General features: G+C 57.6%; 41 protein-coding genes (1 of these 41 running past the window's edge). 28 read left to right on the top strand and 13 right to left on the bottom strand.

Features of this window, described 5'->3' with window-relative positions; all coding sequences use genetic code 11:
• The 4 genes in view from hemY to hemC are tightly spaced (at most 25 nt apart) and all read right to left on the bottom strand, a layout consistent with a single transcriptional unit that may run on beyond the window.
• A protein-coding gene (gene hemY / locus FCN80_RS19035) for a protoheme IX biogenesis protein HemY (RefSeq protein ID WP_136991787.1) crosses the window boundary here: on the bottom strand, nt 1–1,009 show its 5' portion. It extends 176 nt beyond the left edge of the window; only the first 1,009 of its 1,185 coding nucleotides appear in the window; the start codon lies at nt 1,007–1,009; its stop codon lies off the left edge, out of view.
• Nucleotides 1,010–1,012: 3 nt separating this feature from the next.
• Nucleotides 1,013–2,158, bottom strand: coding sequence for a uroporphyrinogen-III C-methyltransferase (hemX, locus tag FCN80_RS19030; RefSeq protein WP_136991786.1), 1,146 nt, complete (start codon nt 2,156–2,158; stop codon nt 1,013–1,015).
• 25 nt (nt 2,159–2,183) lie between these two features.
• The gene (gene hemD, locus FCN80_RS19025) at nt 2,184–2,924 is read right to left on the bottom strand and encodes a uroporphyrinogen-III synthase (RefSeq protein WP_136991784.1); all 741 of its coding nucleotides are present in this window, start codon (nt 2,922–2,924) and stop codon (nt 2,184–2,186) included.
• Complete coding sequence (gene hemC, locus FCN80_RS19020) at nt 2,921–3,862, bottom strand: hydroxymethylbilane synthase (RefSeq protein ID WP_136991782.1); 942 nt, start codon at nt 3,860–3,862, stop codon at nt 2,921–2,923. Before hemC ends, hemD begins: the two co-directional genes overlap by 4 nt.
• A 364-nt stretch (nt 3,863–4,226) precedes the next feature.
• Here hemC and FCN80_RS19015 point away from each other — a divergent pair, with 364 nt between their 5' ends.
• Nucleotides 4,227–6,776, top strand: a complete 2,550-nt coding sequence (locus tag FCN80_RS19015) for a class I adenylate cyclase (RefSeq protein ID WP_136991780.1) — start codon at nt 4,227–4,229, stop codon at nt 6,774–6,776.
• Here the strand turns inward: FCN80_RS19015 and cyaY are convergent.
• On the bottom strand, nt 6,773–7,105 hold the full coding sequence (gene cyaY, locus FCN80_RS19010; RefSeq protein ID WP_136991778.1) for an iron donor protein CyaY: 333 nt from the start codon (nt 7,103–7,105) through the stop codon (nt 6,773–6,775). The genes FCN80_RS19015 and cyaY overlap by 4 nt on opposite strands.
• Nucleotides 7,106–7,286: 181 nt before the next feature.
• Between cyaY and lptM the strand changes: the two genes are divergently transcribed.
• From lptM to FCN80_RS18970, 8 genes are all read left to right on the top strand, one after another.
• Complete coding sequence (gene lptM / locus FCN80_RS19005) at nt 7,287–7,505, top strand: LPS translocon maturation chaperone LptM (RefSeq protein WP_136991777.1); 219 nt, start codon at nt 7,287–7,289, stop codon at nt 7,503–7,505.
• Between the two features lie 68 nt (nt 7,506–7,573).
• On the top strand, nt 7,574–8,398 hold the full coding sequence (gene dapF, locus FCN80_RS19000; protein ID WP_136991775.1) for a diaminopimelate epimerase: 825 nt from the start codon (nt 7,574–7,576) through the stop codon (nt 8,396–8,398).
• Complete coding sequence (locus FCN80_RS18995) at nt 8,395–9,099, top strand: DUF484 domain-containing protein (RefSeq protein ID WP_136991774.1); 705 nt, start codon at nt 8,395–8,397, stop codon at nt 9,097–9,099. The genes dapF and FCN80_RS18995 overlap by 4 nt, the downstream gene beginning before the upstream one ends.
• The gene (xerC, locus tag FCN80_RS18990; protein ID WP_136991772.1) at nt 9,096–10,010 is read left to right on the top strand and encodes a tyrosine recombinase XerC; all 915 of its coding nucleotides are present in this window, start codon (nt 9,096–9,098) and stop codon (nt 10,008–10,010) included. Before FCN80_RS18995 ends, xerC begins: the two co-directional genes overlap by 4 nt.
• A complete protein-coding gene (yigB, locus tag FCN80_RS18985) occupies nt 10,010–10,726 on the top strand; it encodes a 5-amino-6-(5-phospho-D-ribitylamino)uracil phosphatase YigB (RefSeq protein ID WP_136991770.1) in 717 nt (238 codons plus the stop codon). The genes xerC and yigB overlap by 1 nt, the downstream gene beginning before the upstream one ends.
• Before the next feature lie 106 nt (nt 10,727–10,832).
• Nucleotides 10,833–12,995: a DNA helicase II gene (gene uvrD / locus FCN80_RS18980; protein ID WP_136991768.1), complete on the top strand. Its 2,163-nt coding sequence runs from the start codon at nt 10,833–10,835 to the stop codon at nt 12,993–12,995.
• 358 nt (nt 12,996–13,353) lie between these two features.
• Nucleotides 13,354–14,304, top strand: coding sequence for a magnesium/cobalt transporter CorA (gene corA / locus FCN80_RS18975; RefSeq protein WP_136991766.1), 951 nt, complete (start codon nt 13,354–13,356; stop codon nt 14,302–14,304).
• A 186-nt stretch (nt 14,305–14,490) separates the two neighbouring features.
• Nucleotides 14,491–15,546 (top strand): AbrB family transcriptional regulator, encoded by a 1,056-nt coding sequence (locus tag FCN80_RS18970; protein ID WP_136991765.1) that lies wholly within the window; start codon nt 14,491–14,493, stop codon nt 15,544–15,546.
• Here FCN80_RS18970 and rarD read toward each other — a convergent pair.
• Both rarD and FCN80_RS18960 read right to left on the bottom strand, forming a co-directional pair.
• On the bottom strand, nt 15,517–16,425 hold the full coding sequence (gene rarD / locus FCN80_RS18965) for an EamA family transporter RarD (protein ID WP_136991763.1): 909 nt from the start codon (nt 16,423–16,425) through the stop codon (nt 15,517–15,519). The two genes, FCN80_RS18970 and rarD, sit on opposite strands and share 30 nt — an antisense overlap.
• A 127-nt stretch (nt 16,426–16,552) precedes the next feature.
• Nucleotides 16,553–17,023, bottom strand: coding sequence for a thioesterase family protein (locus tag FCN80_RS18960; protein ID WP_136991761.1), 471 nt, complete (start codon nt 17,021–17,023; stop codon nt 16,553–16,555).
• 277 nt (nt 17,024–17,300) lie between these two features.
• Between FCN80_RS18960 and pldA the strand changes: the two genes are divergently transcribed.
• The 4 genes from pldA to FCN80_RS18940 all read left to right on the top strand — a co-directional run bounded on the left by pldA (nt 17,301) and on the right by FCN80_RS18940 (nt 21,844).
• A complete protein-coding gene (gene pldA, locus FCN80_RS18955; RefSeq protein ID WP_136991759.1) occupies nt 17,301–18,170 on the top strand; it encodes a phospholipase A in 870 nt (289 codons plus the stop codon).
• 66 nt (nt 18,171–18,236) lie between these two features.
• Nucleotides 18,237–20,081, top strand: coding sequence for an ATP-dependent DNA helicase RecQ (recQ, locus tag FCN80_RS18950; RefSeq protein WP_136991757.1), 1,845 nt, complete (start codon nt 18,237–18,239; stop codon nt 20,079–20,081).
• Between the two features lie 37 nt (nt 20,082–20,118).
• Nucleotides 20,119–20,727: a threonine export protein RhtC gene (gene rhtC / locus FCN80_RS18945; RefSeq protein ID WP_136991755.1), complete on the top strand. Its 609-nt coding sequence runs from the start codon at nt 20,119–20,121 to the stop codon at nt 20,725–20,727.
• Between the two features lie 253 nt (nt 20,728–20,980).
• Nucleotides 20,981–21,844 carry an Ig-like domain-containing protein gene (locus tag FCN80_RS18940; RefSeq protein ID WP_136991753.1) on the top strand — a complete coding sequence of 288 codons (864 nt, stop codon included), beginning with the start codon at nt 20,981–20,983 and terminating at the stop codon, nt 21,842–21,844.
• A 171-nt stretch (nt 21,845–22,015) separates the two neighbouring features.
• Here FCN80_RS18940 and FCN80_RS18935 read toward each other — a convergent pair whose 3' ends face one another.
• Nucleotides 22,016–22,711 (bottom strand): pirin family protein, encoded by a 696-nt coding sequence (locus FCN80_RS18935; protein WP_136991751.1) that lies wholly within the window; start codon nt 22,709–22,711, stop codon nt 22,016–22,018.
• A 424-nt stretch (nt 22,712–23,135) separates the two neighbouring features.
• Here FCN80_RS18935 and FCN80_RS18930 point away from each other — a divergent pair, with 424 nt between their 5' ends.
• Entirely contained in the window at nt 23,136–24,818 is a 1,683-nt protein-coding gene (locus FCN80_RS18930) for a methyl-accepting chemotaxis protein (protein ID WP_136991749.1), read from the top strand.
• Nucleotides 24,819–25,024: 206 nt separating this feature from the next.
• Here FCN80_RS18930 and yigL read toward each other — a convergent pair whose 3' ends face one another.
• Nucleotides 25,025–25,822 carry a sugar/pyridoxal phosphate phosphatase YigL gene (gene yigL / locus FCN80_RS18925; RefSeq protein WP_136991748.1) on the bottom strand — a complete coding sequence of 266 codons (798 nt, stop codon included), beginning with the start codon at nt 25,820–25,822 and terminating at the stop codon, nt 25,025–25,027.
• Between the two features lie 49 nt (nt 25,823–25,871).
• Nucleotides 25,872–26,867 (bottom strand): lysophospholipase L2, encoded by a 996-nt coding sequence (gene pldB, locus FCN80_RS18920; protein ID WP_230492786.1) that lies wholly within the window; start codon nt 26,865–26,867, stop codon nt 25,872–25,874.
• Nucleotides 26,868–27,089: 222 nt separating this feature from the next.
• On the opposite strand from pldB, the gene gntR reads away from it, so the two are divergent.
• Complete coding sequence (gene gntR / locus FCN80_RS18915; protein ID WP_136991744.1) at nt 27,090–28,085, top strand: gluconate operon transcriptional repressor GntR; 996 nt, start codon at nt 27,090–27,092, stop codon at nt 28,083–28,085.
• Nucleotides 28,086–28,407: 322 nt separating this feature from the next.
• Nucleotides 28,408–29,727 (top strand): gluconate transporter, encoded by a 1,320-nt coding sequence (gntT, locus tag FCN80_RS18910; RefSeq protein WP_136991742.1) that lies wholly within the window; start codon nt 28,408–28,410, stop codon nt 29,725–29,727.
• 59 nt (nt 29,728–29,786) lie between these two features.
• On the opposite strand, the gene FCN80_RS18905 is transcribed toward gntT, so the two are convergent.
• Nucleotides 29,787–30,371, bottom strand: coding sequence for a YhgN family NAAT transporter (locus tag FCN80_RS18905; protein WP_306767901.1), 585 nt, complete (start codon nt 30,369–30,371; stop codon nt 29,787–29,789).
• Nucleotides 30,372–30,613: 242 nt separating this feature from the next.
• Between FCN80_RS18905 and asd the strand changes: the two genes are divergently transcribed.
• The 6 genes from asd to glgP all read left to right on the top strand — a co-directional run bounded on the left by asd (nt 30,614) and on the right by glgP (nt 42,012).
• Entirely contained in the window at nt 30,614–31,720 is a 1,107-nt protein-coding gene (gene asd, locus FCN80_RS18900) for an aspartate-semialdehyde dehydrogenase (RefSeq protein ID WP_136991739.1), read from the top strand.
• Nucleotides 31,721–32,252: 532 nt separating this feature from the next.
• Nucleotides 32,253–34,436 (top strand): 1,4-alpha-glucan branching protein GlgB, encoded by a 2,184-nt coding sequence (gene glgB / locus FCN80_RS18895; RefSeq protein ID WP_136991737.1) that lies wholly within the window; start codon nt 32,253–32,255, stop codon nt 34,434–34,436.
• Nucleotides 34,437–34,467: 31 nt separating this feature from the next.
• Nucleotides 34,468–36,549: a glycogen debranching protein GlgX gene (gene glgX / locus FCN80_RS18890; protein ID WP_230492785.1), complete on the top strand. Its 2,082-nt coding sequence runs from the start codon at nt 34,468–34,470 to the stop codon at nt 36,547–36,549.
• A gap of 13 nt (nt 36,550–36,562) precedes the next feature.
• Nucleotides 36,563–37,870 (top strand): glucose-1-phosphate adenylyltransferase, encoded by a 1,308-nt coding sequence (gene glgC, locus FCN80_RS18885; RefSeq protein ID WP_136991735.1) that lies wholly within the window; start codon nt 36,563–36,565, stop codon nt 37,868–37,870.
• A 237-nt stretch (nt 37,871–38,107) separates the two neighbouring features.
• Nucleotides 38,108–39,538 (top strand): glycogen synthase GlgA, encoded by a 1,431-nt coding sequence (gene glgA, locus FCN80_RS18880; protein ID WP_136991733.1) that lies wholly within the window; start codon nt 38,108–38,110, stop codon nt 39,536–39,538.
• Between the two features lie 26 nt (nt 39,539–39,564).
• Entirely contained in the window at nt 39,565–42,012 is a 2,448-nt protein-coding gene (glgP, locus tag FCN80_RS18875) for a glycogen phosphorylase (RefSeq protein ID WP_136991731.1), read from the top strand.
• 93 nt (nt 42,013–42,105) lie between these two features.
• Here glgP and glpD read toward each other — a convergent pair whose 3' ends face one another.
• Nucleotides 42,106–43,620: a glycerol-3-phosphate dehydrogenase gene (gene glpD / locus FCN80_RS18870; protein WP_373880349.1), complete on the bottom strand. Its 1,515-nt coding sequence runs from the start codon at nt 43,618–43,620 to the stop codon at nt 42,106–42,108.
• A 328-nt stretch (nt 43,621–43,948) separates the two neighbouring features.
• On the opposite strand from glpD, the gene glpE reads away from it, so the two are divergent.
• From glpE to FCN80_RS18845, 5 genes are all read left to right on the top strand, one after another.
• The gene (glpE, locus tag FCN80_RS18865; protein ID WP_136991728.1) at nt 43,949–44,281 is read left to right on the top strand and encodes a thiosulfate sulfurtransferase GlpE; all 333 of its coding nucleotides are present in this window, start codon (nt 43,949–43,951) and stop codon (nt 44,279–44,281) included.
• A 1,025-nt stretch (nt 44,282–45,306) separates the two neighbouring features.
• Entirely contained in the window at nt 45,307–47,010 is a 1,704-nt protein-coding gene (locus tag FCN80_RS18860) for a ShlB/FhaC/HecB family hemolysin secretion/activation protein (protein WP_136991726.1), read from the top strand.
• A 214-nt stretch (nt 47,011–47,224) separates the two neighbouring features.
• A complete protein-coding gene (locus FCN80_RS18855) occupies nt 47,225–55,690 on the top strand; it encodes a hemagglutinin repeat-containing protein (RefSeq protein WP_136991725.1) in 8,466 nt (2,821 codons plus the stop codon).
• Nucleotides 55,691–55,729: 39 nt separating this feature from the next.
• Nucleotides 55,730–56,680, top strand: a complete 951-nt coding sequence (locus FCN80_RS18850; RefSeq protein WP_136991723.1) for a VENN motif pre-toxin domain-containing protein — start codon at nt 55,730–55,732, stop codon at nt 56,678–56,680.
• The gene (locus FCN80_RS18845; RefSeq protein WP_136991721.1) at nt 56,677–57,015 is read left to right on the top strand and encodes a hypothetical protein; all 339 of its coding nucleotides are present in this window, start codon (nt 56,677–56,679) and stop codon (nt 57,013–57,015) included. Before FCN80_RS18850 ends, FCN80_RS18845 begins: the two co-directional genes overlap by 4 nt.
• Nucleotides 57,016–57,108: 93 nt before the next feature.
• Here FCN80_RS18845 and FCN80_RS27465 read toward each other — a convergent pair whose 3' ends face one another.
• The gene (locus FCN80_RS27465; protein ID WP_373880348.1) at nt 57,109–57,261 is read right to left on the bottom strand and encodes a SymE family type I addiction module toxin; all 153 of its coding nucleotides are present in this window, start codon (nt 57,259–57,261) and stop codon (nt 57,109–57,111) included.
• A 68-nt stretch (nt 57,262–57,329) separates the two neighbouring features.
• On the opposite strand from FCN80_RS27465, the gene tnpA reads away from it, so the two are divergent.
• A partial coding sequence (tnpA, locus tag FCN80_RS18835) for an IS66-like element accessory protein TnpA (RefSeq protein WP_136991719.1) occupies nt 57,330–57,671 on the top strand: 342 nt, incomplete at its 3' end.

Raw genomic sequence — 57,671 nt, 5'->3', positions numbered from 1 at the left:
ATTGTCCCAGGGTGCTGTTTAACAGCGGCGTCGCGCCCTGCTGTTTGATCTGCCGGCGCAACACCTTCTCCAATTGCTCAGGATCGCCGGATTTCAGCCGGGGCAACAATAACAACAAGTCGTCGCTTTGCCGATTTTTCAGGCCATTAACGATAATAGCCTGGGCGGTATCATGATCGTTGCATTCGATCAGGTGTTCCGCCAACGCCGCCTGCAAGCGGCTATCGCCGCGCGTTTTACGGCTTTGATTGCGCCACCAGGCATTGAGTCCCTTGCTGCCTTCGTTTTCCATGATCTGATCCATCAGGCCGGTATGACTCCGGTAAGCCAACTCATCAATGGCCGTTTCCTCGTGCAGCCCAATCTTGCGCATGGTCGGCAGAATATCCAACAGGGCCTGCCAGGCGCGGGTACGGATAAATGCTTGCTCGGCCAGTCGCAATACTTCGGGATGCCGCGGCGCGACGGCCAGCAAATGATCGACCCCATGGCGGGCGGCATGGTTTTCATTGCGCGCCAATTGCAGCCGGACCCGGGTGATATCCACCGGCAACTGATCGTCTTCCGCGGTTTCCATGGCGCGCTCAAGATGTTGGTTGGCGCGGATATCGTCGCCCCGTTGCTGCGCCGCCTCGGCGGCCAGCAGGTAATTGACCACTGGCTGATCGGCGTGATCGGCATTGCGGGTCAGCAATTTTTCCACTTGTCGATAATCGCCTTCGGCCAGTTTCATCAGCGCCGCTTTGGTATGAATTCGGGCGCGGTGATTCTTTCGGCCGGCCAGCCAGCGGCGGGCACGGGCTCCAGTACGGAAAACCCGCCGTAAGAGGGCTTCCAGCGCGAGCAAAATGATCAGGGACACGACCAATATCACCACCAATCCCGTGACGCTGGTCTCAATATTGTAATTATCGGTTTGGATCAGCACATAGCCCTGATGGCCGGCTATCATCGGGCCGATGACGATGCCGGCCATCAACAGCACGAACAGCAGCAGTACTTTTACCATGGTCTATTCTCCCTGACTGGCAGGCGCGGCCGGCTGCGCCAGCAAATTGCGTACCCGCGTCTGCATCAGTTTGTCCATGATGGGCTGGCTGGAGAGATGGTCCGGCACATCCAGGGACACGCTTTGCTGGCTCAATGAATCCACTTCAGTGAGAAAAGCGCGGGTAGCGGCGTCGTTGGTGTCGAAATAAGCACGGACCCACGTGGCGACGGTTTCCAGCGACTGCTGGAAGATATCGGTTTGATGGCGCGGCACCGCCTGCGCGGCGATAAGCAGGCGGGAACGGATGTTTTCCCGCAGATAGACATCCTGATTGGGCGCCAGCAGGGGTTCGGCGCCGGTATCCCGACGGCGGATAGTGATAAAGTCATTGAGGAAATTATGCCAGCTTTTGCTGAGATTCTGCCGCCATTGACGCACGGAGCCCGATAACTTGCTGTCGCCATCGCTGTCCATGGGGGCCTCGTCGCTGTCGTTATCCGCCAGACGCAGATTATCCACCTGATTCGCTAACTGGTTTACCTTAAGAATAATGCCGTCGAAATCGATCTGGCTGACCGATGACAAGCTGGCGATGTCATCGGTAATGGCGCGCCGCACCGGCATTAGGCTGGGGTCGTTCATGTCCGCCAGGCTGGCGTCGGCGCTTTTAAGCAACGCGCCGGCAGTGACGATATCCTGATCGCTCCATAATTTACGGCCGGCCAATTTGATCAAAAAGTCCGCCTGCGCCAGCAGCCAGGTATTGGCGTCGGCGCCGGAAATGGTGGCGATTTTATCCTGCAATTCGCCAATCTGCCTGGCCTGGGCGTCGGCCTGTCGCCGCGCGTCATCCAGTGCCTGTTCCTGCCTCCGCAAGGCGGTCTGATATTGCTGCTGCTGTTGCTGCTGGGCCTGCCGCAGTCCGTCCAGACTTGACTGCAATTGTTCGGTGGCGGCGGATTGCGCTTTCTCGCGGCGGGTATCATGGAAATACAGCGCGGCGGCGAGCAGCAGGGCTATGAGTATGGCGACCACCGCCAGTATCATCGCCGTCGTCCCGCGTCGGCCGCCGCCGGAAGGCCGGGACGCCGTTTGTTCCGGACGGTCGGAGACGGCCGCGGCCGCGGCGTTATCCTGCTGAGGTGTTGGAGTACTGTGTTCCGTCATATTGGCCTATCCCATCATTAAATTTTCAAAGCAGCGCGCGCATCAGCGCATCATTATCCGCAGCGTCCGCCACGACGATATCCGTCCAACCCAATTGGCGGGCCAAGGCCCCGATACGCTCGCTTACCACAATCAGTCGACAGCGAAGCAACCAGGCAACACGATAGTAATCAGGTATTAAAGTATAGAGTTGTTGCAACATTTCGCCGCTGGTGGCGATCAAAGTATCGACATCCCGTTGCCGGCATCGTCTGGCCTGCTCCTCGCCGTCATAGGTCACCGGATTGCGCCGGTAGCACTCGCAGTATTCCACCGTCGCCCCCCGTAACCGCAAACGTTCCTCCAGGACTTCCCGGCCGCCGTTGCCGCGCAGGATCATGGCCCGCCGTCCCTGGATGTGTTGCAGCGACGGTAACGCCAGCAGGTGTTCGCTGCTTTCGCCGTCATGGGGAAACTCCACGGCCATTCCGCCCAGGCTATGCCATAGCAGGCCGCTGGAGCGGCCGACCGCATAGTAGTTCAGCGGCGCGGGCCACGCCACCCCTTGCCGGCGCAAGAAATGATGCGCATAGCGCACGGCATACTGGGATACGGCGAATAACATATCCCCCGGCGATAATGCCGCCAACCGGGAAGGTAATAATGCCAGTTCGTCGCCGGGAGAAAACACAATCAAGGGTAAATGCCAGGCGGAAAAACCGCGCGAACGCAATCGTTCGACCAACTGTTCGCCGGCCGGCGAGGGACGGGTCACCAGAATACTCATTGCGGCGGGTTTCCCCGATACACGGCATCCAGGATGACCCGGGCGCCGCTTAGCAGCAGATCTTCCGCCACCGCCTCGCCCAGGGCCGTCCCTTGATCCAGCGGCGCGGAGCCCTCGGCGCGGATCACTTTGCTGCCGTCTGGATACCCCACCAGGGCACGCAACCACAGACGATCGTTACGGATCTCGGCGTAACTGCCGATGGGTACCTGGCATCCGCCATCCAGGCGGGCGTTCATGGCCCGCTCGGCGCCGACCCGGATAGCGGTGTCCGGATGGTGCAGCGGCGCCAGCAAAGCGCGCGTCCGTTCATCGTTTAGGCGGCATTCGACACCCACCGCGCCTTGGCCCACCGCCGGCAGCGATTCCTCCGGTTCCAGCGGCCGGCGAATACGCGCCTCGAGTTCCAGCCGTTTCAGTCCGGCCACCGCCAGTATGGCCGCGTCGAATTCGCCCTGATCCAGCCTGGCGAGACGGGTCCCCACATTACCGCGCAGATCGCGAATGATCACATCCGGTCGACGCTCCCGCAGTTGGCATTGCCGGCGAAGGCTGGACGTGCCCACCACCGCCCCGGCCGGCAGAAATTCCGGACCGGCGTAGCGGGCAGAGACAAATGCGTCGCGCGGATCCTCCCGTCGACAAATGGCGGCCAACCCCAGCCCGTCGGGGAAATTGACGGTCACGTCTTTCAGGGAGTGGACGGCGATATCGGCGCGCTCTTCCAGCAACGCCCGTTCAAGCTCTTTGACGAACAGGCCCTTACCGCCGACTTTCGCCAGCGGTGTATCCAGCATGATGTCGCCGCGGGTTACCATGGGCACCAGGATCACTCGCAGATCCGGATGGCGGCGCATCAATTCGCCTTGAACGTAACGCGCCTGCCATAATGCCAGCGGGCTTTGCCGGGTAGCGATCCTCAACAGGTTGTCTTGCATAGCGTTCGTTACCTTTATTATCATTCATCGCCCATCCTACCACTGATGATAAGGCGCTGTAAGGTATCGGGATCCTGCGATGGAAGCACCGACGCATCCGCCGGCGTTAAGGAATAAAGGGAAGCAGCAGGGAAAAGTGTTATAATTAATGAGTAGCTTAACTTCCTTTACGGTCAAACAGCAAGGTGTTAAATTGATCACGTTTCCAGCAATTGCCGGCCGAACTTTCTTCTATACTCAAAACTCATCCGCTTGGTATTGCGGCGGCAAGTGAGCGACATCTTCGTCGGCAACGGGTAAAAATGCGATCTCCGGCCGGATGCGGGAGAGATTTTTCGGCACCGGGATAATCAGGCGAGACGTCTTGTACTTTTATATCGAGACATTGAAACAGAGACTGGACGCGATCAACCAGTTACGGGTGGATAGGGCGCTGGCGGCCATGGGGCCAGCTTTTCAGCGCGTATACAGTCTGCTGCCAACCTTATTACATTATCATCACCCTATGCTTCCGGGTTACCTCGAAGGTAACGTACCCTGCGGCATATGCTTTTACGCGCCTGATGAAAACCAGACGGCCTGGTTGGCGCAAGCCGCCGGAAAATCCGAGATTCCCCTTGTCACGCCGCCGGCCGGCGAACGGCCCATTACCGGCGTCTACTCCATGGGCAGCACCTCTTCCATTGGCCAGAACGGCAACTCGGATCTTGATGTCTGGGTCTGTCACCAGTCTTGGCTGGACACGACCGAGCGCGCTCAGTTGCAGCGTAAATGCGCCTTGTTGGAAAAATGGGCGGCGGGGCAGGGCGTGGAAGTCAATTTTTTTCTGATCGATGAAAATCGTTTCCGCCGCAACGAAAGCGGTAGCCTCGGCGATGACGATTGCGGCTCCACCCAGCATATCCTGTTGCTGGATGAATTCTACCGCACCGCGGTACGTCTGGCCGGCAAACGGATCTTGTGGAATATGGTGCCGGGCGAGGAAGAGCCGCATTACGACGAATATGTCATGTCGCTCTATGCCCGCGGCGCCTTAACGCCCAATGAGTGGCTGGATCTCGGCGGTCTGGGCACGCTTTCCGCCGAAGAATACTTCGGCGCCAGCCTGTGGCAGCTGTACAAAAGCATCGATTCCCCCTACAAGGCGGTGCTCAAGACTTTACTGCTGGAGGCTTATTCCTGGGAATACCCCCATACCCAGTTGCTGGCCATGAATATCAAGCAGCATCTCCATGACGGCGAGATCGTGTCCTACGGTCTGGATCCTTATTGTATGATGCTCGAACGGGTTACCCGTTATCTGACCCAGATAAATGACATGACCCGGTTGGATCTGGTTCGGCGATGTTTTTACCTCAAGGTGTGCGAGAAACTCTCGGCGGCGGCGCCGTCAAGCGTGGTCTGGCGGCGGGAAATCCTCAGCCAGCAGGTCAAGGAGTGGGGATGGGACGCCGCGCGGCTGGCCATGCTGGATGATCGGGCCAACTGGAAAATCGCTCAAGTGCGCGAAGCGCACAACGAGTTGCTTGACGCCATGATGCAAAGTTACCGCAACCTGATCCGGTTCGCGCGACGCAATAACCTGAGCGTCAGCGCCAGCCCACAGGACATCGGCGTGTTGACCCGTAAGCTTTACGCGGCGTTTGAAGCGCTGCCGGGCAAAGTGACCCTGATCAATCCGCAAATCTCTCCCGATTTATCCGAACCGCATCTGACGTTTATCCATGTCCCGCAGGGGCGCGCCAACCGGGCCGGCTGGTATTTGTACAATCAATCGCCGTCCATGGATTCCATCATCAGCCATCAGCCGTTGGAATATAACCGCTATCTGAGCAAGCTGGTGGCCTGGTCGTGGTTCAACGGTCTACTAACCGGCAAAACCCAATTGCACGTGAAAGGCAGCGATGTTTGCGATGTCGGCCGGTTGCAGGAACTGGTGGCGGATGTCTCGCGCACCTTCCCGTTGCGGGTGCCGGCGCCGACGCCCAAGGCCCTGTACAGTCCGTGCGAAATTCGCCATCTGGCCATCATTGTCAATCTGGAGCACGATCCGACCGCGGTTTTCCGTAACCAGGTGGTGCATTTCGATTTCCGTAAACTGGATGTCTTCAGTTTTGGCCAGCAGCAGGAATGTCTGGTGGGCAGTATCGATCTGCTGTACCGCAACTCATGGAACGAAGTGCGCACCTTGCATTTCAGCGGCGAGCAAGCGGTACTGGAAGCGCTGAAAACCATACTCGGCAAAATGCATCAGGACGCCGCTCCCCCGGATACGGTGGAAGTGTTCTGCTACAGCCAGCATTTGCGCGGCTTGATTCGCACCCGGGTACAACAACTGGTGTCGGAATGCATCGAGCTGCGACTTTCCAGTACCCGCCAGGACCCGGCACGTTTCAAGGCGGTGCGGGTGGCCGGCCAGACATGGGGGCTGTTCTTCGAACGCTTGAGCGTATCGGCGCAGAAACTGGAAAACGCCATTGAATTTTACGGCGCCATTTCCAATAACAAACTGCACGGCCTCTCCATTCAAATGGAAACCGACAAGGTGCATCTGCCGCCGGTGGTGGACGGTTTCGCCAGTGAGGGCATCATCCAGTTCTTCTTTGAGGACAGCGCCGACGATCAGGGTTTCAATATCTATATCCTTGACGAGTCCAACCGGGTCGAGGCCTATCATCATTGCGAAGGCAGCAAGGAAGAACTGGTACGCGACGTCAGCCGCTTCTATTCATCTTCCCACGATCGTTTCACTTACGGCTCAAGCTTTATCAATTTCAACCTGCCGCAGTTTTATCAGATCGTGCAGTTGGATGGGCGCATCCAAGTGGTGCCATTTCGCAATAGCGTCCTGCCGCATCTGTGCGAACCCTCCTATGATCATGATGCGTCCCAGCAGCAGGCCAGCTCCAGCTAGCGCGCCGCGTCCTTGAGAATGAAACTTTCGCCGGCCTGGGCGCTGCATGACCGGGAAAACAGCGCGGCGAAAGTCTCGCCGCTGCGATCGCAGCGCCAGTCGTTGTCCCGGTAATCAAAGTGATAGCCGCCGGTTTTGGTGGCCAGCCATATCTGGTGCAAGGGTTCTTGGCGGTTGATCACCATGCTGCTGCCGTTCTCAAAGGTCAATTTCATCACCCCGCCGTCGGTTTCATAATCGATGTCACTGTCTCCCCGCCAGGCATCCAGCGCATCTTCAATGCCGCGCATCAACCCGTCGGCCAGTTGGTGGAACTCAGTATCGTTCATATCGATTCCTATTGCTTTTCAAGACTCAACTGCGATTATATACCCTAAATACGTCGCGTTGCGTCGCGACGGCGGTAAACGGCGCCCTCGTCCGGAACGGCTGCGAACCGCCAACAAACAGGCAACGTGGACGTTGACGGGCAGTGAAGCCAGAGTACACGAATGACAGGTAATTAATCGGATGAAAAGTCAATTGCGCCCTATTTTGCTGGCGTTGTTAATCATGGGATTGTATGGATGCGGGTTAAAAGGGCCGCTTTATTTTCCGCCGCCGGCAAAAAACGCCCCCGATAACCATAAAACCACCTTGACGAGTTCGGATACCTCCTCGCAATCGCCGGTGCAAGCGGCGAACCCCGGCAGTGATTCGCGTCATTCTGCCGACAGCGTGGTGCCATAAGCGGTATCGGTCGCATCGGGCTTGCAGACGCGCTATGCTGCGTCTAGAGTCAGTCAGCGGAGCGAAATATGCAGTTTTCCAAAATGCACGGCCTGGGAAACGACTTTATGGTTGTTGACGCCGTGACGCAAAATGTCTATTTTTCGCCGGAGTTGATCCGGCGTCTGGCGGATCGTCATTGCGGCGTCGGGTTTGATCAGTTGCTGGTGGTGGAACCGCCCTATGATCCCGAACTGGATTTTCATTACCGCATTTTCAATGCCGACGGCAGCGAAGTGGCTCAATGCGGCAATGGCGCCCGGTGTTTCGCGCGTTTCGTGCGGATGAAAAATCTCACCAATAAACGGGAGATCCATGTCAGCACCCAGACCGGGCGGATGGTGTTGACGGTGACCGATGATGATCTGGTGCGGGTGAACATGGGCGAGCCGAATTTTGAACCGGCGGAAGTGCCTTTCCGCGCCGGCAAGGCGGAAAAAACCTACATTATGCGGGTTGCGGAGCAAACGGTGCTGTGCGGCGTGGTGTCCATGGGCAATCCCCATTGCGTCATACAGGTGGAGGACGCCGCTCTGGCGCCGGTGGCGTCCCTCGGCCCGTTGCTGGAAAACCATGAACGTTTCCCGGAGCGGGCCAATATCGGTTTTATGCAGGTCATCGACCGGGGCAATATCCGCCTGCGGGTCTTCGAGCGGGGGGCTGGCGAAACGCAGGCCTGCGGCAGCGGCGCTTGCGCCGCTGTGGCCGTGGGCATTTCCCAGGCGCTTTTGGAAAATCAGGTCGCGGTGGAATTGACCGGCGGTAAACTGGACATCGATTGGAAGGGCCCGGGCCATCCCCTTTATATGACGGGTCCGGCCGCGCATATCTACGACGGGTTTATTCATTTATGAAAAACATGGAGGAGCAGGACGAGGCCGCCGCGGCGCTGGATGACAGCGCGGTTGCGCAATACCTGTTGCAAAATCCCGATTTTTTCATCCGCAACGCCTTTCAGGTCGAACGCATGCGGGTGCCCCATGTCAACCGGGGCAGCGTTTCCCTGCTGGAATGGCAGATAGCCCGCCAGCGCCAGCATATTGCGCAGCTTGAGGATGAAATTGGCCGGCTGATTGAGCAGGCGGGCGCCAACGAAAAACTGTTCGGCAGCCTGCTGGATCTCCAGACCGATTTGGCCACCGCCGGCAGCCTCCAGGAGTTGCTTTACCGGTTGCAGCGCTGGGCGCGCGGGCTTGGTTTGTCCGGCGCCCATGTTCGACTGTTCGCCGACCAATGGCTTATCGGCGCGCCGTCGGATTTCACCCATCTCGGCCTGTCCCGCACCGCCTTTGAACCGTTGCGTATCCAACGTTTCGGCCGCGGCAGTCATTATCTGGGCACCTTGAACGGGCCCGAGCTGCTGCTAATGCTGCCGCAGGCCCGGCAAGTGGGCTCGGTGGCCATGTCGCTGATCGGCGAGCGGGGCGATCTCGGCCTGGTGATATTCACCAGCCGCGACAGCCAGCATTATCATGCCGGCATGGGCACGGTACTGTTGCAACAACTCGCCGTCCTGTTACCCGGCCTGCTGGTCCGCTGGGTTTCACGCCCATGACCGTCGCCGGCCGTTCGCCGCTGTGGCCGCCGGCCGAGGCCTTTTTGCGCTACCTGCGGGTGGAGCGGCGGCTCAGTCCGCTAACCCATGATAACTATGCCCGCCAGCTGACAGCGTTGATCGGCATGGCCGACGATTTGGCTATCAAAAGCTGGGAACAACTGGACGTCACGCATGTCCGGGCGATGACCGTCCGTAGCAAGCGGCAGGGATTACAGTCGGCCAGTCTGGCGCTCCGGCTGTCGGCCCTGCGCAGTTTTCTCGATTATCTGGTGGAGCGGGGCGCCTTGCCGGCCAATCCGGCCAAGGGCGTACCGGCGCCGCGCGGCAACCGTCATCTGCCGAAAAATATGGATGTGGACGAGGTGAATCGCCTGCTGGAGATCACTCCGCGGGATTCATTGGCCGTGCGCGATCGCGCCATGCTGGAACTGATGTATGGCGATGGGCTGAGGTTGGCGGAAATGGTTGGTCTGGATTGCGGCCAACTGGATCTGGCGTCCGCCGAAGTCCGGGTAACCGGCAAAGGCGGCAAAGCGCGCAAACTGCCCCTGGGAAGTACCGCTATCGTCTGGTTGCGCCGGTGGTTGGCCGTGCGCGAAAGTTTCTCCCCCGAGGATAACGCGGTTTTCGTGGCGAAATCCGGCCGGCGGATCTCAATGCGCAACGTGCAGAAACGGTTTGCCGAATGGGGGGTGAAACAAGGGGTTGAAAGCCATGTCCATCCGCATAAACTGCGCCATTCCTTCGCTACTCATCTGCTGGAATCCAGCGGCGATCTGCGGGCCGTGCAGGAATTGCTGGGGCATGCCAACCTCTCCACCACCCAAATTTACACCCACCTGGATTTTCAGCATCTGGCCGAGGTGTACGACGCCGCGCATCCCCGGGCCAAACGAGGAAAACCCTGATGCTTTTCTACCGTCCTTTACGGCCGCTCAAGGCGATAACCTTCGATCTGGACGATACCTTGTACGATAACCGCCCGGTCATTGCCCGGACCGAAGAGGAATCGCTGCGCTTCCTGCAAAGCTATCACCCGGCACTGAGGACATTGGATGCCGGTTATTACCGCCGAATCCGGGTGGCGCTGCGCGAGCGGGAACCGGATATTTATCATGATGTTACCCGCTGGCGCTGGCGGGCGCTGCAACAGGCCATGCGTGACCAGGGCCTGGGGGAAACCGAATCGCGGGACGGCGCCGATGCCGCCATGGCCCACTTCGCCCGCTGGCGCAGCGCCATCAGCGTACCCGAAGCCACCCACCGCACGCTGCGCGCCTTAAGCGAGCGCTGGCCGCTGGCGGCCATTACCAACGGCAATGCTTCGCCGGCGGCCTGCGGGCTGGCGCGGTATTTCCAGTTCGTCCTGCGGGCCGGGCCGGACGGACGGGCGAAACCGTTTCGCGACATGTATCACCGGGCGGCGGCGAAACTGGGCGTGTCGCCACGGCACGTCCTGCATGTGGGGGATGATCTGTCCGCCGATATCAATGGCGCCGTCGCCAGCGGCATGCAGGCCTGCTGGATTAACGATCGCGGCGGCGATTTCGGCCGGGCCCCCGATGCCCGCCTGCTGCCGCACCTGGAAATTCCGCGGTTGGAATCGCTGCTGTCCTTGCTATAATGGACGCGCGGCTGTATAAAAAAACAGTTATTCCCTTGCCGGGCGTTTGTCGTCCGCGTTATGACGCCGCCGCCGAAACGGCAATCTTCTTGGGTAAAAAGTCTTTATGGATGTCTCTGAATTACTTGCCAGCCTAAACGATAAACAGCGTGAAGCCGTAGCGGCCCCCCTTGGCAATCTTCTGGTCCTGGCCGGCGCGGGCAGCGGTAAAACCCGGGTGCTGGTGCACCGTATCGCCTGGCTGCTGGCGGTGGAAAACAGTTCTCCCTACTCGGTTTTGGCGGTGACATTCACCAATAAGGCGGCGTTGGAAATGCGCCACCGCATAGAGCATCTCATCGGCGCCAGTCAGGGCGGCATGTGGATTGGGACGTTTCACGGTCTGGCGCACCGCCTGCTGCGCGCCCACTATATGGACGCCGGGCTGCCGCAGGATTTTCAGATCCTTGACAGCGAGGATCAGTTGCGGCTGCTCAAACGCATCATCCGAGCGCTGAATCTGGATGATAAACAGTGGCCTCCCCGCCAGGCCATGTGGTATATCGGCGGCAAAAAAGACGAAGGCTTGCGGCCGCAGCATGTTGAAACCTACGGCAATCCGGTCGAAGGCACTTGGCTGCGCATTTATCAAGCCTACCAGGAAGCCTGCGATCGCGCCGGGCTGGTGGATTTCGCCGAACTGCTGCTGCGCGCGCATGAACTCTGGCTGAACAAACCGCAGATTTTGCGGCATTACCGCGATCGCTTCCGCCATATTCTGGTGGACGAGTTTCAGGATACCAACCGGATCCAGTATGCATGGATCCGGCTCCTGGCGGGCGATGAGAGCAACGTTATGATAGTCGGCGACGACGATCAGTCGATTTATGGCTGGCGGGGCGCCCAGGTGGAGAATATCCAGCGCTTCCTCGAGGATTTTCCCGGCGCGCAAACTGTCCGGCTGGAGCAGAATTACCGCTCCACCGGCAATATCCTGGCGGCGGCCAACGCGCTTATCGCCCATAATGGCGGCCGGCTGGGGAAAAATCTCTGGACCGACGGCGCCGAAGGGGAGCCCATCGCCGTGTATTGCGCGTTCAACGAGCTTGATGAGGCGCGCTTTGTGGTCAGCCGCATCAAAAACTGGCAGGAAGAAGGCGGCGCGCTGAGCGAATGCGCCATCCTTTACCGCAGCAATGCCCAGTCGCGGGTGCTGGAAGAAGCCCTGCTGCAAGGACCAATGCCTTACCGAATCTATGGCGGCCAGCGTTTCTTTGAACGGCAGGAAATCAAGGACGCCCTGGCCTATCTGCGCCTTATCGCCAATCGCAACGACGACGCGGCGTTTGAACGGGTTGTCAATACCCCGACTCGCGGTATCGGCGATCGCACGCTGGACGTGGTCCGGCAAGCCGCACGGGATCGGCAAAAAACGCTCTGGCAGTCCGCCGGCGAACTGCTTGGCGAGCGGGCGCTGGCGGGGCGCGCCGCCACGGCCATGCAGCGGTTTATCGAGCTGGTGGACGCTCTGGCGGAGGAAACCGCCGATCTGCCCTTGCACGTGCAAACCGACCGGGTGATCAAAAATTCCGGCCTGTGGCTGATGTACGAACAGGAAAAAGGAGAGAAAGGCCAGGCGCGCATTGAAAACCTGGAGGAACTGGTGACCGCCACCCGCCAGTACAGCTATCAGGAAGAAGACGAAGACTTGCTGCCGTTGCAGGCTTTTTTATCCCATGCCGCGCTGGAAGCCGGCGAGGGGCAAGCGGACGCCTACCAGGACGCGGTGCAATTAATGACGTTGCATTCCGCCAAGGGCCTGGAATTCCGGCAAGTTTTCATCGTCGGGATGGAAGAGGGCATGTTTCCCAGCCAGATGTCCCTCGATGAAGGCGGCCGACTGGAGGAAGAGCGCCGGCTGGCGTATGTCGGCGTTACCCGCGCCATGGAAAAGCTGACCATCACGTTCGCCGAGACCCGGCGCCTGTACGGCAAAGAGGCATTTCACCGGCCGTCGCGTTTTGTCGGGGAATTGCCGCAGGAATGCATAGAGGAAGTCCGGTTGCGGGCCAGCGTCACGCGGCCGGTAAACCGCCAGCGCCTCGGGGCGCCGCTCAGTCAAAATGAAAGCGGGTTTAAACTGGGCCAGCGGGTTCGCCATCCCAAATTCGGCGAGGGTACCGTGATTAATCTGGAAGGCGAGGGCGAACACAGCCGGTTGCAGATCGCCTTCCAGGGCCAGGGTATCAAATGGCTGGTAGCGGCCTACGCCCGACTGGAAACGGTATAGCCGTGGCTCGCGCCGCCAGGTCCGCGCGGCGGCCGAACGCGGGGTACGTAAAATAATCGATTGTTGCCTTCTTGCGTATTGACAGCCTTTTTCATATCGGCGTAACATGCGCGCACTATCATTATGAGAGGACTACGCCTTGGACGCCCCCAGTAGATACTGGCTCGACATTCTGTTTATCAGATTCCGCTAAGGCTATCTCCTATGCTGATGGCCTTGATGGTTATCAGCGACCCGCACCACTGTGTCGCTCCGAGTCGGATCTTTGACGGTCTGAAACGTGCCGGTGACATTTTCACCCCCGATTTCAACGATCTAATGCGTTTCCCATTTGACATCGCTAAGGAAGCCACGGCGTATGCTTAACGCATTCAAATTGGATCATAACCGCTTATCCCGTCTCGAACTGGATGAAAGCGCGACCTTAACCAGTTCCGTCTGGGTGGATTTGATTGAGCCGGAGGAAGGGGAGCGCGAGAAAGTCCAGCATGAGCTGGGCCAAGGCCTGGCAACCCGGCTCGAGCTGGAGGATATCGAGGCGTCGGCCCGTTTCTTCGAAGATGAGGATGGGCTGCATATCCACTCGTTCTTTTTTTATGAAGACGCCGAGGATCACGCCGGCAATGCCACGGTGGCGTTCACCATCCGCGACGGCCGCCTGTTCACCCTGCGCGAGCGCGAGCTGCCGGCGTTTCGGCTCTACCGCATGCGCGCCCGCAGCCAGACCCTGACCGATGGCAACGCCTATGAATTGCTGCTGGATTTGTTCGAAACCAAAATCGAGCAATTGGCCGATGAAATTGAAAATATCTACAGCGATCTGGAAGCCCTGAGCCTGGTTATCATGGAAGGGCAGCAAGGTGATGAATACGACGAGGCCCTGTCTACTCTGGCGGAGCTGGAAGATGTGGGCTGGAAGGTCCGGCTGTGCCTGATGGATACCCAGCGGGCCTTAAATTTTCTGGTGCGCAAGGCCCGCCTGCCGTCTGGGCAACTTGAGCAGGCGCGTGAAATTCTGCGCGACATCGAATCCCTGCTGCCCCATAACGAGTCGCTGTTCCAAAAAGTCAACTTTCTGATGCAGGCGGCCATGGGTTTCATCAATATCGAACAAAACCGCATCATCAAGATTTTCTCGGTGGTGTCGGTGGTCTTCCTGCCGCCGACCCTGGTGGCGTCGAGCTATGGGATGAACTTCGAATTTATGCCAGAACTCAAATGGTCGTTTGGTTATCCGGCGGCCATCGGCTTGATGATTTTGGCGGGTTTGGCGCCTTACCTGTATTTCAAACGCAAAAACTGGCTATAGCGCCTTCTGCGGCGCCGACCGCCTGTCGCGGCCCAAACCGGCGACGGACGATTCGGCGCCCATCATCTCCCCCGGCAGGCCGCTGACCTTTCGTGAAAAATTCGCTAATCATTTGTACGATAATTGCTTACCGCAAGCCTCGACTATGCTAAAACGGGGTGTCCCGTAGCTAATGAATCATCGCCAATGAAATCCTTGCCGTTGCCCGTCCAATGGATATTATTGATTGTGTTGTCCCTGCTGTTGGGGACGGCATTGCTTTTGTATCATCTGCCGGCCGCGCTACTCATGGGGCCTATGCTGGTTGCCGTAACAATGGGATTGGGCGGCGCGACGGTCCGGGTTTCGCCGAAGATTTTCATCGGCTGCCAGGCGGTGCTCGGCTGTATGATCGCTTTGATGCTGTCTCCTTCCATCCTGGGTATCTTGCTGTCGTACTGGTGGCTGGTAATCGTGGTGGTCATGATGACGCTGCTGGCCAGCGGCCTGTCGGGTTTCCTGCTGGTGAAATTCAGCCATCTGCCTGGTCCAACCGGCGCCTGGGGATCGTCGCCGGGCGGGGCCTCGGCCATGGTCGCCATGTCGGGGGAATTCGGCGCCGACGTCAGACTGGTGGCGTTCATGCAGTATTTGCGGGTGCTCTTTGTCGCCGCCGCCGCCGCGATTGTCGCCCATCGCTACATGGGCGGCCAGAACGGCGCGGCGGCGCCCATTGATTGGTTCCCGACACTGAACCTGCGCTTCGTCGCGACGCTGGTCATTGCCGCGGCGGGCGCATGGCTGGGCCGGAAACTGCGCATTCCGGCCGGCGCTTTGCTGGTGCCGATGATTATCGGCGCCGTCCTGCACATAACCGGCACGTTGACCCTGCTGGTGCCGGAATGGCTGCTGGCGCTCGCTTATGCGTTTATCGGCTGGAGCGTTGGGCTACGCTTTACGCCGACCATCGTGTCGCTGGCCTTCAAAACCCTACCGCAGATGGTGGCCTCCATCATCGGCCTTATTTTGCTGTGCGGCGTGATGGCCTGGCTGTTGACCCTGATGTTGCCGGTGGACATGCTGACCGCCTATCTGGCCACCAGCCCGGGTGGGCTGGATACCGTGGCGATTATCGCCGCCGGCAGTCATGCCGACATCGGTTTCGTCATGGCCCTGCAAAGTCTCAGACTGCTGTCCATCCTGGTATTGGGGCCGGGCATCGCCCGGTTTATTTCACGCAACGCCCACGCGCGAATGACGTGATTGGCGTTGCCGGACGACGGCGTCGCCGATAAACACCGCCAACGCCAGCCAGATGAAACCGAACGTGTACAATTTGTCTTCGGTCAGGGTCTCGCCATAGCAAAACACCGCCAGTAAAAACATCAGCGTCGGCCCCAAATACTGGAAAAAACCCAGGGTGGATAAACGCAGATGGTTGGCGGCGCCGGCGAACAACAACAGAGGCACCGTGGTGATGACGCCGGCCGAGACCAGCCACAGGTTCAAGCCAAGGCTATTGTCGGCAAGATGGCTGGTGGGGCTATCGGCCAGCACAAACAGATACCAGGCGCCGGCCGGCAGCAGCCACAGCGTTTCAATCAGCATGCCGACTTGCGGGTCGATACCCAGTTTTTTGCGCAGCAAGCCGTAAAACGCGAAGCTGAGAGCCAGGCCGAGGGCAATGACCGGCAAGGACCCGAACTTCCACAGTTGCAGCAGGACCCCACAGCAGGCGAGCGCCACCGCCAGCCATTGCGCCTTGCGAAAACGCTCGCGGAAAAACACCATTCCCAGCAGGATATTCACCAGCGGATTGATAAAATAGCCCAGGCTGGCTTCCAGCATATGATGATGATTGACCGCCCAGATATACAACAGCCAATTGCCGCCCACCAGCAGCGATGTCAGCCCCAGCGTCAGCAAGGTTTGGCCCCGGCGACAGACCTGGCCGACCTGCCGCCACTTTCCGCAAATCGTCAATAATGCCGCCATGAAGAAGACCGACCAGACGATACGGTGAGTGAGAATCTCGGTGGCGGGCACCTGCTGGATGTGTTTGAAATAGGCCGGAGCCAATCCCCAAATGAGATAGGCGCCCAGCGCACATAGCACGCCGCGGCGCGTAGACGTTTTTTGCATATTGAAGCCTGGTCAATCCCTGGATCCGACCGATAGCCAATACCGGTCCGGACAAGATGGAAGTCGTCGCGATTACCCCCGCCGCTGTTGGGGCGAGCCGCCCGGCGCGCCGGGCAGGCCTTTGCTTTTATCCCACCAGATAGGTGGCGACCGCGCTGGCAATATGATGATCTTGGTCGTTGTGCAATTCAACCCGGGCGACGGAAATTTTATTGCCGCCGCGCAATAGCCGACCGGTGGCGGTAAAGGCGCCGCCCCGGCCGGGCCGCAGGTAATCGACCCGAAGATCGATGGTGCCCATCTTGGCCAGCCGGCGGCGCAGGTCCTGCTCGATCAGCGTCTCTTGGCGCAGCAGCGCGCTGGTCACGCACACCAGCCCGGCGGCGACGTCCAAAACCGCCGCGATAACCCCGCCATGCAGAATATGTTCCATAACGTTGCCGATCAATTTCTTATCCAGCGAAAAGTCCAACTGGACAAACTCCTCTTCATGGCGGGTCAGCTCCAGGCCCAATTCGCGATTAAACGGCATGTGGTAGATGAAAATCTCGCTTATCAGGCGACGGGCATCCTCTCCGCCCAGGGGCATAACAGACATGATGATGTTCCAGGCAAAATGACCCTGCGGGCCGACGTTAACATTGTGTTTATACTATGCTTACAAAATGTAAATTTCCAGGGTTGTTTGCCCTCCCCGCCAGGATAGCGGCGCACGGCTGGCCGACGCAAAACGCTTTGCCATCCGGCGTTCCACGGCGTTCGTCAGCAAAGACGGTCTGGCGTGATAATTAAGAGTAATTCGTTAAAAAAAGTAGTTGATTGTATGTAAAATAATTTAATTTCATATACTTTGCATTGCGCTCAGGAGAACATCTATGCGTAGGCTTTTGGGGACCGCAGTACTTTTATGGGGATCATCGACAGCAGTTCATGCACAAGACGCCACCGAACAGACAATTCATGATTCGTTGCCGGTCAGGGGCAGTATCATCGCCAACCTGCTGCAAGAGCATGATAATCCGTTTACGCTTTACCCTTATGAAAGCAATTACCTGCTTTATACCTATACTGATAGCATTAATAAACAGGCTATTAAATCCTACGACTGGTCGGATCATGCCCGTAAGGACGAGATCAAGTTTCAACTGAGCCTGGCATTCCCCATTTGGCGGGGCATCGCTGGCGACAATTCGGTTTTGGCCGCCTCCTATACACAGGATTCCTGGTGGCAGGCTTCCAATACCGATGAATCTTCCCCTTTTCGTGAAACCAATTATGAACCGCAACTGTTCGTCGGCTGGGCCACCGACTATGCCTTCGCCGGCTGGACCCTGCGCGATGTGGAAGTGGGGGTGAATCATCAATCCAATGGCAAGGCCGATCCCACTTCCCGTAGCTGGGATCGCGCCTATGCCCGGCTGATGGCGCAAAACGGCAATTGGCAGATTGAATTAAAACCATGGGCCCGTTTCGGCGACAAAGACGATAATCCGGATATCACCAAATACCTGGGTTTTTATCGATTACGCATCGGTTATGCCTGGGGACCCAGCGTCTTTAGCCTGGAAAGCCGCTACAACTGGAACAGCGGCTACGGTAGCGCGCAACTGGGCTGGAGTTATCCCCTGACCAGCCATGTCCGTTTCTACACGCAGCTTTTCAGTGGTTACGGCGAGTCGCTGATCGATTATAATCACAAACAGACCCGCGTCGGGGTGGGCATCATGCTCAATGATTTGATGTAATGGGTTGCGGTTTTGCCGGCGGACGCTGAAAATAGCGGGGTCGCAAATAAAAACAATGGGGATGGTGTGTCTACGGCGCTAGTGTTGGATAGGGAAGCGCTTGCCTTGCAAATATTGCATGATACCTTTGGCTATCAGCAATTCCGGCCGGGCCAGCAGGCGTTAATCAATGCCGTGATAAGCGGTCGGGACTGCCTGGCGGTCATGCCCACCGGCGGCGGCAAATCCCTATGCTACCAGATTCCGGCCCTGGTGGCGGAAGGGTTGACGCTGGTGGTCTCGCCGCTGATTTCCCTGATGAAAGACCAGGTCGACCAGTTGCTGGCTTACGGCGTGCCCGCCGCCTGCCTCAATTCCTCACAGACCCGCGAGCAGCAACATGAGATCATCGCCGCCTGTCGCGAAGGCCGGCTCAAGTTGCTCTATATCGCGCCGGAACGCTTGATGATGGACAATATGCTTGACCAGCTATCGTCCTGGCGCCTGGCAATGATTGCGGTGGACGAAGCCCACTGCATTTCCCAATGGGGTCACGATTTTCGTCCGGAATACCGGGCATTGGGCCAGGTCAAAGGGCATTTTCCCCATATTCCGTTTATCGCCCTGACCGCCACGGCGGACGACGCCACCCGGCGGGATATCGTCCGCCTGCTTGCGCTGCGCGATCCACTGATCCAAGTCAGCAGTTTCGATCGCCCCAATATACGCTATACCCTGGTGGAGAAGTACAAGCCTATTGAACAGCTCTGGCATTTCGTGCAAGGACAGCGCGGCAAAGGCGGCATCATTTATTGCAACAGCCGCTCGCGGGTGGAGGACATCAGCGCGCGGTTGCAAAGCAAGGGAATCAGCGCCGATGCCTACCACGCCGGCCTGAGCAACGAACGGCGCGCGCAGGTGCAAGAGGCTTTCCAGCGGGACGATTTGCAGGTCGTGGTGGCGACCGTCGCTTTCGGCATGGGTATTAATAAACCCAATGTGCGTTTTGTGCTGCATTATGATATTCCGCGCAACATCGAATCCTATTATCAGGAAACCGGCCGTGCCGGCCGTGATGGTCTACCGGCGGAAGCAGTGTTGTTTTATGATCCGGCGGACATGGCCTGGTTGCGTCGCTGTCTGGAGGAAAAGCCCGCCGGCGAACAATTGGAAATTGAACGGCACAAGCTTAACGCCATGGGCGCTTTCGCCGAGGCGCAGACCTGTCGCCGGCTGGTGCTTTTGAACTATTTCGGTGAAAATCGCCAACAGCCTTGCGGCAATTGCGATATCTGCCTGGATCCGCCCAAGCGGTACGATGGGCTGGAGGACGCGCGCAAAGCGTTATCTTGCGTTTACCGGGTCGGGCAGCGTTTCGGCATGGGCTATGTCGTTGATGTGCTGCGGGGCGCCAATAGTCAGCGAATAAGGGAATATGCCCATGATAAGCTGCCGGTTTACGGTATCGGCCGCGATCGTTCCCAGGAGCATTGGGTCAGCGTGCTGCGCCAATTGATTCATTTAGGCTTTATTAGTCAAAATATCGCCCGGCATTCGGCATTGCAATTGACCGAATCCGCCCGGCCGGTGCTGCGCGGCGAAGCGCCGTTAATGCTGGCCCAGCCAAGAGTGGCGAACCTCAAGACCCGCAGCGCGCCCAAGACCTATGGCGGCAATTATGACCGGCAACTGTTCGCCAAACTGCGTAAATTACGCAAATCTTTGTCGGACGAGGCCAATGTGCCGCCTTACGTGGTATTCAACGATGCGACATTGCTGGAAATGGCAGAACAACTGCCGGCAACCCCCCATGACCTGTTGCGGGTCAACGGTGTGGGCCATCGCAAGCTTGATCGCTTCGGTATGCCTTTTCTGACGGTGATCCGCGACCATTTGCAACAAGATGACGACGATCCGCTGACGTCGCGATAACCGTCGGCGGGACAAGATATTTTCAAGGAATGCGACGATGCTAGTATTGTTTGCCACAGTGGCCATGGTTCATTTGATAGCCTTAATGAGTCCGGGACCGGATTTTTTCTTTATTTCCCAGACCGCCGCCAGCCGGTCTCGGCATGACGCCATGCTGGGCGTACTGGGCATCAGCCTTGGCATTACCCTCTGGGCGGCGGTAGCCTTGCTTGGCCTGCACTTGTTACTGCTGAAAATGCGTTGGCTGCATAGCATCATCACGGTGGGCGGCGGCCTGTACCTGTGCTGGCTGGGTTGGCAACTGCTGCGCGCCGCCCGTCATCCCGCGGCGGAGGTTTCCGCTACGTTGCCGCATCATGGGCAGACTTTCCTGCGCGGCCTACTGACCAACCTGGCTAATCCGAAGGCGGTGGTTTATTTCGGCAGTGTCTTTTCGCTGTTTGTCGGCGACAATGTCTCCGCCGTCGCCCGTTGGGGGCTTTTTTTCATGATTATCGGCGAGACCTTGTGCTGGTTTTCGCTGGTGGCGATGGTGTTCGCCTTGCCGGCCATCCGTCGCGGCTATCAGCGGCTGGCGCGTTGGATAAACGGCATGGCCGGGATATTTTTCGCTGGTTTCGGCATCAACCTGATTATTTCCCGCTAAAGCACGCCTCTCTCCCACACGTTTTTCCCCGTGATCATTCTTGTCGCCCATAGCATGAATGATCGCGGGATGTCGCCTATTCTGATAGGGCTCATGTCAAAAAATGACATTGCAAAAAACATAGATACTTCGAATAATGCAGGTTATGTCATGGCGGCGAATGCGCTGTGCGCCTAAAGAAATTTAATATGGAGATATAATAGTTTTATATTTTTGCACGAGATTAACTGGCTGAGAAGCCTAAGGTAATATCATGACAGATATGATGCTGAATACAAAAGATCATTTTCGCCAGTCACACCTGACATTGACTACCGCATCAAATGCAAAAAATGGAAATATGGATATCCATAGCTCAGCCGGGCAGTTAAGTCATGACGGCCGGGTAATATGCGGCGATCCTATCTGTTCTGGATTATCCAGAAGCGCGATATCTGACCAGAATGGGCAAGGTAGCCGGTCTGTCACTGTTAGTACAGCAGATATGGATATTTCTGGCGGCGTGTGGAGGAGCTTTGCGCCGGCTGATGGTTTGACGAGAAATGGCATGATTTATAGCGTTTATGATGCAAGCAGGCGGCAAATACCGGGAATATTCCTAAATTTTAGAACCAGTGGTAACGCAATACTCTCGGCGGCGTCAGGGAGGACTGACCAATTCGGGAAATATCTTCTCACGCTATCCAATAAAACAATTGAAAAAAACTTTGTGACTGCGGAGATAATAGGAAACCCTGGTCTTAACAATAATACCATACTTGAGTTTTTACCTGTTGGAGAGATACCCTATGAAATACTTTATGAGGTGATAAAAGATAATGCTCCCGCCGATGGAGTAAGTGAAAATCAGATTCTCTTCACGCTTCTGAGACCACATCAAGGTATTATGGTACCCGTAACCAATGCCAGAATGTGGTATAGTTTTGCTCCCTCCAGCACCACTTATCATTTCCCGAATAACTTTGATCTTACCGATACACAGGGGCAGCTTTTGATGTTACTTTCCACTCGGGTCCCGGGAACGACAATCGTTGAGGCTGCCTTCACCCATCCCGACCCGCAACCTGGAGTACCTGATGGTTTTGTGCGGGCCAGCGTGACTTTTGGTTCGGCCTAGTGCCGCCGATCAAAGCGGGGAGTGCAACGAAATCCCCTTCTTCTCGCTGGCCGATTTGGTTTTGGCGGAATCCCTTGACTGTTTGCGGTTAACGTGCTTTTACGTTACCGGCCGACGGCGGTTTGGGCGGCGGCATCGCGTTTTGCCCGCGAATGACCGCCGCAACGAACGTCATGCCGGCGGCAAATCAAACACCAGCAGTTCGCTGTCTTCACCGGCCTTGACCATCAGGGCGTCTTCATCCCAGACCGCCAGCGCGTCGCCGGCGCCCACCGGCCGACCGCCGATATCCAGCCGGCCCCGCACCACCTGAATCCATACGCGGCGACCCGGATCAATGGACAGCGTTTCCTGCTGATCGGCGCCGATGGCCCAGCGCGCGAGGGTCATGTCCTGAAAGACCTTGAGCGAGCCTTCCCGTGCGTCCGGCGACAGCACCCATTGCCTCCCTTGCGGCGCGTCAAACCGGCGCTGCTCGTAGCGGGGCGTTAACCCGGCCCGCTGCGGAATGATCCAGATTTGATACAAATGCAACGGCTGGTCGGCGCGGGCATTATATTCCGAGTGGGTGATCCCGGTACCGGCACTCATGATCTGGAATTCGCCGGCCTGGATTTGCGCCTTGTTGCCCATGCTGTCCTGATGTTCGACCGCGCCTTCCAGCACATAGGTCAGAATTTCCATATCTTTGTGCGGATGGGTGCCGAACCCCTGCCCTTCGGCGATACGGTCTTCATTGATGACCCGCAGCGCGGAAAAGCCCATGAAGTCGGGATCATAATAGTCGGCAAACGAAAATGTGTGCCGACTATCCAACCAACCATGTTGGGCGTGTCCCCGATCGTTCGCAGCGCGTAGGTAAATCATTTTCAATTCTCCTCAATGTTTTTTTCCAGTTTAAACCAGCGATAAGAATATAAAAGCTTAAAAATCTCACCGCTAAATTCAAAAAAATTGAATAATTTTACCGGGGACTTTCAGCCTTTTTGCCAATGTAGGAAATGTCTCAACAGTACAACGTTACCGCTCAGGGCCACGAAAAGTGTGAACAGTTTTCACAATCATATAACTATGATCGATCAATCTCGCAATCTATGATAGGTATTAACTATCATAAATGAATAAAAGAAAGTTTATACCGATCAAAAGGGTAAAGAAGTGTCTGACGCTTCCGATAAGTAAGCAGGGTACCGAAACAAGATTTCATTCGGCGTTTGGAACACACTTCCCCCTCCTGACAGTGCTTATCGCTTGGAGGCAGGAAAAAGCAGCAGTGACTCAGGAGTTAATTATGAAGCTTGCTGATATGAAAATCGGACCGAGATTGACAATGGGTTTTGCCTCATTGCTCATCTTGATTCTGCTTTGCGGCGTGATATCCGTCATCAATCTGGCCAAGTTCAACCAAAATATTATTCGCGTCGTTTCAGTGGATTATCCGATCACTGTGAGCGCGAACGGCATCGTCGATGCCTTTAACCAGATGGTTATCGCCCAGCAGTCCCTTCTCCTTTCCGTCGAGACAACCGATGTCCGGCAGCAAGCCGCCCGTATCGCGGCCATGCGGACGGCGATAGGCGGTCAATATCAATCCATGGCGCAAGGGGTGACGGACCCGCGCTCAATCCAGGCGCTCAAGGATCTCGGCGATGTCCGGCATCGGTTTATCGCCTCTGATCAACGCTTTGAGCAGGCTATCCAAAATGGCGACAAGGCCGCGGCGATGCATGAGTTTATGGATATCACCCTGCCCATCATCGCCCAATATCGCGCCGGTGTCCGGAAGTTTATCGACCTTCAGAACGGTAAGATGGTCGATTCCCAATCCCGGGTGACGGCAGACTTCCATTGGATACGTATTGTGCTTTCCGCCCTTATCGCCGGTAGCCTGGCCATCGGCATGGCGATCGCCTGGCGCATCACGTTAAGTATCACCCGTCCGTTGCGACAGGCGGTGGGAGTGGCTGCAAGAGTGGCCGAAGGCGATTTAACCAGCCAGACGCAAACGGCCGCCGCCGATGAAACCGGCCGGTTGCTTAAAGCGCTGAATGAAATGAACGGCAATTTGCACCGTATCGTAAGACGGGTGCGCGATGGCGCGGAAGCCATTGCCGCCGCGACATCGCAAATTGCGGTCGGCAACCAGGATCTCTCTTCGCGCACCGAGGAGCAGGCCGCCTCCATTGAAGAAACCGCCGCCTCGCTGGAACAACTGACGGCCACGATCAAAAATACGGCGGCCAATACCACCGAGGCGACCAAATTGTCCTCCCAGGCTTCCGGCATTGTGCAGCATAACGGCGAGCTGATGGAACAGGTTACCCATCGAATGCGCAGCATTCGCTCTTCTTCGGAACAGATGTCGGAAATCATCGGCGTGATAGACGGCATCGCTTTCCAAACCAATATCCTCGCCCTGAATGCCGCCGTGGAGGCTGCCCGCGCCGGCGAAAACGGGCGCGGTTTCGCCGTGGTGGCCGGCGAGGTCAGGGCGCTGGCGCAACGCAGCGCCACCGCGGCGAAGGAAATCAAACAACTGATCGATACTTCGGTCGGTCAGATTCATGACGGTATGAAACTTGTGGAAGAAGCGGGTATCTCAATGAAAGACATGGTCGACCACGTACATAATGTCACTGAAATCATTAATGAAATCGCTCAGGCCAGTGGCGAGCAAAGCGACGGCATTCATCAGATCAATCTGGCGGTGGGTCAGATAGACGGGACCACCCAGCAGAACGCGGCGCTGGTGGAGGAAGCGGCGTCAGCGGCACTTTCCCTTCAAGACCAGGCGGCATCGCTAACACAAATCGTAAAATCCTTTAAACTGACGTCGGCGTCTTTGACCGAGGCCCTGCTGACGCATCAATCTCCGCCGCCCGCCGTTGCGCCGGCGCAAACAGACGCGGCGCCGCAGCCAAGCGATATTACGTCGGACTGGCTTTTGGCGGATAACCGGGACGCCGCCAAATGACCGGCGCGCAAAAAAAAGCCGGCACCCAAGCCGGCTCAAGTCATACTGGAAGCAATGTGAGCAATGTCGTGCTTTCTCGGCTACCCTGAAATAACAAGGAAGATACCCGGAACGCAGTGAGATAATAATCATTATCATTCGCACTTGCAAAGCGTTTTTTGTTGCGGACATCGCCCCATCCGCCCTTGTCCCGTAAACCACCGCGCCTAAAGGTACATTTTACGCAGCCAGCGCGGTACCGCCTCCTCGCCATTGGTGCCGATCACATCCAGTTCGGGCAAAAGTTCCTTTAACCGCTGGTGGGCGTTGCCCATCAAAAAGCCTTTGCCCGACATGGCCAGCATCTCCTTGTCATTCATGCCGTCGCCGAACGAAACGCAGTCCTGCAAAGTATAACCCAGCGTCTTGACAACCTCCGCCAAGGCGCGGCCTTTCGATACGCCGCCGGCCATCACTTCCAGACAGACCGGCAGGGAAAAGCTGACATTGATGCGATCCCCCCAGCGGGCATTGAGGGTTTCTTCCAGCGCCAGAAGCCGTTCATGGTCATCGCTGGTGTAATACACCTTGCAGATGCCGTCAGTGGGCAATTGACCGGGTTCGAATAATCGGTAATTAAAATTGGATTCGCGAAAAAAGTCTTGCTGATCGAGCCGGTTGCGGTTCATGTACCAATCATCGCGGCGATAGACATTAGTCAGGATTCCCGGGTCGTCGTGAACCAGTCTGAACAACTCGCCGGCGATGTCTTGGTCGAGATCATGGGCGGAAATCATGTCGCCATCGGGATTATGCACCCGCGCGCCGTTGGAGGTGATCATAAATGCGCTGATGCCGAGCCCGTCACGAATTTGTGAAACATCGATATGATGCCGACCGGTGGCGAAAACGAAATGGATATCGCGGGCGGTCAATAACTGAAGCGTTTCCTTGGTATAGGGCGTCAAAGTATGGTCCGGCGCCAGCAGGGTACCATCCAGATCGGACACAACGACATGAAACATAGTTGTTCTTAAACCTCTGATATGGGCAGCGGCACGGGTGCCGCCGTGATTAATGGTGTCGCTCGAAAAAATCGATAATGCCGTTCAACGCCTGGGCGCGCAGGATATCGGTTTCAAACAGTATCTCATGTCTGGCCCCTTCGATCCTGACGGGATTGTTTGCTTCGCAAGGATGGCCGGCGGCGGCCATGGCCTGGCAAAACGCCTCATGGCGGCGATTATCGACGATTTTTTCCTCGCCGGCCTGCAACAGCATCAACGGCGTGGTGATGGCGGCGGCCTTGGCCAGAATGTCATTACCGGCCAGAATGCCCTCCCTGACCCAGTGATAGGTCGGACCGCCGATCCGAAGCCCCGGCTCGTCGGCGTAAAACCGCAAACTGCGTCGATAACGCTGTGGGCTATGAGTCAGTACATTGAGCATAAAGGGCGTCGGCCGCCATTGCCCGGTGCCGACGGCATAATAGTCGCGCATGTCGGGCCTACGCTCGGCCCACTCTAGAATGCGCCAGGCCAGCCAGTGCGGCATCGGCAGACGGATTCCGAACATAGGCGCACACAGCGCCGCAGCATCGCAGGCATCCGGCTGCGCGGCCAGAAATAACGCCAGAATCGCCCCGCCCATGGAATGGGCGAGCGCGAAACACCGGCGATAGCCGCGGTCGGCGACATACCTTCGCCAAAATTCAGTAAAATCGCTGACATAATCGGCAAAACGCAGAACATGGCCGCGGTGGACGTCTGACAGCAGGCGCCCGGAGCGGCCCTGGCCGCGATGGTCGATGATCATCACATCATAGCCGCAATGGAACAAATCATAGGCGACTTCAGGATACTTCACATAGCTTTCGATGCGTCCGGTACTGATGACCACCACATGGCGGTGCCGGGGCGAACGGAGACGAACGAAACGAATAGGCAGGTCTTGCGCGCCGATGAATTCGCCCTCTTCGCGCCGATGCCAGAAATTCAGCAACGGACCGGTGGAAAATGCGGCAAAGTGCCGCTCACGGATTAACCAGCTTTGCTTGTGCTTCGATAACACGTCACATTGCCCTCGGCATAGCGCGCTAAAATCGATGAAAACCGGCATAGCCAAGAGTTGCCGCCGCCATGCCTTTGAAGGCGGGCGATGCGGTCTTTTCCATGCCGGCTGACGCGCAAGACTATTGTGACATAGTTAGCGCTGGTTGTGACATAAACATACTCGTTCCGGCATTTATTTGTTAAACTGCGCCCTTCCACCACGAAAACGACAGTATTGCCAATGAAGAAGAAAAGGCCCGGTCTTCAAGACGTTGCGGATAAAGTCGGTGTCACCAAAATGACCGTCAGCCGTTATCTGCGTAATCCGACGCTGGTTTCTGAAGCATTGCAATGCAAAATCGCCGAGGCGTTGGAAGAACTGGGTTATATTCCCAATCGTGCGCCGGATATTCTTTCCAACGCCACCAGCCGGGCCATCGGCGTGTTACTGCCTTCCCTGACCAATCAGGTTTTCGCTGAAGTGCTGCGCGGCATTGAAACCGTCACTGACGCCAACGGCTACCAGACCATGCTCGCTCACTACGGCTATCAGCCGGAAACCGAGGAATTGCGGCTGACGTCTCTGTTGTCTTATAACATTGACGGGTTGATTCTGGCTGAACGCCATCATACGCCGCGTACCCTGAAAATGATCGAGGTGGCGGGTATTCCGGTGGTGGAAATCATGGATAGCGTCTCGCCTTGCCTGGATATCGCGGTGGGGTTCGACAATTTCGCCGCGGCGCGGCAAATGACCCTGCTCATGCTGGATCGCGGCCATCGCCGTATCGTTTATTTCGGCGCCCGCCAAGATGAGCGGACTTTGATCAAACAGCAGGGTTATGAGCAAGCGATGCGTGAGCGAGGATTGCTCCCCCACAGCGTGATGTTCGCTTATTCTTCTTCTTATTCCACCGGGGTGGATTTGTTGCGCCAGGCCCGGCGGGAACACCCGGACATGGACGGCGTCATCTGCACCAATGACGACCTGGCCATCGGCGCGGTATTCGAATGCCAGCGTCTGGGCTTGCGCATTCCGCAGGATATTGCCATCGCCGGTTTCCACGGCCATGATGTCGGGCAGGTGATGCGCCCCAGATTGGCCAGCGTGCTGACGCCGCGCGAGGAAATGGGGCGGCTTGGCGCCGAGAAACTGCTGGCTCGGTTGCGGGGCGAAAGTGTCGACCCGGAGAAAATCGATCTGGGGTTTACCCTGCTGGCCGGCGAAAGTATCTGATTTCCAGGCTATATTATCTCACCCCAGCCACGGGACCGGGCCGGGATAACTTTGCGTTGCCCATTCCATCGGTTTCCCGTCGCTTTTGCCGCTGAATTTATGATCTACCTCTCAAAACGCTAATTTTATCGCCATAACCGATTCCGCAAGGCACGATGTTACCGGTATCATGATACCGGTAACATCGTGATGCCCACTATGCTCAAACGGTTGGTTGGGAAATCTCCTTAGCCCGCACATCACTAACCCGACTGCATAACGACTCACGGCCTGGCCTGTACTCGTCCCGACCGTGAAAATAAAATGCCATAGAGGATTTTTTATGCCGCTTTTTATCGTAGCCATCGGCGTAGCCTTGCTGCTGCTCCTGATGATTCGCTTTAAACTGAATGGATTTATCGCCTTGATCCTGGTTGCGCTGTTGGTTGGCGTCCTTGAGGGAATGCCAGTGGGCAAGGTATTGGATTCCATCAAAAACGGTGTTGGCGGGACCCTGGGTAGCCTGGCGCTTATCATCGGTTTTGGCGCCATGCTGGGCAAATTACTGGCGGATTGCGGCGGTGCACAGCGAATAGCCACCACCCTGATTGAAAAATTCGGCAAGGACAAAGTCCAATGGGCCGTGGTCCTGACCGGTTTTATCGTCGGTTTTGCCCTGTTCTATGAAATCGGCTTCGTGCTGATGATCCCGCTGGTGTTCAGCATTGCCGCGACCGCGGGCATTCCGCTGTTGTACGTCGGCGTGCCCATGGCGGCGGCATTATCGGTGACCCACGGATTCCTGCCGCCCCATCCCGGGCCGACGGCCATCGCCACCATCTTCCATGCCGATATGGGGAGAACCCTGTTGTACGGCGCGATTCTCGGTATCCCCACCGTTATCCTGGCCGGTCCGGTTTACAGCCGTTTCCTGCGCGATATTGACAAGCCGGTGCCGGAAGGTTTGTACAACCCCAAGATTTTCACCGAAGCGGAAATGCCCAGCTTCGCCGTCAGCGTCTGGACATCGCTGGTTCCGGTGATACTGATGGCGCTGCGCGCGCTCGCCGAAATGCTCCTGCCGGCCGGCCACCCGTTTCGGGTCTATGCCGACTTTCTCGGCGACCCCGTCATGGCGACCCTGATCTCGGTACTGATCGCCATCTTCACTTTCGGCATCAATCGCGGCCGTAGCGTGGATCAAGTGATGAACAGCATCGGCGACGCCGTGAAAATCATCGCCATGATTCTGCTGATCATCGGTGGCGGCGGCGCGTTCAAGCAGGTTTTGGTGGACAGCGGCGTCGGTAACTATATTGCCGACTTAATGAAGGGCAGCGCATTCTCGCCATTGCTCATGGCCTGGCTTATCGCCGCCATTTTGCGTATCGCCTTGGGTTCCGCCACGGTGGCGGCCATTACCGCCGGCGGTATCGCCGCGCCGTTGGTGGCGACGACGGGCGCCAGTCCGGAATTGATGGTGATCGCCGTCGGCTCCGGCAGCGTGATTTTTTCCCATGTCAATGACCCGGGTTTCTGGCTGTTCAAGGAATATTTCAACCTGACCATCGTGGAAACCCTGCGCTCTTGGTCGGTGCTGGAAACCATTATCTCGGTCTGCGGCCTGGTGGGTTGCCTGCTACTCAACATGGTGATCGCTTAACTCACCGGCTGCTCGGCATTCCCCGCCGCTTCATTACCGGCGGGGAATGCCCAAATGCCTCATCCCCGCAAATACGCCCGCACGCCATCCAAAAACATTTGGGTGGACAACATCACCAACAGCAAACCCATGAGCCTTTCCAGGGCATTAACGCCTTTGTCACCCAACAGCCGCAAAAATAGCGTCGACTGCATCAAAATAACCATCGACAGCGCCCAGGCAATCAGTAACGCCACAGCCAGATGCGGCATTTGTTGCGGATATTGATGGGAAAGCAGCATCAGCGTCGCCAGAATGGAAGGACCCGCCACCAACGGCGTGGCCAGTGGCACCAGAAAGGGCTCTTCCCCGGCCGGCAGGCCGCTGCCGCCGCCCTCTTGGCTGGGAAATATCATCCGGATGGCGATCAGAAACATGATGATTCCCCCGGAGATGGACACGGTTTCCGTTCGAAGATTGAGAAAGGACAAGATATGTTCGCCGGCAAACAAAAACAGCAGCATCATCAACAAAGCGATCAACATCTCCCTGATAACGATTCGTCTCCGCCGTCTGGGCTCGATATGTTTCAATATCGACATGAAAATCGGTAGATTGCCGAGCGGGTCCATAATTAAAAACAGTAAAACTGTTGCCGAAATCATTTCCGTCATCATTACCTCGCTTTTTTCAGCGTGTTCCCAACATCTGCCCCACTCTTTCAAGTTCCTGTGGCGCCGCGGCGATATTAGCGTTATTGCTGAAAAAAATTCCCCTTATCAAATAATTTAACTTGCAGCGATTCAACCTCATTCTGTAAGGTGGTAATCGTGTACCTTGTATTTTTATGCGGTCAAAAAAACACGACAGATTGACTTTAGTTACCCTCCACGGCAGGACAGTAATCATGAAAAACGTTGGTTTTATCGGCTGGCGCGGTATGGTCGGTTCGGTGCTCATGCAGCGCATGACCGAAGAACGCGATTTCGACGCTATTCGGCCGGTATTCTTTTCAACATCCCAACACGGCCAGCCCGCGCCCGTCATCAACGGTCAACAGCAAGGGGTGTTGCAAGATGCCTTTGATCTGGAGGCGCTGGGCGCCCTGGATATTATCGTCACCTGCCAGGGCGGCGATTATACCAACGAAATCTATCCAAAGCTGAAGGAAATCGGATGGCGGGGCTACTGGATTGACGCGGCTTCCGCGCTGCGTATGAAAGATGACGCCATTATCATCCTCGATCCGGTCAATCAGGCGGTTATCCAGCAGGGATTAAACGACGGCGTCAACACCTTCGTCGGCGGCAACTGCACCGTCAGCCTGATGTTGATGGCTCTGGGCGGTCTGTTCGCCCATGATCTGGTGGAATGGGTATCGGTGGCGACTTATCAGGCCGCATCCGGCGCCGGGGCGCGACACATGCGCGAACTGCTGGTACAGATGGGGCAATTGCACAGTGAAGTGGCCAAGGATTTGCAAAACCCCGCGTCGGCCATTCTGGATATTGAGCGTAAAGTGACGGCGCTGACCCGAAGCGGCACGCTCGCGGTGGATAATTTCGGGGTACCGTTGGCCGGTAGCCTGATCCCTTGGATCGATAAACAACTGGAAAACGGCCAAAGCCGGGAAGAATGGAAAGGGCAGGCGGAAACCAACAAAATACTCAATACCCGCCAGGCCATCCCCATCGACGGATTATGCGTTCGCATCAGCTCCTTGCGCTGCCACAGCCAGGCTTTCACTATCAAGCTGAAAAAGGACGCGGCCATTGAGGATATCGAGCAGATACTGGCGACACACAACGATTGGGTCAAGGTGGTACCCAACGATCGCGAGCTCTCCATTCGGGAGCTGACCCCGGCCGCAGTAACCGGTACGCTCAGCACGCCGGTGGGCCGTCTGCGCAAGCTGAACATGGGGCCGCGCTATCTGTCGGCCTTTACGGTGGGCGACCAATTGCTGTGGGGGGCGGCGGAGCCTTTGCGCCGCATGTTGCGCCTGCTGGCCTGACGGCTTGCTGAATTCCCGGCCCTCGCGGGGGGCCGGCTCATTTCCCCCCTGTAGGGGTTTCTATTTTTGTAAAATTGCGTTTTTAACGCTAATCACGCTGTTCCCTTCCATCTGTGATCCATGCCCTGTTATTGCCTCAGTCACTCGGCAATTTGTGACTAGTGAAGTGACAATTTTTCAATAGTTTAATAAATAATTAAAAATTTCATTGTTGAGCATTAATCTTTCCAGTAAACCTTTGTCTATGCTTATTATTGGAAAGGGCAAGATTGTACGCACAGCGCACCTTATCTTCGTACGGGCGTTCCCCGCACTGAAAAAAACAGGCTTTCCCGATGCCGTCCGTGGCGAAGCTCTTTACCCGATGCATTTTGCATTGCGACGGGAAGGCGAGCGGTAACGCCGACTCAGCGGCGACGTCAGAGACGCGAGGTCTCGACGCAGTGGCGCAATCCCTACGCTCTCGCAAGCTAAAAATGCTGGTTTTTTGGAAATATTCTTTTTTTCATGGAGTAATCTAAGGAAGAACGCCATGTCAGGATTTTCCGGCCATGAGGTCATTACAGCTTTGGTTTCAGGGCGTTATGCCGACCCTTTCGCTATCCTGGGAATGCATGCCACCGACGAAGGGTTGGCAGTCCGGGCATTATTGCCCGATGCCAGCGCAGTCACGTTAATTGACGCGAAAAACAATCGCAAAGTCGCGCAATTGGAGTGCGAAGATTCGCGGGGATTTTTCTCGGTTTTACTGACCCGCCGGAAAAAACCGTTCCCCTATCAGTTGGCGGTCACTTGGCATGAGCATACCTACCTTATCGAGGATCCTTACCGTTTCGGTCCGTTGTTACAGGATATCGATAGCTGGTTATTGGCGGAAGGCACGCATTTGCGGCCCTACGAGCGACTGGGCGCCCATCCGGAAGTGCTGGATGGGGTGGCCGGGATGCGGTTCGCCGTCTGGGCGCCCAATGCCCATCGCGTATCGGTGGTCGGTCAATTCAACTTCTGGGACGGCCGGCGTCACCCCATGCGGCAACGTCGGGAAAACGGCATTTGGGAGCTGTTTTTACCGGCCGTCACCGTCGGCCAGCTTTACAAATATGAGATTATCGATTGCCATGGCCAAACCCGCCTCAAAGCGGATCCCTATGCTTTCGAGTCGCAAATGCGGCCGGACACCGCCTCCGTCACTCGCGGCATTCCGGCCACGGTCGAGACCTGTCCCGCCAGAAATGCCGCCAACGGCCGCGAACGCCCCATTGCCATTTACGAAGTTCATTTAGGTTCCTGGCGCCGCCACGTGGAAAATAACTTCTGGCTAAGCTACCTGGAGCTGGCCGGGCAATTGATCGATTATGTCAAATATATGGGTTTTACCCATATCGAATTACTGCCTGTGAACGAGCATCCCTTCGACGGAAGCTGGGGATATCAACCGTTGGGCATCTATGCGCCGACCCGGCGTTTCGGGACGCCCGAAGACTTCAAAGCGTTGATCGACGCCGCCCATCAGGCCGACATCAATATCCTGCTTGATTGGGTACCGGGCCATTTCCCCGGGGATGAATTCGGACTCGCGAGATTTGACGGCACCGCGTTATACGAGCACGCCGATCCTCGCGAAGGCCTGCATCAGGACTGGAATACCCTGATTTACAACTACGGCCGCAACGAAGTGCGTAATTATTTGGCCGGCAACGCCTTATTCTGGCTGGAGCGTTACGGCGTCGACGGCTTGCGCGTCGATGCCGTGGCCTCAATGATCTATCGGGATTACAGCCGGCCGGCCGGGCAATGGGTGCCCAACCAATATGGCGGTAATGAAAATCTCGAGGCCATCGCTTTCCTGCGCTACACCAATCATACCGTCGGCACCCAGCGGGACGGCGCCATCACCGTGGCGGAGGAATCCACCTCGTTCTCCGGCGTGACCGCGCCGCCTGAAACGGGCGGACTGGGGTTCCATTACAAATGGAATATGGGCTGGATGAACGATACGTTGCGCTATATGCAACTGGACCCGGTACATCGCAAATATCACCACCACCAAATGACCTTTAGTATGGTCTATGCCTATAGCGAGAACTTTATCCTGCCGCTGTCTCACGATGAAGTGGTACACGGCAAGCAGTCGATACTTAACCGAATGCCGGGCGATAACTGGCAGAAGTTCGCCAATCTGCGTGCCTATTACGGCTTTATGTGGGGCCATCCCGGGAAAAAACTGCTCTTTATGGGCAATGAGTTCGCCCAATGGAATGAGTGGAACCATGACACCAGCCTGGACTGGCATTTGCTGGACGACCCCAACGGCATGCATGCCGGCGTACAGCGGCTGGTGCGCGATCTGAACCAATGCTACCGGCAGCATCCGCCGCTCTATGAACTGGATTACCGTTATAACGGTTTTGAATGGCTGGTGGCCGACGATAGCGAGAATTCAGTCTACGCCTTTTTGCGCCGCGACGCCCATGGCGGCGAAATGATTGTGGTTAGCAATTTTACGCCGGTGCCGCGTGTGGGCTATCGCATCGGCATACCTTCCCCCGGCCGCTGGCGTGAAGTGCTTAATACCGATTCCCATTATTACAATGGCGGCAATATGGGTAATTCCGGGGAATTGTATAGCGACCCGACCCCCTGCCATCACCGTGAGCATTCTTTGCTACTGACCGCGCCGCCATTGGCGACTATTTATTTGGTCAGGGAGGCGTAATGTCTCGGACATATCTGGTCAGGAGGGCGTGATGTCTCGGACAAAAGCCGGTTCGCCGGCGCCAATCGCGGCCGGCGGCGCCACCGAATCCCAACGACGGACCGGGGCCGCCGCATCGGCTATGGAACCCGGCGCCATAACGCCGGGTGCCGCCGCGCCGCTGGGCGCCAGCTTCGATGGCGGCGGCGTGAATTTCAGCCTCTATTCGGCCCATGCCGACGGGGTGGAGTTGTGCCTGTTTGATGAAAGGGGGCGCGAGCGGCGTCTGTCGTTGCCGGGCCGTACCGGGGATATCCGGCACGGGCGCGTTGCCGGGCTGCGTCCTGGCCAGCGGTATGGCTACCGTGTCCACGGCGCGTTTGATCCGGCTCGGGGCCACCGTTTCAACCCGGCCAAACTGTTGATCGATCCCTGCGCCCGCGCGCTGGACGGTAAAGCGCCTGATCATCCGGCCTTACAGGGCGGGATCGATACGCCGGACACGGCCGATAGCGCGGCGGCGGCGCCCAAATCCGTGGTAGTGGATGAGCGTTACGACTGGGGAAATGATAGGCATCCCGACACGCCCTGGGGTGAAACGGTCATTTATGAAGCCCATGTCCGGGGCTTAACCCAACTGCACCCGGGCATTCCCAAGGCGATGCGCGGGACCTATGCCGGGCTGGCGCACCCGGCGATGATCGATTACCTGCGCGATTTGGGCGTCAGCGCGGTGGAGCTGCTGCCGGTTCAGGCGCATATCGACGAGCCGCGGCTGCAACACCTGGGGCTGAGTAATTATTGGGGATACAACGTGCTGGCCCCTTTTGCGGTGGAGCAGACCTACGCCTCCGGTATCGACGGCCGCGCGGCGCTGGACGAGTTTCGCGATACGGTGGCCGCTTTGCACCGGGCCGGTATCGAAGTGATTCTGGATGTGGTGTTCAATCACAGCGCGGAGCTGGATGTTTACGGACCGACCCTGTCGTTGCGCGGGATCGATAACGCCGTTTATTACTGGCTGGACGAAGGGGGAAATTACCAAAACTGGACCGGCTGCGGCAATACCTTGCGGTTGGCGCATCCCGCGGTGATGGCCTGGGTGGTGGACTGCTTGTGTTTCTGGCGTCAGACCTGCCATGTGGATGGCTTCCGATTTGATTTGGGCGCGGTTTTGGGGCGCACGCCGGCCTTTCAAAATGACGCGCCGCTGTTTGTCGCCATCGACAAAGAGCCGCGTCTGGCGGGTTGCAAGTGGATTGTCGAACCCTGGGATATCGGTCCCGGGGGCTACCAGGTCGGCCGGTTCCCGGCGCCTTTTGGCGAATGGAGCGATCGGTATCGGGACGATATGCGCCGATTCTGGCTGCGCGGGGAGGTGCCGCTGGGGGCGTTCGCCCGCCGTTTCGCGGCGTCCAGCGATCTTTACGCCGCATCGGGCCGGTCGCCGGCGGCGGCAATCAATATGCTGACCGCCCATGACGGTTTCACCTTGCAGGATCTGGTGAGTTTCGAGCGCAAGCATAATCGCGCCAATGGCGAGGAAAACCGCGACGGCGCCGGCGAAAACTACAGTCACAATCACGGCTGCGAAGGTTTGGACGCCGATCCGCCTGTGCGCCGAGCGCGGCGGCGCAGTCAGCGGGCAATGCTGGCGACGCTGCTTTTGTCGCAAGGTACCCCGATGCTGTTGGCCGGGGACGAACAGGGTCGCAGCCAACAGGGCAATAACAACGCCTATTGCCAGGATAACGAATTGACCTGGTTTGATTGGCATAACGGGGATAAAGACCTGGCGCGGTATGTGGCCGCCTTGATCCGCCTGCGTCGACACATACCCGCGTTGGTGGAAAACCGGTGGTGGCGCGAAGGGGATGCGCGCACGGTGGAATGGTTGAATTGCCGGGGACAATCATTGACTACGGCGGAGTGGGAGCGGGGAGAACCCCGATTGCAAATCAGACTTTCGGAAGATTATCTCTTTGTGATCAACGCCACGACAAACGCCTGTGAAATGGCATTACCTGAGGGTGACTGGGTACTGACGGAACCGTTCGCCCACTCGGGGCAACCGGGGGCGGCCGGCCAATTCCAGGCAGAGGCGCGAGCGGTGTATGTGCTGGTAAAACGATAATAAGGAGTCGGCCATGGTTAGGTTTGAAAATAGTAACCCGGTGATGCTGGCCAGACAATTACCGATTCAATCGGTTGCGCTCATCCTGGCGGGCGGGCGGGGTTCCCGCCTCAAGGACCTGACCGCCAAGCGCGCCAAGCCCGCGGTGCATTTTGGCGGGAAATTCCGCATCATTGATTTTGCCTTATCCAATTGCCTCAATTCCGGTATTCGCCGCATCGGCGTCATCACCCAATACCAATCCCACACCCTGGTGCAGCATATCCAGCGCGGCTGGTCCTTTCTCAACGAGGAAATGAACGAGTTCGTCGACCTGCTGCCGGCGCAACAGCGTTTCGCCACCGAGCACTGGTACCGCGGTACGGCGGATGCGGTCTATCAGAACCTGGATATCATTCGCCGTTATCGGGCCAAATATGTCGTCATCTTGGCCGGGGATCATATTTACAAAATGGATTACTCCCGGATGCTGATCGATCATGTGGAAAAAGGCGCCAAATGCACCGTGGCCTGTTTACCCGTCAACCGGCGCGAAGCCCGGGATTTCGGTGTTATGGCGGTAGACGAACAGTACCGCGTGCTGAATTTCGTCGAAAAACCCGCCGACCCGCCGCCGATGCCGGGCAAACCGGATCAGGCCCTGGCCAGCATGGGCATCTACGTGTTTGACGCCGAGTATCTGTTCCAGTTGCTCGAAGAAGACATGTTGATTGAAAACTCCAACCACGACTTCGGCAAAGACATTATCCCGAAAATCACCCTGGCCGGCGAAGCCTGGGCGCACCCCTTCACGCTCTCGTGCGTGTCCAGCGCTGAAGACGCCGCTACGCCGCCCTATTGGCGCGATGTCGGCACGCTGGATGCCTACTGGCGCGCCAACCTCGATCTGGCCTCGGTGACGCCGGAGCTGGATATGTACGACCAACACTGGCCGATCCGCACCCATATGGAGCCGCTGCCGCCGGCAAAATTCGTCCAGGATCGGGCGGGTAATCACGGGGTGGCGCTGAATTCCCTGGTGTCCGGCGGCTGTATACTCTCCGGCGCGCATATTACCCACTCAGTGCTGTTTCCCCGGGTCAGGGTTAACTCGTTTTGCACACTGGATGAGGCAGTGCTGCTGCCGGATGTCAATGTGGGCCGTCACTGCCGGCTCCGGCGCTGTATTATCGATCGCGCCTGTATGATTCCCGAGGGCATGGTAATTGGAGAGAACGCCGAGGAAGACGAACGGCGTTTTTATCGTTCCGAAGAGGGGATTGTACTGGTCACGCGCAAGATGCTGGTGAATCTCAATCAAGAAAGTCCGGAAACCGAGTAAAGCGCGCAGAGGCGTGATGACGGACCGCGCATCTCCGAGAGCCCGGCCGGCTTGTCGACCGGAGCGAACGCATAAAGCCGACGCGGCGGTTTTATAAATGAGAAAGGGTGTGGCTTTTGTTCAGTGAACAGCAATATATCTTGACTACGTCGAGTCGCATCGCGGCGGCAAGCGAATGAACGCAGCCAGCAAAGGCAGCTTGGCGTATGACGGGTATAAGCCTTAATGGGAGCGACGATGCAGGTTTTACATGTATGTTCCGAATTGTTTCCTTTGCTGAAGACCGGCGGCCTGGCCGATGTGGTCGGCGCATTGCCTGCCGCGCAAATCGCGCAAGGCGATGATGTGCGGGTCTTGCTGCCTGCGTTTCCCGACTTGCGAAAAGGTATTCCCGATACCCGCATCATCAATGAATTTGATGCGTTTTATCATCACGTCACCCTGTTGTTCGGCCGGTTCAACGGCGTCGGCATTTATCTCATTGATGTGCCCAGCCTATATGATCGTCCCGGCAGCCCCTATCACGACCAGGATCAGTATGCCTACATGGATAACTATCTGCGGTTCGCGCTGCTGGGCTGGGTGGGAGCCGAAATGGCCACCGGTCTGGATCGGTTCTGGCGGCCGGATATCGTCCAGGCCCATGACTGGCACGCCGGCCTCACCTGCGCCTATCTGGCGGCCAAGGGGCGTCCGGCCAAATCGGTCTTCACCGTACATAACCTGGCCTATCAAGGGTTGTTTTCATCCCGGCACATGTCTGAACTTGGCTTGCCGGATCATTTTTTCAACACCTATGGCCTGGAATTCTACGGCCAGATTTCCTACCTCAAGGCCGGCCTGTTCTTTGCCGATCATGTCACGACCGTTAGCCCCACTTACGCTCGGGAAATCACCCAACCGGTCTACGGCGCCGGCATGGAAGGGCTATTGCAATCGCTGCTTTCGGAAGGCCGCTTGACGGGTATCTTGAACGGTGTTGACGACGCTATCTGGAACCCCACCCACGACCCCATGCTGGCCATGCGCTACAACCGCGATGTGCTGGAGGCCAAGGCGCATAATAAACGCCATTTGCAGACCGCCATGGGACTGACGCTGGACGAAAAGGCGCCGCTGTTCGCGGTGGTCAGCCGACTGACCAGCCAGAAAGGACTGGATCTGGTACTGGAAGTCCTGCCGGATTTATTGGAGCAAGGCGGCCAGTTTGTCCTGCTTGGCGCCGGCGACGCCACGCTGCAACAGGGATTTCTGGCGGCCGCGGCCGAATATCCCAGCCAGGTGGGCGTGCAACTGGGATATCACGAAGCGTTTTCCCACCGGATCATTGGCGGGGCCGACGTTATCATGGTGCCGAGCCGCTTCGAGCCATGCGGCCTAACGCAGCTCTACGGCTTGAAATACGGAACATTGCCACTGGTGCGGCGGACCGGGGGACTGGCGGATACGGTGACCGACAGTTCGCTGGAAAACCTGTCTGACGGCGTCGCCAGCGGTTTTGTGTTTGAAGATGCTACGGCGGCCGCTTTACAGCGGGCAATACGCCGGGCTTTTGTGTTATGGTCAAGACCGGCCTTATGGCGTTATGTCCAGCGTCAGGCGATGGGGCTGGATTTCAGTTGGCATGTCGCTGCGAGGGCTTATCAGTCTTTGTATCAACGCTTGTAGATATCCACTGTTGAGGAATGTAGGTTATGAACTCACCGTTTATGTATGCCTCACCCACCCTCAGCGTTGAAGCGCTGAAGCATTCCATAGCCTATAAGCTCATGTTCACCATTGGCAAGGATCCGTCCATCGCCAATAAACATGAATGGTTGAATGCGACCTTACTGGCGGTGCGGGATCGCATGGTGGAGCGCTGGTTGCGTTCCAATCGCGCCCAATTGTCACAGGATGTGCGCCAGGTCTATTACCTATCAATGGAATTTTTGCTGGGACGGACGCTATCCAATGCGTTGCTGGCCATGGGAATTTACGACGACACCAAGGCGGCCCTCGACGATATGGGCTTCGATCTTGATGATTTGCTCGAGGAAGAAACCGACCCGGGTCTTGGCAACGGCGGTCTGGGCCGGCTGGCGGCCTGCTTTCTGGATTCCATGGCCACGCTGGCGCTACCGGGAGCCGGTTACGGCATCCGTTACGAATACGGCATGTTCAAACAAAACATCGTCAATGGGCAACAGGCGGAATCTCCCGACTACTGGCTGGAATACGGCAATCCCTGGGAATTTCCTCGCCATGCCACCCGCTATAAAGTCCGGTTCGGCGGCCGCGTTCAACAAGAAGGCAACAAAACCCGCTGGGTGGAAACCGAGGAAGTGTTGGCCCGCGCCTACGATCAGATCATCCCTGGTTTCGACACCGACGCCACTAACACGCTGAGATTGTGGAGCGCCCAGGCCAGTAATGAAATCAATTTGGGCAAATTCAACCAGGGCGACTACTTCGCCGCGGTGGAAGATAAAAATTTTTCCGAAAATGTATCGCGGGTGCTCTATCCGGACGATTCCACTTACTCGGGGCGCGAATTGCGCCTGCGCCAGGAATATTTTTTAGTCTCCGCCACCATGCAGGACATCCTCAACCGGCATTGGCTGATGCACAAGACCTTCGACAATCTGGTGGATAAAATTGCCGTACATCTCAACGACACGCACCCGGTATTGTCCATTCCCGAACTCATGCGTCTGCTGATAGACGACCATAAATTCACATGGCTGCAAGCCTGGAATGTGGTAGGCCAGGTATTCTCCTATACCAACCATACGTTGATGAGCGAGGCGCTGGAAACCTGGCCGGTGGATATGTTGGGAAAAATTCTTCCCCGGCACCTGAAAATTATCTTCGAAATCAACGAGCATTTTCTTAATGAGGTACAGAAAAAAATCCCCGATGACCCCGATCTCCTCGCCAGAGTATCGGTTATCGACGAGACCAACGGCCGACGGGTAAGAATGGCCTGGCTGGCGGTTATCGCCAGCCACAAGGTCAACGGGGTTTCGCAATTGCATTCGGATCTGATGGTGCAATCGCTGTTTGCTGATTTCGCCCGGCTATATCCTGACAGATTCTGCAACAAGACCAACGGCGTGACGCCCAGGCGCTGGCTGGCGTTAGCCAACCGTCCATTATCCGGGGTCCTGGATGACAATATCGGCCAGACCTGGCGCACCGATTTAAGCCAACTGGCGGAGATCAAAACGCAAATCGATTTTCCGGCGTTTATTCAAGATATCCAGAAAGCCAAACTTGGCAACAAGCAGGCGCTGGCCATATATCTGGCCCGCGAGCTGAATGTGGTCACTGATCCGACAGCCTTGTTCGATGTGCAGATCAAACGCATCCATGAGTACAAACGGCAACTGCTGAATGTGTTGCATATCATCACCCGCTATAATCGTATCCGGCAGGATCCGGATTTGGATTGGGTGCCCCGGGTGAATATTTTTGCCGGTAAAGCGGCCTCGGCCTATTATATGGCCAAACATATCATACATTTGATCAATGATGTGGCGGCGGTGATTAACAATGATCCCCTGGTGAAAAACCGGCTGAAGGTGGTATTCGTGCCCAACTATGGGGTCAGTCTGGCGCAAATCATCATCCCGGCGGCTGATTTGTCTGAACAGATATCGCTAGCGGGCACAGAGGCCTCCGGCACCAGTAACATGAAATTCGCCCTTAACGGCGCATTGACCATTGGTACGTTGGATGGCGCCAATATTGAAATGGGCGAACGGATGGGCGCCGAAAATATTTTCATTTTCGGCAATACCGCCGAGCAGGTCGAGGCGCTACGGCGCGACGGCTATAATCCTCGCCAGTACTATGAACAGGATACGGAACTCAATCAGGCGCTGACGCAAATCGCCAATGGCACATTTAGCCCCGGCGAGCCCAACCGTTATCGTAATCTATTCGACACGCTGGTGAATTTCGGCGACCATTACCAGTTGCTGGCGGACTATCGCAGTTATGTGGATACCCAGGACCGGGTCGATGCGTTATATCGCAATCCGGATGAGTGGACTCGGCGCGCGGTGATGAATATCGCCAGCATGGGCTATTTTTCCTCGGATCGCACCATACAGGAATATGCCGAGGAGATTTGGCATGTGAAACCGATACGGCTATAGCGCTTTCGGTAAAACGTTCACCACCGTTGGCACAGGCGACTGTCCCAACGGTGGTTTTTGTTTGACCAAGCGGCCGCTATCGGCGAGCGCCGTTTACGATGCCAGCGACAAGGTCCGGCCGGCGCGGTAATGCTGTGCCAGCCAATCCGCGATATGTTCTTTCTGGCCGTCGTCCAGCCACATTCCAAGCTTGGTGCGACGCCAGATCACATCGTCCAGCGCGACGGCCCATTCGTTGGCCACCAGGTAGTTGAGTTCGGCTTCATACAGTTCGTGGCCGAAATGTTCGCCCATATCCGACAGGCCGTTTATCCCGGTAAGCAGTTTCTCGCTGCGCGAGCCGTAGGTCCGGCTGTAACGGCGGGCCAGGCTTTCCGTCAGGAAGGGGTATTTGCGCCGCAGACCAGCGGCATAATCATCCCTATCGCCCCGCAAATCGCCGCCTGGCAACACCTGGTTGCGAGTCCAGGCGCCGCTGGCGTCGGGATAATATTTCGCCAGTTTGTCCAGCGCATGTTCCGCCAGTTTGCGATAAGTGGTCAACTTGCCGCCAAACACCGACAGCAGCGGCGCCTTGCCGTGCTCGTCGGTGACCGCCAGGGTGTAGTCGCGGGTGACCGCCTGGGGCGAGTCGGATTCGTCGTCGCACAGCGGTCGAACGCCGGAATAGCTCCACACGATATCCTCGCGGGAAAGGGATTTTTTAAAATGGGCGTTGAAAACATCCAGCAGGTAGTCGGTTTCACTGTCATCAATATGTACCGACCGCGGATCGCCATGATATTCCACGTCAGTGGTGCCGATGATGGAAAATGCGTCCATCCAGGGGATGACGAAAACAATACGATGGTCTTCGTTTTGCAGAATAAAGGCATGACGGCCGTTATGCACGCGTGGCACCACAATGTGGCTGCCCTTGATAAGCCGGATGCCATATTGCGAAGGCAGCTTCAATCCGTCGTCGATGAAGGCCTTCACCCAGGGACCGGTGGCGTTGGCCAGTCCTTTCGCCTGCCAGGTTAGGGTCTTGCCGGTCAGGGTATCCATGGCTTCCACATGCCACAAACCGCCATCGCGCCAAGCGCGGGTGACTTTGGTGCGGGTCCGCACTTCACCGCCCTTGGCGACAACTTCTTGTGCATTGGCCACCACCAGGCGGGCATCGTCCACCCAGCAGTCGGAATACTCGAAACCGCGCTTGATGGACGGTTTCAACGCCGAATCCGCGCCAAAACGAATACCTTTACTGCCCGGCAGACTGGTCCGCTTACCCAGGTGATCATAAAGAAACAGGCCGAGACGGATCATCCAGGCAGGCCGCAGATGGGGACGGTGAGGCAATTGGAAGCGCATCGGGAAAGCAAGGTGCGGCGCCATTTTCAATAGGACTTCCCTTTCGGCCAGCGCCTCGCTAACCAAACGGAACTCGTAATGTTCGAGATAGCGCAAACCGCCATGGATAAGTTTGGAACTGGCGGACGACGTCGCGCAAGCAAGATCATCGGCCTCCAGCAACAGGACGGACAAACCGCGTCCCGCAGCATCCGCGGCAATCCCGGCTCCGTTGATGCCACCGCCAATCACAATCAAGTCTTTGGTTTCCACGATAGCGTCCTCCAGATGTTCGCAATGATGCCTTTATTTTCGTTTTCGCTCACAATTGTAATCGAAAACCAACATCTATGCCAAGGCATTGTTGAATTTTTGGGCTTAGGCGTGATAGAGGTAACAAATTATTCGCTTTTGACGCGCTAATGACGCCGGCATGTTCCTTTGCTTATGCCGGGGAACTGCGTTGAGCAAAGTCCGGGACAGGGGATCCATTTCCTCAACAAAAGGCGTGGAAAAAGGCTGGACGCCGCAACCGGTCTTGTTACACTGGCAAAGCCCCGGCGGGCGCCTTTTCTTTCACCTCATCATACGGCGGTGCCTCTTTATGGAACAATTTGAAGCAATCAGCGTCGAGCAGGCCTATCAGCGCTGGAAAAAGGGCGAAACGGCGCTGGCGGATATCCGCGACCCGCGTAGTTACGCCGCGGGCCATGCGCCAGGCGCTTTTCATCTTACCAATGACACGCTGGATGCATTCATGCGGCAAACCGATACCGACCGGCCGGTGATGGTGATGTGCTATCACGGCAACAGCAGCAAGGGGGCGGCCCAGTATTTATTGCAACGGGGTTTCTCCGCCGCCTACAGCATCGATGGCGGATTCGAGGCCTGGCTCAAGGCGTTTCCCGACGCGGTGACGGTTTCCCCCGCAGAATAACGTTTTGAGCGCGGTATGGTCGGCGTCGGCCGTTGCGCGGTTTTTTCCCGCCGCTCACCTAAGGCCCGCCTTTGGCGGGTCGGATTTATTGCTGGCGGGTTTGCCGCTCGTTTGCCGCCGCGATGCAACCTGACGTATTTAGAATATGAAGTATTTGAGTTTTAACTTATTTCATTTCACGGTGACTCATTGAGCGATTCGGGACCGTTTGACCCGCGGGAATTTTATTATTATGATATTTACATCAAGCCGGCTGGGGAATGATGTTTATTCTTAAATGCAATTATAACATTTGTTTTTGAAGGATGCAGGATGATCATTCAATACCGACAGTGTTATTGCGCTAACAAAGCACTAGTCTAGTCAAACGGTGAATGTTCCCAGTTGCATTGAGACGACAAGCAATGCAACGAATTCGTTGGGAATAAATTTGAGTCGTCAGGCGACCTCCGGTCGGCGGCTTTCAGTGAGGGGCCGTGTTGTTGATAATAGACAGAATATGCCTCGTTAATGATTTAACCCGGTCATCAAGAGAAATAACGCTGGAATCGATGTCGCATAAGGGTTGTTACATATTGATTGTTACATATTGATTGTTGCGTATTGGTTGTTACATAAACTACAGCATTATTTATGCTGCATTGTTTTGGCGAAGATGCCAATAAAAATATAGCCAATATGTTTACATCGAATAATTTAAATCGCATCGTGACGGAAAACACAACAGTCAAATAAAACAGACCAACGTGCCTTGGCCGGAATACGTATTACTCTAAAATATGTCGCGCTGCATCGCGGCGGCAAGCGAACGGCACGTTCGTCGGGAATGAATTTAAAACGCCAATGGCGGGCTGAGAAACCGGGCGTCTTTTATCGCCCCTGGCGCATGGCCAACACGATGACCGGGGTGAGTGAGCGCAGCCTGTAAAGAAGCAGCGTGAAGTATAACGAGTTTATGGCGCAAGAGGGATACCCGTCATATTTATCCCTTTACCATTTTGCTTATATGCCCAGGGGATTCATGGATGAATACTGTTTTATCCATAGGAAGGTATTGTTTTTTATGGGCGTCGTTCGTCGGTGTCATCGCCATTCCCGACGTCCGCGCCAGCACGGCGGACAGCCAGCAGCGCCATTGGCGGGAGCAGCAAGAGGCCCGTGAACGGCGGTTGACGCCCGCTATGCCGGATGTTCACCTTTCCAAGCCGAGAAACAAGGGCGCATTGTCGTTTCCCGAAGAAACGCCGTGCCGGCGCATAAATCATATCGTCCTGGAAGGCGCCGACGCCTTTCCCCGCTGGCTGCGGTTGGATGACCTGTTAAGCCAGGCGCGCGGACGATGCCTGGGCGTGCGGGGTATCGACAAGCTGATGGGCGCGTTGCAAAACCGCTTGATTGATCATGGCTGGATAACCACCCGAGTGCTGGCGCCGGACCAGGACCTGCGCGAGGGGCGCCTGCGGCTGCTCATCTTGCCCGGCAGAGTCGCCGCCGTGCAATTGAACGGCGACGGCGCGGGCCGCGCCGCCTTGTTCAACAGCCTGCCGATCGGGCCTGGCGATGTGCTGGATTTGCGGGATATCGAACAAGGGCTGGAGAACCTGCAACGGCTGCCATCGTCCGAGGCCAGCGTGGAACTGGTGCCCGGCGAGCGACCCGGCGAGAGTATTATCTTCATCAATCGCACACAACCGCGCCGCTGGCGCCTGGGTACCTGGTTAGATGACAGCGGCACCCGCGCTTCCGGGCGTTATCACGCCGGCATCATGCTGGCCCTGGATAATCCTTTTTCCCTAAGCGATCTGTTTTATGTGACGCTCGGCCGCGATACAGGCTTTGCGGGGATGAAATATTACAAAGCCGCCGGTTTTCACTATTCGCTGCCCTGGGGCTACTGGTTGTTCAGCGTCAACGGCAATCGTTATGGCTATGGTCAAAATACCGGCAGGCCCGTCAACGCGGTTTACCCGTCTCATCGCTACCAGAACGAGGTGGGCAACCTTTCCCTCCAGGCGAAGCGGGTGATACACCGCGGCGCCGCCCATAAAACCGCTTTGTCCTACGATATCATGACGCACACCGCCCGAATTCGTTTCAATGGCGCGCGGTTAAGTAGCCCGCCGCGGCAAATCAGCGCCTGGCGCGCCGGACTGGCCCACCGCCGCCATATCGGCCGGGCCACGCTGGACACCGATGTCAGCTATCAGCAGGGCACCCGCTGGTTCGGCGCCCGGCCAAATAGCTTGAAACCCGTTGGGCAATGCCCCGTCCTGGGTAAAGCCACCCGCTGGTCCGCTTCGCTTAACGCGCCGTTTACCCTCGGCCAGGCGCGTTTTCGCTATCAGGCGCATTACCGCCACCAATTGAGCCACAACCGGCTGATGCCTTCGGAACAATTCGCCATCGGCAACCGCTGGACGGTACGCGGCTTTGACGGCGAGCGCACCCTCAGCGCCGATGACGGCTGGATGATACGTAATGACATCGCCTGGCGTACGCCGGTACCGGATCAGGAGTGGTATCTGGCCGTCGATTACGGCGAGATGCATGGCGCGCTTGGGGAAAGAACCACTGGCCGCCGTCTGGCGGGCGGCGCCAGTGGTTTGCGCGGCGCCTGGTCGGCCGCTGGGGTCAAGTATGACTTATTCGCCGGCGCGCCTTTTTCAAAACCGGACGGCTTGCGAACCGATGCCATGATCTTGGGTTTCAACCTTGCCTGGCAGCATTAGCGCCTATTCCATGAGGACTATTCACTTGCCTTTTTGGTTCCGGGTCGCGCCCGGCATCCTCACGTATCCCGTGTACATGCCGATTTCCGCGCTGTCCGTGTCCAAACTGGCTGCGCCAGTGATAACGCCTACTGGGATAGGCTATTGATCCGCCAGGGCGGCGATATCCCGGCGCCGGGGTGTGGCGCGAGAACGGTAAGGACACCTGAGTGCTATGAATAAACATCGCTATCGCGTCATTTTCAATAACGCGCGCGGCATGCCAATGGCGGTCTCCGATATCGCCGGCGCCGGCCGACGAGTCGGCCCAATAAGAGGGACGCCGGAACCCTTGTCGGCGGCGGGTCCGAAATGGCGCCTTACCGCGCTGCGTTTTGCCCTGCTGCTGGCCGGCGGCGTCGCTTTTCGCGCCCATGCCGGTTTTGACGCCGACCCCGCTGCGCCGGGCGACCATCAGCCAGCGATAACCCACACCGCCAACGGTATCGCGCAAATCGATATCCAGGCCCACAACGAACACGGCCTTTCCCATAACACCTACCGGCAATTTGACGTGGAGCCGGCCGGGGTGATTCTAAATAACAGCGTCCAGGCCGCATCAACCCAACTGGCCGGCTATGTGGACGGCAATCCCTGGCTGGCGGGGAGCGGCGAGGCCAGCATGATCCTCAACGAGGTCAATTCTCCCCACGCCAGCCACCTTGATGGCTGGATTGAAGTGGCCGGCCGCGGCGCGGAAGTCATTATCGCCAATCCCGCCGGCATCTCTTGCGACGGCTGCGGCTTCATCAATGCCCACAATGCCACGCTGGCCGCCGGCCAGGCTCTCGTGCAAGACGGCCGGCTAAGTGGGTTTGATGTGGAACGGGGCGAAATTATCTTTGCGGGCGCCGCCAATCTCAATAGTGATCATGCCACATTGATCGCCCGCGCGGTGCGGGTCAACGCCGATGTCCATGCCCGGCGCCTGACCATCGTCACCGGACGCAATATCACCGATCGGCATGGCGCCATCCTGGAGAAAAAACCAGACGACGGCGCATCGCCCGAGTACGCCCTGGATGTGGCGGCGCTGGGCGGCATGTACGCCCACAAAATACACATGAAAGGCAACGAGCACGGGCTTGGGGTACGCAATGCCGGGCGTATCGGCGCCATGGCCGGGGAACTGACCTTGACCGCTGAAGGCCGCCTGGAGAATCTCGGCGACATGTTAAGCCTTGCCAAGATGGAACTGACGGTCGATGGGGAGATGCGAAATACCGGCCGGATGGCGTCCCATGACAATATGCATTTGACCGTCAAAGGCGAACACGGGAGATTACTCAACGACGGCCATGTGGCGGCCAAAGGCGATATCTTGGCGGCGGCGGCCGGCGTGCGCAGCGGCGGTCAAAGCCGCTGGCAGGCCGGCCTGGATGGCCGGCGGCGCGGCGTCAGAAGCAGCGCCTTGCGAATGGCGGCCCACGGCGACATCCGCCTGCAAGGGGAAAACGACGCCGGCGGGGAGATTTCACTAAGCGGCGCAACGCTGGATTTATCCGGCGGGCGGACCACGTCGCCCGTGCTGGTCCTGGACGCTGGCGGCGCGCTCAGCCTGCGCGGCGCCCAGGTTTGCGCCGACCGGCTGATTGTCCATGCGCCGGCCGGGGTGGATAACGACGAAGGGCGTCTGAGCGCCGGCGCTATGACGATAAAGACTTCGCGGCTGAGCAACCGGCGCGGCTCGCTACGGCAGACCGGCACAGGGCCGCTGGCCTTGCGGGTTCATGACGCCCTCGACCGGCATGATGCAACGGCATCTTGCGTTGAGCGCAATCACCGCCGGCGGCCCGCGCCCTCGCAAGGCGTAATCGATAATACCGGCGGCGTGATTGATAGCGGGGCCGCGCTGGACATCAACACCGGCCGGATGGTGAATAACGACGGCAGGATGCAGGCCAGGGGCGACATTGTCGCTATGACCTACCATATCGACAACTCGGACGGCCAGATGCTTACGGATGGCGACGGCAAGGTTATCGCCGTCTGCCTGGATAATCGCGCAGGCCTATTGCAAGCCGGCGGGCGCGTCGACTGCCATGCGCCGGCCGTGAACAATGCCGGCGGACGGATAATCGGCGCCGGCGACGTGGCCTTAAACAGCACCCGGCATCTCAATAACGCCGGGGGCCTGATTGACGCCAGCGGCCCTTTGCGCGTGAGCGCCGGCATCGTGGACAATTCCGGGGGCCGGATCCTGGCCGCCGGCCAAACCGTCGTCGACACACGGCTGTTGCATAATCCCCAGGGCAAAATACATGTCCAGGGGAGCGATTTTCATTGTCAAAGCGGCGCGCTGGACAATCGTGGCGGTGATATCCAAACCGTCGGCCACGCGCAATGGCTGTTTCGTCGCAAGGCAGGCGCGTCGGCCGATGACGCCCTGGCTGAGTTTAACGGGTCTTCCCCCGAGGCCGGGCACGTCGACAATACCTCGGGCCTGATCCACATTGGTGGCCATTTGGCATTGGATGCCGGCGAGTTGGCCAATCGCCAAGGCCGCATTATTGCTGCCGGCGATCGCGCCGAATTGATCCTGACTGGTCTGACGGGGGAAGGACAAGTGATTTCGCTGGGCCGCCTGGCCGTTACGCTGCGCGGGGCGCTCCACCACACCGGCGAAATGCGGGCCAAGGACGGGCTTACGTTGTCCGCCACCGGTCCACTGACTAACATGGGTCTGCTGTCGGCCGGCCAGGCGCTGGCACTTTCCGCTCACGCCCTGGATAATGACGCGGGCGCGCGCATACGGGCCGGCGAATGGCGCGCCGCGCTGCCGGGGGCCTTGCGCAATTGCGGTCAAATCCGGGCCGACGCCGTGCGGATCGTCGCGCAATCCCTGGAAAATGCCGGGACGGCGACGCTACAGACGGATGCAACGCAACTGACCTTGTCCGGGGAGCTTGTTAATCAGGGTCATCTGTCGTTGGGTAATACCCGCCTCGACGCCGCCGCGTGGGCCAACGCCGCCGGAGCGGAAATTCACACGGCGCGGCTGCGCGTCCGCCTGCCCGGCGCCTTTTGCAATAACGGGACGCTGCATGCCCACGACGGCCAAATTGAAGCCGCATCGCTGGCCAACGCCGCCGGAGCGCGCTTTCAAGCCCGAACCCTGCAAGTCGCCCTGTCGGGGAGTTTCGACAATCAGGGCGCGCTGCGCCTGGGCGAAGCCGACGTCAATGCCGCGACATTCCACAACGCGCCGGCGGCGGCGCTGGAAGCGGAAACGTTGCGCCTGTCCCTGGATGGTCCACTGGAAAATCACGGCACGCTGCGCCTGACGCTGCGCGGCCAATTACACAATCGCGGGCTTATTGATGCCGATCAGGGCCGGCTGGAAGCCGCGACCTTGTTGAATACCGCCACCGGCCGCCTATATGGCGATCACCTTGCCTTGCGGGCCGACAGGTTGGATAACCATGCTCAAGAGGGTTGCGCGCCGGTGATTGCCGCCCGCCAGCGGCTGGACATCGGCGCCGGCCGTCTCGACAATCGCGACGGCGGTCTTATTGCCAGCGAAGGACATCTGGCGTTGGGCGGCGGCCTGGACGCGCAGGGACACGCCGTCGGCCGCGTCGGCGGCGTGAACAACCATGACGCGGTCATTGACGCCGGCGGCGATTTGGTCATTGACGCCGATGACATCGCCAACACCAACGGCGGCCTGACCTTGACGAAAACCACCCGGCACGAGCGACGCCACGAGGGGGTGCTTAACGGACAAACCACCCGCTATGCCTGGCGTGACATCAATACCCGCAGGAAAGACAAATACGGCGTCCGCGACGCCATCATGCCCGATGGCAGCGCCAGCCAGAAATTTTATGAATACCGCTACACCCGCCTGATTACCGAAGATGCTATCGACAAAAGCCGTCCGGGCCGAATCCTGGCCGGCGGAACGATGACATTGAACGCCAGGCGCTTGCTCAACCATGATAGCCAGATTGTCGCCGGCGGCGAACTGCTCGGTCACATCGGCGACTTGCGCAACGAAACCACCCAGGGTCAACGAGTGATCAAGGATCGCGGCTATCAATGGCACTGGTACGATAAAAAAAAGAAAAATAGGTTAGGCAAAACCAAAACCTCACAAGGGAAAGACCGTACTGTTTATCGGCCCCTCCCCGTAAGCGAGACCCTGTCGCTGCAGACTATGGTCTGGCGACATAACGCCGGGGATGAAAATCAAACCGCCGCCGCGACGTCGCGCGTTCCGTTCGGCCGGCGCGCAAAGCCGGCCCCATCCTCCCTTGCGCCACTCCAGCCGCCCGCGACGGAAGAACAGCGCAAACAGTGGCGGCAACTGCCGCTGGCGCTGTGGGCCGGCCAGGTTTACGCACATCCCATCCCCGCGATGGACATTCCCGGCCATGCCTGGACATCGAGGGTAAAGACAATGGCCATAGAGACCGCGCCGCCCCACAGCAGTCTGTTCAAGCTGCATCCCAGGCCGGCCATTGGCTATCTGGTGGAAACCTGCCCGCGTTACACCCGTTATAAGCAGTGGATCGGGCTGGATTATATGCAGGATAAATTGCCTTTCACGCCGTCGGTGGCGCATAAACGCCTCGGCGACGGTTACTATGAGCAGCGTCTGGTGCGCGAGCAGATGATGCAGCTCACCGGCCGGCATTTGCTCGAAGGCCACCGCAACGAATCCGATCAGTTCAAGGCACTGATGAATGCCGGTCTGCGACATGCCGAGGCGTTTCATCTGACGCCTGGGGTGATGCTCAGCCCCCACCAGATGGCGTTGCTGACCAGCGACATGGTGTGGCTGGTCAACCGGGAGGTGGCGCTGCCTGACGGCGGCACCCAGCAGGTCCTGGTACCGCAGCTGTATGTTCGCGCCCGGGACGGAGACCTTACCGGCGACGGGGCATTGTTGTCCGGCCGGGATATCCGGCTGACGGTGGACGGTCAACTGGCCAACAGCGGCGCGGCAAAGGCCGAGGGGCAACTGGTTTTGGGCGCCGGGGCCATAACATCCAGCGGGTCCTTGGCCGCCAGGGAGATACGCCTGTCCGCCCAGCGGGATATCAAGCAGACTGGCGGCGCCATCGCCGCTGAAGATAACATAACGCTCACCGCCGGCCGGGATATCCGCGTGCAATCCACGGTGCGGGGCGATGGCGAAAATCAGTGGCGCGATCGGAACGCGGGCATTTATGTGCATAACAAAGACGGCGAGCTATCTTTGGCCGCTCTCAATGATATCGACTTGACCGCCGTCACTATCGCCAATGGCGGCGGGCAAAGCCGCACCGTCCTGGCGGCGGGTCGGGACATCAATCTGGGCACACTGTCTACCGTTAAACGGGAAAAAGCTTACTGGGACGCTGACAATTACCGTTTATCCGACCAACAGCGCGAAGAGGGCAGCCATATCGGCGGCGGAGTCGTCGCTTTGTCGGCCGGCCGGGATATCAACGCCCGTGCGGCGGCCATCGAGTCCGAGGGGCATCTGGACCTGCAAGCGGGCCGAAATATCGCCTTATCGGCAGGTCGAACCGAAAGCCATGTTATCGAACACGGCAAGCAGACCAGCCGCGGTTGGGTATCCGCCATTTCCTTGGAAACCCATGACGAAGTCCATGCTTATCAGGCTCAGGGGCCGCTGCTTGGCGGCGATACATTGCGCCTGTCCGCCGGACGTGACCTGATGGCGGAGGGGGGCGCCATTGCCGGCGTTGGCGATATCGAACTGACGGCCGGCAACCGGCTGACCCTTACCACGGCGCTGGAACGTCATCACGTGTCCCATTCCCGGCAGGAAAAAAACTCGGGATTAATGGGCAGCGGCGGCATAGGGGCTTCGCTGGGCAAGGAAAGCCTGAAGACCGACGATCAACTCACACTCCAGCAGCATCGCGGCACCCTGGCCGGGAGCGAGCAGGGCAGTGTCCGGCTGCGGGCCGGCGACACGCTCGTCGTCCATGGCAGCGATGTGGTCGCCGGGGGAGAAATTGCCTTGAGCGGCGCCGAGGTGTCGCTCAGCGCAGCGGAAAACAGCGTTATCGAACAGCATGCAAGGGAGTATAAACGCAGTGGCTTGACCTTGAAGTTCTCTGATGTGTTAGGCAACGCCGTCAAAAATTCAGTGAAAAATCTCCAGCAAACAGGGAAAACCGATAACGGCCGTTTGTCCGGTTTGTATCGCGTCAAAGACGCTTATCAAGGGGCCAAAGCGGAGGCGGCCAGGTCGCTGGCCACCTGGCAAAGCGTAGCGCCGCACAACAATCCCATACCGGGTATGAGCCTAACCTATGACAGCCAAAAGAGCCGCACCCTTCAGCATCATGAGCGCTATCAGGCCCAGGGCAGTACGCTAGCCGGCGGCGGTAACATCGCCATCACCGCCACCGGCCGGCAAAACGGCCATATCAGCCTGCATGGCGCCAATGTGCGGACCGATCGGGACATGACTTTGCAGGCGGTACGGGATATCCGCTTATTCTCGGCGCTGAATCGCGAAATCATCAAAAATGGCGCCGCCAGCGTTACCGGCAAGAATCTGATGTCATTCAGCGCCGAGCAATCTTGTGACGAAGTGTACAGTACCCGCGCAATGGGTTCCCGGCTTACCGGTGATTCAATAAGATTATCGGCCGGACGGGACATCCTGGCGAAGGGTGGCGTTATCGCCGGAACGCAGGACGTCCTCCTTTCCGCCGGGAGGCAACTGACGTTAACCGCCGTGGAGGAAATCCATCGGGAGAGTCATTCCCGCCAAGCGCAGAAATCAGGACTGATGGACAGTGGCGTTATCGATATCTCTCTTGGTAATGAGAGCCAGCAACGTGACGACAGTCTTTACGTCCGACGCCATGCAGGCGTTATGGCGGGCAGCGAACGGGGCTTAACCCGCCTGGAGGCCGGCGATCGGATTAATATTGCCGGCAGTGACATTGTAGCCGGCGGCGATCTTCATGTCATTGGCGCGGAGATCGATGTTTCATCCGTGGAAAACCACATCGTCGAGAAGCAGGAATCCGCATATAAACGCAGCGGCTTAACGCTGGCGCTTTCCGGTACGGTGGGCGGCGCGATAAATAACCTGGCGCAAAATATCCAACAGGCCGAAAGCGACGATAACCCACGGCTGGCGACTTTACAACGTATCAAGGCCGTGCTGAGCGGCGTGCAGGCCGTGGGAGCGGGGGCGTTGTCGGCGGCGCAGGGCGACTCACCGCAAAACACCAACGCCATCGGGGCCAGTCTGTCCCTGGGCAGCCAGAGCTCACATGCGGATCAACGGTGCGAACAATATCAGTCCCAGGGCAGCACGCTTTCCAGCGGCGGCAACCTCACCATGGCCGCCGCCGGCGGGCGGAATGGCGCGGGAGATATCGCGATACAGGCCGGGGAATTGCGGGCCGGCGGCGATATCCGCCTTAATGCCCGACGGGATATACAGCTCATTTCCGCCCTGAACCGGGAAAAACTTGAAGGGAGCAACAGTAGCCGGAGCGGGGTAGTGGGTGTCGGCATCGGTGTGGGTCAGGGCGGTTTTGGTTTCAGCATCTTTGCCGGCATTAACAAAGGCGAGGGCGGCGAGTTGGGCGAAGGCGCCTTTCATGCCGATAGCCTGCTGACGGCGGGGAGGCAGGTGGCGCTCACCAGCGGCCGCGATGCGCTGTTGGCCGGCGCGCAGGTCAGCGGCGAGACGGTTACGGCCGATATCGGCCGTAACCTGCTGATGCAAAGTCGACAAGACAGTGATGACTATGATGCCAAACAGCTGAATATCAGCGCCAGTGGCCAATTCACTTTTGGCTCGATGACCGGTTCGGGCAGTGTTAGCGTCAACCGGTCCAGGCAAAATAGCCGTTACAGCGCCGTGCGCGAGCAGACCGGCCTGTTCGCCGGCCGGGGCGGCGTGGATGTGCAAGTGGCCGGCCATACTCAGTTGGACGGGGCGGCCATCGCCAGTAACGCGATGGCGAAGAGAAACCGGCTTAAAACCGGTACGCTGGGGTTTATCGATATTTGCAACCAGACACGATACCATGTTGAGCAGCAAAGCGTCGGCATGAGTAGCGGTGGGCCGGTGGGCGAGCAGTTCATGGGCAATCTGACCGGTGGGCTGCTGGCGGGCGTCAACCGTTCGGGCGGCAGAAGCAATATGACCCAGGCGGTGTTCAGCCCCGGCGATCTGCTTATCAGCCAGCCCCAGGACCCGCGGCAGTCCATTGCCGGATTGAGCCGCGACGTGGCGCGCGCCCATAAGACCTTGGATCCGCTGTTCGATAAAACGCAGGAGCGGCAGCGGTTGCAGCAAGTGTCGCTGGTGGCGGAGATAGGCGCGCAAGTTATTGATATCGCCAGCACGGCGGCGGCTGTCAGCGCGACCAAGAGCGCCCATCAGGTGGCGGCCAACGCGGGGGAGCGGGAGCGTACGGCAGCGCGTGAAACGTTGCGGCGGGAGAAGGGGCTAAACGAAACGCCAACGAATGCGGACATTCAGCAGCGAATTTGGGATAACGCGTATAATCAGGCTTATGCGGCCACGGGAATGGGCGTAGGCGGTAGCCATGCCCGGGCCTTGACGGCGTTGAACGGTTTTGCGCAGGGGCTGGCGGGAGGCAATATCGGGCAGGCCTTGGCGGGAGCGGCGTCGCCATACGTGGCGTAAGGGATAAAGGCACTCAGCGGGGAGCGGGAAGGATGGCGTTTGGGCGGGCACGCGGCGGCGGGGGCACTGCTGGCGAAGATGCAGGGATATAGCGCGCTATCGGGAGGCGTGGGAGCGTTGGGCGGGGAGTTAACGGCCAAGGCGCTGACGTCCGCCCTCCATCCTGGAATGGAGGGAAGCGCGCTGCCGGAGGGACAAAAGCAGCGGATCAGCGCGTTGAGCACACTGGCGGCGGGATTGTCCGGAGCAGTGGTGGGCCAGGGCGCAGGAGATGCGCTGGCGGGTGCGCAAGCAGGGAAGAATGCGGTGGAGAATAACTTCCTGAGCCCGGAATCCATGCCCAAAGGGTTGGCCGACCTGGGTAGCTCGGTCACCTCCTACGCCAAGTATGCCCAAGATAACAACCTGTCGCCAGAACAGGTGCAGGCGGATCTGACCCGGATGGTCAAAGGCGACCTACCCGAAGGCGCGGATATCGTTAAAGCGATACTGTCAAATACGCCGGTATCTGATACGGTAATGGCGGTGCTGACGGCAGAAGAAGCCAAGGATTATGCACTGGCGCTGTTATCGACTGTCCCGGCGGAAAGGGCGCTGACAGTCGTTGGTAAAACGGCAACGGCCTTCACGAATAAGCAGATCGTTAGGGCGGCGGAAAAGATCTCGACGGCGAAGCCGGGCAAGCAGTTTACTCAGCCACGGGATCTGAATGAGCAAATTTTGTGGAATCAGGTGAAAGAAAGTCCGGCTGATGGTAAAAAATTCTCTGAAATGGGCTTCAATTTAAATAGTGATCCTCGTTTCCCTCAATCTTCTGGATTTGAGAAAATGACAGCCTCACATAAATTGCCAAACGGTTCTAATATCGAAATCCATTATCAGCACAACTCTATTACTGGTAAAGCCTATGACATGAAAATTGTTACTCCCCAGCGAACCACGTCTAATCCGTCTGATGTGATTGAATCAATTAAGGATAACATCAGATGAAGATTAAAGATGAATGGGGAAATGTTGTTCATATTTTTGGTATGTATTGGGTTTTATCTGTCGATAAAACTTGTACAGAGACAATGTTACTGGGTATGCCAAAAGGTAATGGTGGATTGGGCACTTACAGGATCACAGGTAAACTTGCTGAAAAAGTTGAGTTTATCGACCCATCTATACCTGAAGGCTTTATATATTATTACTCAGGGATTTACCATAAAGCACTCATTGAAGAAAATTTGTTAGATGATCTTCGGGAGTATGACGAAGCCGCTTATCAAAAGTTCCTTGAGATCCTTAAAACTGAAGGTCTTATAGATCCTGATTTTTATTAGATTATTCCCCCGGCTAATCACGCCGGGGTTGTTAAATATTAACAGTAACATCCCGGCCTTCTAAGCCGGGATGTTATCTAACAGACCAGCCTATTAACCCGCTTCCGGCAATATCACCAATCGCCCCGGCTCCACCATCACCCGTACCGGCTGGCCGGTATCAAATCCGGCTTCGCCCAGCCCATCCCCCTTAAGGTACAAACCGAGGTGACGACTGTAATAGCTGGTTAGTAAGCGTGTGCCCAGCGCCGTCTGTTTCCAAACGAAACCGTTAGATATCCTTGGTGTCCATCTGTATCAGACGGACATCTATCATGGAAACTTTTCAGACCAAGACAGACTGGCGTTCAGCACCTCGCCAGGTCTACTCTCCAGAACTGAAGCTAAAACTGGTTCAGCTTGCACTGCAGCCAGGCGTATCCGTTGCCGAGGTCGCTCGCCGCCACAACGTGAATAACAATATCCTGTTCAAATGGATACGCCTGTTCCAGAGCGAAGGACGGGTTACCCGCCGTCAGCCCAAAGCCGACCACACCCCGGCCGCCCCCACGCTTTTACCTGTCCATATCACCGAAAATACCGGTATGCCTGCTGCCCCGCAGAGACCTCCACTGGAGCCCTTCTGTTCCTGTGAAATCACATTCTCCCGAGGACGG

It is taken from the genome of Martelella alba, assembly GCF_005217455.1.
Classification (GTDB): Bacteria; Pseudomonadota; Gammaproteobacteria; order Enterobacterales; family Enterobacteriaceae; genus Acerihabitans.
The sequence above is the reverse complement of the archived record's forward strand: the minus strand, read 5'-3'. Positions and strand labels throughout refer to the sequence as shown.

Excerpts from the sequence above, each read along its gene's own strand:
- hemX (WP_136991786.1), bottom strand. The coding sequence starts at position 2,158 with ATGACGGAACACAGTACTCCAACACCTCAGCAGGATAACGCCGCGGCC.
- hemD (WP_136991784.1), bottom strand. The coding sequence starts at position 2,924 with ATGAGTATTCTGGTGACCCGTCCCTCGCCGGCCGGCGAACAGTTGGTC.
- hemC (WP_136991782.1), bottom strand. The coding sequence starts at position 3,862 with ATGCAAGACAACCTGTTGAGGATCGCTACCCGGCAAAGCCCGCTGGCA.
- cyaY (WP_136991778.1), bottom strand. The coding sequence starts at position 7,105 with ATGAACGATACTGAGTTCCACCAACTGGCCGACGGGTTGATGCGCGGC.
- lptM (WP_136991777.1), top strand. The coding sequence starts at position 7,287 with ATGAAAAGTCAATTGCGCCCTATTTTGCTGGCGTTGTTAATCATGGGA.
- dapF (WP_136991775.1), top strand. The coding sequence starts at position 7,574 with ATGCAGTTTTCCAAAATGCACGGCCTGGGAAACGACTTTATGGTTGTT.
- FCN80_RS18995 (WP_136991774.1), top strand. The coding sequence starts at position 8,395 with ATGAAAAACATGGAGGAGCAGGACGAGGCCGCCGCGGCGCTGGATGAC.
- xerC (WP_136991772.1), top strand. The coding sequence starts at position 9,096 with ATGACCGTCGCCGGCCGTTCGCCGCTGTGGCCGCCGGCCGAGGCCTTT.
- yigB (WP_136991770.1), top strand. The coding sequence starts at position 10,010 with ATGCTTTTCTACCGTCCTTTACGGCCGCTCAAGGCGATAACCTTCGAT.
- uvrD (WP_136991768.1), top strand. The coding sequence starts at position 10,833 with ATGGATGTCTCTGAATTACTTGCCAGCCTAAACGATAAACAGCGTGAA.
- corA (WP_136991766.1), top strand. The coding sequence starts at position 13,354 with ATGCTTAACGCATTCAAATTGGATCATAACCGCTTATCCCGTCTCGAA.
- FCN80_RS18970 (WP_136991765.1), top strand. The coding sequence starts at position 14,491 with ATGAAATCCTTGCCGTTGCCCGTCCAATGGATATTATTGATTGTGTTG.
- rarD (WP_136991763.1), bottom strand. The coding sequence starts at position 16,425 with ATGCAAAAAACGTCTACGCGCCGCGGCGTGCTATGTGCGCTGGGCGCC.
- FCN80_RS18960 (WP_136991761.1), bottom strand. The coding sequence starts at position 17,023 with ATGTCTGTTATGCCCCTGGGCGGAGAGGATGCCCGTCGCCTGATAAGC.
- pldA (WP_136991759.1), top strand. The coding sequence starts at position 17,301 with ATGCGTAGGCTTTTGGGGACCGCAGTACTTTTATGGGGATCATCGACA.
- rhtC (WP_136991755.1), top strand. The coding sequence starts at position 20,119 with ATGCTAGTATTGTTTGCCACAGTGGCCATGGTTCATTTGATAGCCTTA.
- FCN80_RS18940 (WP_136991753.1), top strand. The coding sequence starts at position 20,981 with ATGACAGATATGATGCTGAATACAAAAGATCATTTTCGCCAGTCACAC.
- FCN80_RS18935 (WP_136991751.1), bottom strand. The coding sequence starts at position 22,711 with ATGATTTACCTACGCGCTGCGAACGATCGGGGACACGCCCAACATGGT.
- FCN80_RS18930 (WP_136991749.1), top strand. The coding sequence starts at position 23,136 with ATGAAGCTTGCTGATATGAAAATCGGACCGAGATTGACAATGGGTTTT.
- yigL (WP_136991748.1), bottom strand. The coding sequence starts at position 25,822 with ATGTTTCATGTCGTTGTGTCCGATCTGGATGGTACCCTGCTGGCGCCG.
- gntR (WP_136991744.1), top strand. The coding sequence starts at position 27,090 with ATGAAGAAGAAAAGGCCCGGTCTTCAAGACGTTGCGGATAAAGTCGGT.
- gntT (WP_136991742.1), top strand. The coding sequence starts at position 28,408 with ATGCCGCTTTTTATCGTAGCCATCGGCGTAGCCTTGCTGCTGCTCCTG.
- FCN80_RS18905 (WP_306767901.1), bottom strand. The coding sequence starts at position 30,371 with ATGATTTCGGCAACAGTTTTACTGTTTTTAATTATGGACCCGCTCGGC.
- asd (WP_136991739.1), top strand. The coding sequence starts at position 30,614 with ATGAAAAACGTTGGTTTTATCGGCTGGCGCGGTATGGTCGGTTCGGTG.
- glgB (WP_136991737.1), top strand. The coding sequence starts at position 32,253 with ATGTCAGGATTTTCCGGCCATGAGGTCATTACAGCTTTGGTTTCAGGG.
- glgX (WP_230492785.1), top strand. The coding sequence starts at position 34,468 with ATGTCTCGGACAAAAGCCGGTTCGCCGGCGCCAATCGCGGCCGGCGGC.
- glgC (WP_136991735.1), top strand. The coding sequence starts at position 36,563 with ATGGTTAGGTTTGAAAATAGTAACCCGGTGATGCTGGCCAGACAATTA.
- glgA (WP_136991733.1), top strand. The coding sequence starts at position 38,108 with ATGCAGGTTTTACATGTATGTTCCGAATTGTTTCCTTTGCTGAAGACC.
- glgP (WP_136991731.1), top strand. The coding sequence starts at position 39,565 with ATGAACTCACCGTTTATGTATGCCTCACCCACCCTCAGCGTTGAAGCG.
- glpE (WP_136991728.1), top strand. The coding sequence starts at position 43,949 with ATGGAACAATTTGAAGCAATCAGCGTCGAGCAGGCCTATCAGCGCTGG.
- FCN80_RS18860 (WP_136991726.1), top strand. The coding sequence starts at position 45,307 with ATGAATACTGTTTTATCCATAGGAAGGTATTGTTTTTTATGGGCGTCG.
- FCN80_RS18855 (WP_136991725.1), top strand. The coding sequence starts at position 47,225 with ATGAATAAACATCGCTATCGCGTCATTTTCAATAACGCGCGCGGCATG.
- FCN80_RS18845 (WP_136991721.1), top strand. The coding sequence starts at position 56,677 with ATGAAGATTAAAGATGAATGGGGAAATGTTGTTCATATTTTTGGTATG.